48 protein-coding genes (1 of these 48 only partly in view) are annotated in these 57,671 nt (G+C 72.4%); 23 read left to right on the top strand and 25 right to left on the bottom strand.

The annotated features are described in order from the left end of the window. The 3 genes in view from H489_RS36310 to mtrA are tightly spaced (at most 5 nt apart) and all read right to left on the bottom strand, a layout consistent with a single transcriptional unit that may run on beyond the window. Positions 1–287 carry the beginning of a GerMN domain-containing protein gene (locus tag H489_RS36310; protein ID WP_017888815.1) on the bottom strand. 1,396 nt of this gene lie to the left of the window's left edge, so the window shows 287 of its 1,683 coding nt (coding positions 1–287); its start codon is at positions 285–287; its stop codon lies beyond the left edge, outside the window. After that, positions 287–1,993: an MtrAB system histidine kinase MtrB gene (gene mtrB / locus H489_RS36305; protein WP_017888814.1), complete on the bottom strand. Its 1,707-nt coding sequence runs from the start codon at positions 1,991–1,993 to the stop codon at positions 287–289. The genes H489_RS36310 and mtrB overlap by 1 nt, the downstream gene beginning before the upstream one ends. A 5-nt stretch (positions 1,994–1,998) precedes the next feature. Further along, positions 1,999–2,673: an MtrAB system response regulator MtrA gene (gene mtrA, locus H489_RS36300; RefSeq protein WP_017888813.1), complete on the bottom strand. Its 675-nt coding sequence runs from the start codon at positions 2,671–2,673 to the stop codon at positions 1,999–2,001. A gap of 331 nt (positions 2,674–3,004) precedes the next feature. Between mtrA and H489_RS36295 the strand changes: the two genes are divergently transcribed. The 5 genes from H489_RS36295 to H489_RS36275 are packed head-to-tail and all read left to right on the top strand — an operon-like array spanning position 3,005 to position 8,523. Continuing rightward, positions 3,005–4,264 carry a glycerophosphoryl diester phosphodiesterase membrane domain-containing protein gene (locus H489_RS36295; RefSeq protein WP_017888812.1) on the top strand — a complete coding sequence of 420 codons (1,260 nt, stop codon included), beginning with the start codon at positions 3,005–3,007 and terminating at the stop codon, positions 4,262–4,264. Beyond that, positions 4,261–4,902 carry a DUF4129 domain-containing protein gene (locus H489_RS36290; protein ID WP_017888811.1) on the top strand — a complete coding sequence of 214 codons (642 nt, stop codon included), beginning with the start codon at positions 4,261–4,263 and terminating at the stop codon, positions 4,900–4,902. Before H489_RS36295 ends, H489_RS36290 begins: the two co-directional genes overlap by 4 nt. After that, the gene (locus H489_RS37180; protein WP_017888810.1) at positions 4,899–6,158 is read left to right on the top strand and encodes a DUF4350 domain-containing protein; all 1,260 of its coding nucleotides are present in this window, start codon (positions 4,899–4,901) and stop codon (positions 6,156–6,158) included. The genes H489_RS36290 and H489_RS37180 overlap by 4 nt, the downstream gene beginning before the upstream one ends. Continuing rightward, positions 6,155–7,171, top strand: a complete 1,017-nt coding sequence (locus tag H489_RS36280; RefSeq protein WP_017888809.1) for an AAA family ATPase — start codon at positions 6,155–6,157, stop codon at positions 7,169–7,171. The genes H489_RS37180 and H489_RS36280 overlap by 4 nt, the downstream gene beginning before the upstream one ends. Next, positions 7,171–8,523 carry a DUF58 domain-containing protein gene (locus tag H489_RS36275; RefSeq protein WP_017888808.1) on the top strand — a complete coding sequence of 451 codons (1,353 nt, stop codon included), beginning with the start codon at positions 7,171–7,173 and terminating at the stop codon, positions 8,521–8,523. Before H489_RS36280 ends, H489_RS36275 begins: the two co-directional genes overlap by 1 nt. A 13-nt stretch (positions 8,524–8,536) precedes the next feature. On the opposite strand, the gene H489_RS36270 is transcribed toward H489_RS36275, so the two are convergent. Beyond that, the gene (locus tag H489_RS36270) at positions 8,537–9,535 is read right to left on the bottom strand and encodes a stage II sporulation protein M (protein ID WP_017888807.1); all 999 of its coding nucleotides are present in this window, start codon (positions 9,533–9,535) and stop codon (positions 8,537–8,539) included. Between the two features lie 42 nt (positions 9,536–9,577). Between H489_RS36270 and H489_RS36265 the strand changes: the two genes are divergently transcribed. Continuing rightward, on the top strand, positions 9,578–10,447 hold the full coding sequence (locus tag H489_RS36265) for an RDD family protein (protein ID WP_017888806.1): 870 nt from the start codon (positions 9,578–9,580) through the stop codon (positions 10,445–10,447). A gap of 115 nt (positions 10,448–10,562) precedes the next feature. On the opposite strand, the gene ahcY is transcribed toward H489_RS36265, so the two are convergent. Further along, complete coding sequence (gene ahcY / locus H489_RS36260; RefSeq protein ID WP_017888805.1) at positions 10,563–12,041, bottom strand: adenosylhomocysteinase; 1,479 nt, start codon at positions 12,039–12,041, stop codon at positions 10,563–10,565. A 102-nt stretch (positions 12,042–12,143) separates the two neighbouring features. Then, positions 12,144–12,359, bottom strand: coding sequence for a DUF3499 family protein (locus H489_RS36255; RefSeq protein WP_017888804.1), 216 nt, complete (start codon positions 12,357–12,359; stop codon positions 12,144–12,146). A gap of 59 nt (positions 12,360–12,418) precedes the next feature. Here H489_RS36255 and H489_RS36250 point away from each other — a divergent pair, with 59 nt between their 5' ends. Then, on the top strand, positions 12,419–12,859 hold the full coding sequence (locus tag H489_RS36250; protein ID WP_017888803.1) for a metallopeptidase family protein: 441 nt from the start codon (positions 12,419–12,421) through the stop codon (positions 12,857–12,859). Positions 12,860–12,954: 95 nt separating this feature from the next. Here the strand turns inward: H489_RS36250 and H489_RS36245 are convergent, their stop codons facing one another. From H489_RS36245 to manA, 5 genes are all read right to left on the bottom strand, one after another. Then, on the bottom strand, positions 12,955–14,364 hold the full coding sequence (locus tag H489_RS36245) for a DUF5719 family protein (protein ID WP_017888802.1): 1,410 nt from the start codon (positions 14,362–14,364) through the stop codon (positions 12,955–12,957). Continuing rightward, on the bottom strand, positions 14,361–17,198 hold the full coding sequence (locus H489_RS36240; RefSeq protein WP_017888801.1) for a glycosyltransferase: 2,838 nt from the start codon (positions 17,196–17,198) through the stop codon (positions 14,361–14,363). Before H489_RS36240 ends, H489_RS36245 begins: the two co-directional genes overlap by 4 nt. A gap of 178 nt (positions 17,199–17,376) precedes the next feature. Next, positions 17,377–17,709: a WhiB family transcriptional regulator gene (locus H489_RS36235; protein ID WP_017888800.1), complete on the bottom strand. Its 333-nt coding sequence runs from the start codon at positions 17,707–17,709 to the stop codon at positions 17,377–17,379. 188 nt (positions 17,710–17,897) lie between these two features. Then, positions 17,898–18,860 (bottom strand): UDP-glucose 4-epimerase GalE, encoded by a 963-nt coding sequence (gene galE / locus H489_RS36230; protein ID WP_031260600.1) that lies wholly within the window; start codon positions 18,858–18,860, stop codon positions 17,898–17,900. A gap of 139 nt (positions 18,861–18,999) precedes the next feature. Next, a complete protein-coding gene (gene manA, locus H489_RS36225) occupies positions 19,000–20,208 on the bottom strand; it encodes a mannose-6-phosphate isomerase, class I (protein WP_017888798.1) in 1,209 nt (402 codons plus the stop codon). Between the two features lie 66 nt (positions 20,209–20,274). On the opposite strand from manA, the gene H489_RS36220 reads away from it, so the two are divergent. Further along, entirely contained in the window at positions 20,275–21,654 is a 1,380-nt protein-coding gene (locus H489_RS36220) for an O-antigen ligase family protein (RefSeq protein WP_017888797.1), read from the top strand. A gap of 13 nt (positions 21,655–21,667) precedes the next feature. Here the strand turns inward: H489_RS36220 and H489_RS36215 are convergent, their stop codons facing one another. Further along, positions 21,668–23,020 (bottom strand): hypothetical protein, encoded by a 1,353-nt coding sequence (locus tag H489_RS36215; protein ID WP_031260594.1) that lies wholly within the window; start codon positions 23,018–23,020, stop codon positions 21,668–21,670. Between the two features lie 92 nt (positions 23,021–23,112). Here H489_RS36215 and H489_RS36210 point away from each other — a divergent pair, with 92 nt between their 5' ends. Next, entirely contained in the window at positions 23,113–24,414 is a 1,302-nt protein-coding gene (locus H489_RS36210) for an O-antigen ligase family protein (protein WP_167578329.1), read from the top strand. A 155-nt stretch (positions 24,415–24,569) separates the two neighbouring features. On the opposite strand, the gene H489_RS36205 is transcribed toward H489_RS36210, so the two are convergent. Next, a complete protein-coding gene (locus H489_RS36205; protein ID WP_017888795.1) occupies positions 24,570–25,316 on the bottom strand; it encodes a polyprenol monophosphomannose synthase in 747 nt (248 codons plus the stop codon). After that, positions 25,313–27,799 (bottom strand): glycosyltransferase, encoded by a 2,487-nt coding sequence (locus H489_RS36200; protein ID WP_017888794.1) that lies wholly within the window; start codon positions 27,797–27,799, stop codon positions 25,313–25,315. Before H489_RS36200 ends, H489_RS36205 begins: the two co-directional genes overlap by 4 nt. A 138-nt stretch (positions 27,800–27,937) precedes the next feature. On the opposite strand from H489_RS36200, the gene H489_RS36195 reads away from it, so the two are divergent. Continuing rightward, positions 27,938–29,224: a glycosyltransferase gene (locus H489_RS36195; protein WP_152427357.1), complete on the top strand. Its 1,287-nt coding sequence runs from the start codon at positions 27,938–27,940 to the stop codon at positions 29,222–29,224. 80 nt (positions 29,225–29,304) lie between these two features. Here H489_RS36195 and H489_RS37175 read toward each other — a convergent pair whose 3' ends face one another. Continuing rightward, complete coding sequence (locus H489_RS37175; RefSeq protein ID WP_052481761.1) at positions 29,305–31,797, bottom strand: hypothetical protein; 2,493 nt, start codon at positions 31,795–31,797, stop codon at positions 29,305–29,307. Between the two features lie 77 nt (positions 31,798–31,874). After that, positions 31,875–32,480: a hypothetical protein gene (locus tag H489_RS36190; protein WP_017888791.1), complete on the bottom strand. Its 606-nt coding sequence runs from the start codon at positions 32,478–32,480 to the stop codon at positions 31,875–31,877. A 189-nt stretch (positions 32,481–32,669) separates the two neighbouring features. Here H489_RS36190 and H489_RS36185 point away from each other — a divergent pair, with 189 nt between their 5' ends. The 6 genes from H489_RS36185 (at position 32,670) to H489_RS37170 (ending at position 38,648) form a co-directional block, all read left to right on the top strand. Next, entirely contained in the window at positions 32,670–33,572 is a 903-nt protein-coding gene (locus H489_RS36185; RefSeq protein WP_017888790.1) for an ABC transporter permease, read from the top strand. Between the two features lie 3 nt (positions 33,573–33,575). After that, positions 33,576–34,805 (top strand): ABC transporter ATP-binding protein, encoded by a 1,230-nt coding sequence (locus H489_RS36180; protein ID WP_017888789.1) that lies wholly within the window; start codon positions 33,576–33,578, stop codon positions 34,803–34,805. A 59-nt stretch (positions 34,806–34,864) separates the two neighbouring features. Then, a complete protein-coding gene (locus H489_RS36175; protein ID WP_017888788.1) occupies positions 34,865–35,881 on the top strand; it encodes a glycosyltransferase family 2 protein in 1,017 nt (338 codons plus the stop codon). A 74-nt stretch (positions 35,882–35,955) separates the two neighbouring features. Next, positions 35,956–37,107, top strand: coding sequence for a glycosyltransferase family 4 protein (locus H489_RS36170; protein ID WP_017888787.1), 1,152 nt, complete (start codon positions 35,956–35,958; stop codon positions 37,105–37,107). Further along, entirely contained in the window at positions 37,104–37,958 is an 855-nt protein-coding gene (locus H489_RS36165; RefSeq protein WP_017888786.1) for a glycosyltransferase family 2 protein, read from the top strand. The genes H489_RS36170 and H489_RS36165 overlap by 4 nt, the downstream gene beginning before the upstream one ends. 150 nt (positions 37,959–38,108) lie before the next feature. Next, positions 38,109–38,648 carry a DUF805 domain-containing protein gene (locus H489_RS37170; protein WP_017888785.1) on the top strand — a complete coding sequence of 180 codons (540 nt, stop codon included), beginning with the start codon at positions 38,109–38,111 and terminating at the stop codon, positions 38,646–38,648. Between the two features lie 53 nt (positions 38,649–38,701). Here the strand turns inward: H489_RS37170 and H489_RS36155 are convergent, their stop codons facing one another. Genes H489_RS36155 through H489_RS36145 form a run of 3 tightly spaced genes read right to left on the bottom strand, consistent with a single transcriptional unit; the run spans position 38,702 to position 42,040 of the window. Then, positions 38,702–40,549 carry a glycosyltransferase gene (locus H489_RS36155; RefSeq protein WP_017888784.1) on the bottom strand — a complete coding sequence of 616 codons (1,848 nt, stop codon included), beginning with the start codon at positions 40,547–40,549 and terminating at the stop codon, positions 38,702–38,704. Positions 40,550–40,557: 8 nt separating this feature from the next. Then, on the bottom strand, positions 40,558–41,421 hold the full coding sequence (gene rfbA / locus H489_RS36150) for a glucose-1-phosphate thymidylyltransferase RfbA (protein WP_017888783.1): 864 nt from the start codon (positions 41,419–41,421) through the stop codon (positions 40,558–40,560). Between the two features lie 10 nt (positions 41,422–41,431). After that, positions 41,432–42,040 carry a dTDP-4-dehydrorhamnose 3,5-epimerase family protein gene (locus H489_RS36145; RefSeq protein ID WP_017888782.1) on the bottom strand — a complete coding sequence of 203 codons (609 nt, stop codon included), beginning with the start codon at positions 42,038–42,040 and terminating at the stop codon, positions 41,432–41,434. An 85-nt stretch (positions 42,041–42,125) separates the two neighbouring features. On the opposite strand from H489_RS36145, the gene H489_RS36140 reads away from it, so the two are divergent. From H489_RS36140 to H489_RS36120, 5 genes are all read left to right on the top strand, one after another. Beyond that, positions 42,126–43,067 carry a glycosyltransferase family 2 protein gene (locus tag H489_RS36140; RefSeq protein WP_017888781.1) on the top strand — a complete coding sequence of 314 codons (942 nt, stop codon included), beginning with the start codon at positions 42,126–42,128 and terminating at the stop codon, positions 43,065–43,067. Further along, positions 43,057–45,993, top strand: a complete 2,937-nt coding sequence (locus tag H489_RS36135) for a hypothetical protein (protein WP_017888780.1) — start codon at positions 43,057–43,059, stop codon at positions 45,991–45,993. The genes H489_RS36140 and H489_RS36135 overlap by 11 nt, the downstream gene beginning before the upstream one ends. 90 nt (positions 45,994–46,083) lie before the next feature. Then, on the top strand, positions 46,084–47,070 hold the full coding sequence (gene rfbB, locus H489_RS36130; RefSeq protein ID WP_017888779.1) for a dTDP-glucose 4,6-dehydratase: 987 nt from the start codon (positions 46,084–46,086) through the stop codon (positions 47,068–47,070). Between the two features lie 11 nt (positions 47,071–47,081). Next, entirely contained in the window at positions 47,082–47,933 is an 852-nt protein-coding gene (rfbD, locus tag H489_RS36125) for a dTDP-4-dehydrorhamnose reductase (RefSeq protein ID WP_017888778.1), read from the top strand. Between the two features lie 203 nt (positions 47,934–48,136). Further along, the gene (locus H489_RS36120) at positions 48,137–49,279 is read left to right on the top strand and encodes a glycosyltransferase family 4 protein (protein ID WP_017888777.1); all 1,143 of its coding nucleotides are present in this window, start codon (positions 48,137–48,139) and stop codon (positions 49,277–49,279) included. A gap of 13 nt (positions 49,280–49,292) precedes the next feature. On the opposite strand, the gene H489_RS36115 is transcribed toward H489_RS36120, so the two are convergent. The 6 genes from H489_RS36115 to H489_RS36100 all read right to left on the bottom strand — a co-directional run bounded on the left by H489_RS36115 (position 49,293) and on the right by H489_RS36100 (position 55,260). Then, a complete protein-coding gene (locus H489_RS36115) occupies positions 49,293–50,060 on the bottom strand; it encodes a family 16 glycosylhydrolase (protein ID WP_017888776.1) in 768 nt (255 codons plus the stop codon). A gap of 239 nt (positions 50,061–50,299) precedes the next feature. Then, positions 50,300–50,572 carry a hypothetical protein gene (locus tag H489_RS36110; protein ID WP_017888775.1) on the bottom strand — a complete coding sequence of 91 codons (273 nt, stop codon included), beginning with the start codon at positions 50,570–50,572 and terminating at the stop codon, positions 50,300–50,302. 65 nt (positions 50,573–50,637) lie between these two features. Continuing rightward, positions 50,638–51,105, bottom strand: a complete 468-nt coding sequence (gene purE, locus H489_RS36105; protein ID WP_081612388.1) for a 5-(carboxyamino)imidazole ribonucleotide mutase — start codon at positions 51,103–51,105, stop codon at positions 50,638–50,640. 54 nt (positions 51,106–51,159) lie between these two features. Continuing rightward, a complete protein-coding gene (locus H489_RS37165; RefSeq protein ID WP_017888773.1) occupies positions 51,160–52,260 on the bottom strand; it encodes a glycosyltransferase in 1,101 nt (366 codons plus the stop codon). A 50-nt stretch (positions 52,261–52,310) separates the two neighbouring features. Continuing rightward, positions 52,311–53,966: a glycoside hydrolase family 6 protein gene (locus tag H489_RS37160; RefSeq protein ID WP_051067421.1), complete on the bottom strand. Its 1,656-nt coding sequence runs from the start codon at positions 53,964–53,966 to the stop codon at positions 52,311–52,313. Positions 53,967–54,123: 157 nt separating this feature from the next. Next, entirely contained in the window at positions 54,124–55,260 is a 1,137-nt protein-coding gene (locus tag H489_RS36100) for a 5-(carboxyamino)imidazole ribonucleotide synthase (RefSeq protein WP_017888772.1), read from the bottom strand. Positions 55,261–55,373: 113 nt separating this feature from the next. Here H489_RS36100 and H489_RS36095 point away from each other — a divergent pair, with 113 nt between their 5' ends. Both H489_RS36095 and H489_RS36090 read left to right on the top strand, forming a co-directional pair. Beyond that, a complete protein-coding gene (locus H489_RS36095) occupies positions 55,374–55,862 on the top strand; it encodes a GtrA family protein (protein WP_017888771.1) in 489 nt (162 codons plus the stop codon). A 15-nt stretch (positions 55,863–55,877) separates the two neighbouring features. Continuing rightward, positions 55,878–57,434, top strand: coding sequence for a DUF2142 domain-containing protein (locus tag H489_RS36090; RefSeq protein ID WP_040420066.1), 1,557 nt, complete (start codon positions 55,878–55,880; stop codon positions 57,432–57,434). The last annotated feature ends 237 nt before the right edge of the window (positions 57,435–57,671 follow it).

The following is a 57,671-nucleotide window of genomic DNA, read 5'->3' as shown; positions in this document are numbered from 1 at the left end:
CGCGGGTTCCACCGCTGGGCGAAGTCGTCCGCCAGGAACTGCCGGGCGATCGCGTAGTTGTCCTGGGCGCCGGTGGCCGCGGCGATGAACCCGCGGAGGATGGCCGTCTGGTCGGATCCGGTGATCGGCTTGTCCGGCCGGAAGTCGACGCCCGAGAGCGACTCGTCCTTGATGGTCTGCCCGGTGCGCACGGCGCCGTCGGTGGGGATCGCTGCGCAGGCGGTGACCGCGAACAGGCTGACCGCGGCGAGCGCGACGACGAGGACGTGGCGGATCCGGTGGCGCATCAGGACTCCTCTCGCACGGCGCGGGGGCCGTCGTACGACTCGTCGAGTTCGGGCAGCGGGATGGCCGAGGTGGCGGTCGTCCCCTGTTCGTTGCGGGGCAGGGTCAGCACGAACGTCGACCCTTCGCCCGGCCGGGACCACACGTCGATGCGGCCACCGTGGAGCTTGGCGTCGCCGAGGCTGATCGCGAGACCGAGCCCGGTGCCGCCGATGGTGCGCTTGCGGCTCGGGTCGGCGCGCCAGAAACGGTCGAACACCCGTCCAGCGTCCTCCGGCGGCATGCCGACCCCCTGGTCACGGACGGCGATGGCGACGGTGCGCGCATCGCTGTCGACGACGACCTGCACGGGCTTGGCGTCGCCGTGCTCGATCGCGTTGCCGACCAGGTTGCGGAGGATCCGGCGGACGCGCTTGGCGTCGAGCCGCATGGTGGTGTGGCCGCCGGGCGTGGCGAGCTGCAGGTCGATGCCGGCGCGTTCGGCCAGCGGACGGAACTCGTCGACGATGTCCGCGGCGATGGACGCCGGCACGACGGGCGCGGTGTCGAGCTGGACCGCCTGGGCGTCGTAGCGGGAGATCTCGAGCAGGTCGGCGAGGAGCAGTTCGAAGCGCTCCACCTGGGCGTGCAGGAGCTCGGCGGACCGACCGACCGACGGTTCGAACGCGTGCCGGGAGTCGTAGAGCATGTCGCCGGCGAGCCGGATCGTGGTGAGCGGGGTGCGGAGCTCGTGCGAGACGTCGGAGACGAACCGCTGCTGCACGCGCGAGAGCTCGGCGAGCTGGGTGATCTGGCGGCTGACCGCCTCGGCCATGCCGTTGAAGCTCCGCGCCAGGGTCGCCAGGTCGTCCTGGCCGCGCACCGGGATGCGTTCGTCGAGGCGACCAGCGGCGATCTTCCGGCTCGTCTCGGCGGCACCGCGGATCGGCACGACGACGAGCCGGACGACGAGCGAGGTGACCAGGGCGATGAGCACCATGAGCGCCACACCGCCGATGGACAGCGTCTGGGACACGAAGTCCAGGGTCTGCTGCGCGTCCGAGAGGTCGTAGACCAGGTAGAGCTCGTACTGCCCGGCGCTCGGGATCTGCAGGGTTGACCCGACGGCGAGCCCCGGCACGCGGCGCCCGTCGTCGTCGAGCTGGACGGGCTGCAGGCTAAGCCGACCGGTGTTCTGCCCCACTTCCTTCCGCAGGTCGTCGGTGATCACCGCGTCCGGGAAGTCCTGGCTGGCGATGGTCTGCAGCGTCTGCGGGGTGGACTGGCCCGGGCTCCGCTCGATCGCGATGCTCGTCCCGCCGGGGCTCGTCGTGTTCGACAGGATCGCCTGCTGCGCCTCGTTCTGCAGGGTCTCGAGCTCGGACTGGTTGTTGTCCTCGGCCGCGGTCGCCGCGTCGAAGATCCCCTGGGCGACGATGGTGGCCCGGGCCGACTCCGACTCGATCTGGTCACGGCGCTGCGAGTAGACGTTCGTCGAGATGCTCACCATGACCGCGGTGCCGATGATCCCCACCGCGAGCCCCGTCGTCATCACGGTGATGGCGACCGAGCGGAACATGAGCGAGCGCCGCCACAGGTACGCGATCGGGCGCCAGCCCCGTCGGAGCCAGCGCCGCATCCGGCGACGGCCACGGTCGACGACACCGATCGAGACCGTGGCGCCGCTGACACCGCGGGCCGGGCCCGACGGGCGCGTCGAGGGCGGCACGGTGCTCAGGCTCCTCCGGCGCGGTACCCGACGCCGCGCACCGTGGTGACGGTCTTCGGGTTGTCCGGGTCGTGCTCGATCTTCGCGCGGAGCCGCTGCACGTGGACGTTCACCAGCCGGGTGTCCGCCTTGTAGTGGTAGCCCCAGACCTGTTCGAGCAGCATCTCGCGGGTGAAGACCTGGTTGGGCTTCTCGGCGAGCGCCCGGAGCAGGTCGAACTCGAGCGGCGTGAGCGCGATCACGGTGTCGCCGCGGCGCACCTCGTGCCCGGCGACGTCGACCGTGACGTCGCCGACGTGCAGCACGGTGGCGTCGGATGCGCTGGGCCGCAGTCGGGTGCGGATGCGCGCGACGAGCTCCTTCGGGTTGAAGGGCTTCACGACGTAGTCGTCGGCGCCGTTCTCGAGCCCGAGGACGACATCGGCGGTGTCGCTCTTCGCGGTGAGCATGATGATCGGCGTGCCGCTCTCGGCACGGATGCGCTTGCACACCTCGATGCCGTCGATGCCGGGCAGCATGACGTCGAGCAGGACGAGGTCCGGCTTGGTGGCGTGGAACGCGTCGACGGCGTCGTTGCCGTCGGCGCTGAACTCGGGTTCGTACCCCTCGGAGCGGAGCACGATGCCGATCATCTCGGAGAGGGCCTGGTCGTCGTCGACGACGAGGATGCGCGGTGTCATGTGATCTGGACTCCGGGTGGCGTGCGGGAGTGCCGTGGTCGGCACGTGTCCCCACACGATAGCCGAGGCCCCGCCGCGCGGGGTTTTCCGACAGGATGGGGGTGGGACGTGCATCGCTGGCACGGTCCGACACGACGAGGGGGCTGGAGTCATGTCCGATTGGCACACACCGGGCGGTGGGCAGCAGGGTGCGCCGACACCGCCGGCGTCCGGACCGACACAGGGACCCGGACCCCAGCCAGGAGGCCCGCCCCGCTTCTCGGTGCCGCCGCAGCCCGCCCCGGGGTCGGGTCCGGGGCGACCGGGCGGTCCGTCCGGCGGCTCGCGTCCGGTGATCCCGCTGCGCCCGCTCGGGCTCGGCGACGTCCTGGCCGGCGCGTTCACGGTCTTCCGTCGGAACGCCCGCGTGCTGCTGCTCTGGAGCGTGCTGCTGAGCGGTGTGCTCGGCCTGCTGTCGACGCTGGCCAGCACGTTCGGGCAGCAGGCACTGCAGTCGCGGATGTTCTCCGCCCTCGACGGCGGCAGCGGCGCCGGCTCGGTGGCCGCGGGCACGCTGACGCTCACGGCGCTCATGTCGATCGGGCTGCCCTTCCTCGCCTACCTCGGTCGCGGGTTCCTCGTCGCGCCGGTCGCCGCGGACACCGGGCAGCGGGTGCTCGGCCGCCGCGCCACGTTCCGCGGGCTGTGGGCGCTGCTGGCCGGACGCCGCTGGCCGGTCGTCGCGTGGATGCTCGTGCAGACCGCTGCGGGCGTCGTCATCGCGATCGTCGCCGGGCTCGTCTTCTTCGGGGTCTTCGCGACGATCGGTGCCGCCGGCTCCGGGACCGGCTGGTTCGTGCTGGCGCTCGTGCTCTTCGTGCTCGGGCTCGGTGTCGTGGTCGTGTGGCTCGGCATCCGCTTCGTGTTCACCGTCCCGACGATCGCGCTCGAGGGCCGACCGGTCTTCGCCGCTGCCGCCCAGTCGTGGCGCCTGACCCGCGGGGCCTTCTGGCGGACCTTCGGCATCCTGCTGCTCGTGCAGCTGATGTTCGGCTTCGCGGCGTCCATCGCGTCGATCCCGCTCACCGTCGGCACCGTGCTCGTCGGGGGCACGTTCGACCCGCTCGGGCAGACCGGCGGTCCGTCGGGCGCCGGCGCCGGTGCGGTCATCGCGATCGTCATCGGCAGCCTGCTCGCGATGGCGGTGCAGTGCATCACCGACGTCCTGAGCGCGTCGGTCACCACGTTCCTGGCCATCGACCGGCGGATCCGCACCGAGGCCCTGGACCAGCGGATCGCGTCGCACCTGGACTCCGGGCAGCCGACCGACCCGTTCGCGCCGTCCGAGCCCGTCGCGCGGCCGCCGTGGCCCCCGCAGCAGCAGTGGGGCGGCCAGCAGTGGCAGGCGCAGCAGCAGCAGTGGCCGGGGCAGCAGCAGTGGTCCGGGCAGCAGCAACCGCAGTGGCAACCCGCACAGCAGCAGCAACCGCAGTGGCAACCCACCCAGCAGCCGTGGCAGTCGGGGCAACAGCAGCAACAGCCGCAGTCGCAGTCGCAGCAGCCGCCCTGGCAGCAGGGTCCGGGCCAGTCGCCGCCGAACGGCAACGCGTGACGGCGGTCGACCCGGACGAGGCGCGTCGTCTGCTCGAACGCGAACTCGACCGGTCCGCCTACGACGGCGTCCAGCCGACGTGGTGGGACCGTGCCTCGCGGTCCTTCCTCGACTGGCTCGGCTCGCTCCGCGCCGACGGTCTCGACTCCCCCGCCGCGGCCCGCACCGCGCTGGTGATCGCGATCGTGGTGCTCGTCGCGGTCGTCGTGCTCGTCGTCGTCGCGCGGGGGCTCCCCCGCCGGCGCGCCCGGGCCGGCGACGGCGACACCGGCGGGGTCTTCGACGCCGACGACCTGCGCTCCGCCCGCGAACTCCTCGAGGCGGCTCAGGCCGCAGTGCGCCGCGCCGACTGGTCGGCAGCGGTGCTGGACGGCTTCCGCGCGATCGCCCGCGGACTCGGTGAGCGCGACCTGGTGCCCGACGTGCCCGGTGCGACCGCCCGCACGATCGCCGCACGCGGCGCCGTGCCGTTCCCCGCGTCAGCCGGTGCGCTCGACGCCGCGGCGACGTCCTTCGACGCGGTCCGGTACCTCGGTGCCGAGGCCGACCAGGACACCGCCCTCCGCGTGCTCGACACCGAGCAGACCGTCCGACAGGCCCGCCCGGCGCGGGTCGAGGCACCGGTGGTGCCGGCATGACGGCCGACACCGCCACCCGGACGAGCGCCGCCCCGGCCTCGGCCCCGGCCTCGGCTCCGGCTTCCGGTCCGGCCGAGGGACGCCGGTTCCGCTTCGGTTTCTGGGTCGTGATCGTCCTGGTCGGGGTCCTGCTCGCCGCCCTGACGGCGGTCGTGCAGGGCACCGAGAAGGGCGCACCGCGCGCACTCGACCCGACCTCGACGACGGCGAGCGGATCCGCCGCCCTGGTGCGCGTCCTCGAGCAGCGCGGCACCGCGGTCACCGTGACCGACACCCTCGACGGCACCGGCGCGATCGACGGCGGCACGGTGTTCATCGACGACGCCGACGGCGCGCTCGACCCCGCCGTCGCGGAACGGATCGCGCGCACCGCCCGGCACGTCGTGGTCGTGGGGACGAGCGGCGCCGGCCTCGACGCGCTGCTCGGCTTCCCGATCGACCCGCCCGGCCAGATCGACGGCGACGCCACCGTCTCGACGACCTCGTGCGGGATCCCCGCGGCGGCCTCGGCAGCGCGGGTCACGACCGCAGGCTCCGGGTACACCGTGCAGGACGAGAGCGCCGAGCGGTGCGCGCCGACCGGTGCGGGCGACTCCCGCGTCTGGGGTCTCGTCCGCACCACCACCCCGGGCGGTGACGTGACGCTGGTCGGCACCACCTCGGCGTTCCGGAACGACACCATCGCCACCGCAGGGAACGCCGCGCTGGCCCTCGGGCTGCTCGGCGGCGACGAGCGGCTCGTCTGGTACACCCCGACGGTCGGGACACCCGACGCCGCTCCGACCCTCGGCGAGCTCGCCCCGCCGTGGGTGCCGAGTGCCCTGGCCCTGCTCGCCCTCGTCGCCGTGGCTGCGGGCGTCTGGCGTGGTCGGCGCCTCGGCCCGCTCGTCGTCGAGCGGTTGCCCGTCGTCGTCCGGGCCGCCGAGACGACCGAGGGACGCGCCCGGATGTACGCCCGCACGCGGGACCGCACCCACGCGCTGGACACCCTGCGCGTCGCCGCCGTCCGACGGATCGCCCGGCTGCTCGGGCTCCCCCGCTCCGCCCACGTCGACGAGGTCGTCCGCGCCGCTGCGCAGGCGACCGGCATCCCGCACACCCGTGTCGGCGCCGTGCTCGTCGGCGGGACCACCGACGACGACCGCGCGCTCGTCGACGGCACCGCGGCGCTCGACGACCTCGAACGCGCCGTCCGCCGGGTGACCTCCGGCGACCACCCGACCTCTGACCCCGACCGACCAGGAGCACGACCGTGACCGACCTGCCCCCTGCCACCACCGAGCACGCCGCGCCGGAGCCCGACCACTCGAGCGCCGCCGGCACCGACCTGCGCGACGCGTTCGGCCGGGTCCGCACCGAGGTCGCCAAGGCCGTCGTCGGCCAGGAGGGCGCGGTCTCCGGCATGATCGTGGGCCTCCTCGCCCAGGGGCACGTGCTGCTCGAGGGCGTCCCCGGTGTCGCCAAGACCCTGCTCGTGCGCAGCCTCGCCGCCGCGATGACGCTCGACACGAAGCGCATCCAGTTCACGCCCGACCTGATGCCCGGCGACGTCACCGGATCGCTCGTCTACGACGCGTCGACCGGCACGTTCCCGTTCCGCGAGGGCCCCGTGTTCACCAACGTCCTGCTCGCCGACGAGGTCAACCGGACGCCCCCGAAGACCCAGTCGGCCCTGCTCGAGGCGATGGAGGAACGCCAGGTCAGCGTCGACGGCGACGCCCGTGCGCTGCCCGACCCGTTCTTCGTCGCCGCGACGATGAACCCGATCGAGTTCGAGGGCACGTACACGCTGCCCGAGGCGCAGCTCGACCGGTTCCTCATGAAGCTGACCCTCGACATCCCCCCGCGTGACGTCGAGTGGCAGGTGCTCCGACGCCACGCCGACGGGTTCGTCCCGCGCGACGTGCGGTCGGCCGGCATCAACCCGGTGGTCGGCGTCGACGAGGTCGTGCGGGCGCAGCGCGCAGTCCGCGGCGTCGGTGCCCGCGACGACGTGCTCGCCTACATCGTCGACCTGGCCCGGGCCACGCGTCAGGCGCCCTCGGTCCGGGTCGGCGTCAGTCCCCGTGGCGCGACGGCCCTGCTCGCGGCCGCGAAGGCCTGGGCGTGGCTCACCGGCTACGACGCGATCACCCCGGACCACGTGCAGGCGATGGCCCTGCCGGTCTGGCGGCACCGCCTGCGGGTCGCCGCGGACGCCGAGCTCGAGGGCGTCGGCGCCGACGGCGTGCTCCAGCAGGTGCTCGAGCAGGTGCGGGTGCCGATCTAGTGGCGGTCTCCGGTCGGTTCGTCGCGCTCCTCGCCGTCGCCCTCGTCCCCACCGTGCTGCTCGGCAGCGGGTGGGCGGGCCTGGCGTGGGTCGGGGTGGTGCTGCTCGCCGCCGTGCTCGACGTCCTGCTCGCCGCCGACCTGCGCCGGGTCCGGGTGGAACGCCGGATGCCGCGGCTCGCCCGACGTGACAGCACCGCCGACGGCACGCTCGTGCTCGCGAACGACGGGACCCGGACGGTCCGTGGCGTGGTCCGCGACATGTGGGAGCCGTCGGCCGGCCACCGCCCCCGGCGGATCCGGATGACGGTGCCCGGCGGGGAGCGACGGACGGCGCGGATGCGCTTCACACCGTTCCGCCGCGGCCGACGTCGCACCACCGGGGTCGCCGTGCGGTCCTTCGGCCCCCTGGGCCTCGCGGCGCGCCAGCGGGTCGTGGCAGCACCGGGCGAACTCGTCGTCACGCCGCCCTTCCGGTCGCGGCGGCACCTGCCGTCACGCCTGGCACGGCTCCGCGAGCTCGACGGCGAGACCACCCTGCAGCTCCGCGGGCACGGCACCGAGTTCGACTCGCTGCGCGACTACGTCCGCGGTGACGACGTGCGCTCCATCGACTGGCGGGCGACCGCTCGGCGACAGGACCTCGTCGTCCGCACGTGGCGGCCGGAGCGTGACCGGCGCGTCGTCGTCGTGGTGGACGCGGGGCGAGCGGGTGCCGGCCGTGTCGCCGACGAGCCACGGCTCGACACGTTCATCGAGTCGGCGCTGCTCCTCGGCGCGCTCGCTGCCGCCGCCGGTGACCGGGTCGACCTGGTCGTCCTCGACGACACCGCGCACGACCGCGTGCACGGCGCCACCCGCACCGACGTCGTGCAGCGCTTCGGCGAAGCACTCGCGATGGCCGAACCCGGGCTCGCCGCGACCGACTGGGCGTCCGTGCCCGCACTCGTCGACTCGATCACGACCTCGCGCGCACTGGTCGTCCTCGCCTCGAGCCTGGACTCCGTCGGTGGCTCGGGTGACCTGCTCGCCGTGCTCCCCCGGCTGTCCCGGCGGCACGCGGTGGTCGTGACGAGCATCGAGGACCCGGCCGTCGAGCGGATGGCGCACGGCGGGGTGGACCCGACCACGTCGATCCGCACCGCGCGGGGCGGACGGGTGCCGGGCCTCCCCACCGGCGCGGAGCGCGACGTCTACCGACGCGCCGCCGCGGAACGCACGCTGCTCGACGCGGACGGAGCGGCCGACGTCGCACGCCGATCCGGCGCCGAGGTCGTCCGTGGCGCGCCGGCGGACGTCCCGCCGCTCGTCGCCGACGCCTACATCCGGGCGAAGGCCTCCGGCCGACTCTGAACCGGGGCAGGCCCTAGCCGGCCACCAGGGCGGTGGAGCCGCGCTCGAACTCCTCGAGGTCGCCGCGCTCCCCCGCCCGGTAGGCGCGGCCGCCGAGCACCCACTGGTACGCGAGCACCGCGGCCAGGGCGATCGTGCCGATGCCGATCTTGATCGGCCACGGCCAGTCCTGCCGCGTCACCACGCCCTCGACGATGCCGGACAGCAGCAGGGTCAGGGTCAGGCCGATCGCGATGGTGATGAGTGCCCGGCCGTCCTCGGCGAGAGCCTGGGCACGCGTGCGTCCGGGCCCCGGTGCCACCCACGACCAGAAGATCATCAATCCCGCACCGCCCGCGAGGAACACCGAGTAGAGCTCGAGCTGCCCGTGCGGGGAGACGTAGAGGAAGAAGTCGGCCAGGCGTCCCTGGGAGTGCATGATCGCCGCGGACACCCCCAGGCTGACGGCGTTCTGCATGATCGAGAACGGCACGAAGACCCCGGTGATCCCGAAGGCGACCATCGTCGCGGCGATGTACGCGTTGTTCGTCCAGACCTGCGCCGTGAACGCCCCGAGACCGCGGTTCGAGTAGTAGTCGACGAAGTCCTGCGTGGCGTACCGGCGCAGGGCCTCGTCGCTGCCGAAGGTCGCCGTCGCGCCGGGGGTCGTGGTGATCCAGATCGCGACGATCGCCCCGATCGCCACCGTGGCGAGCGCGACCCAGATGGTCACCCAGCGGATCCGGTAGAGCGCCGCGGGGAGCTGCCGCGTGAAGAACAGTGCGACCGCGGTCAGCGGGTCGACGGGGGTGCCGGTGAAGCGCAGTCGGGCGCGGAACAGCGTGAGCGAGAGCCGGTCGCCGGTCACGGTGCGCGGTGCGGCACCGCGGATGCGGGCGAGGTCGGTGGCGGCCTCCTGGTAGCCGGCGACGAGCCGGTCGACGTCCGCACCGGACCGGTGCCGGGCACGCGCCAGCCGGTCGAGCTCCTGCCACCGGTCACGATGCACCTCGGCGTAGGCATCCAGGTCCACGAGTTCCCCCTCAGGTCGCGCGATCTCCGACAGAATGATCCCATGCCGAAGCCCCGCACGCCGCGTGACCTCGCCGACGCACGGTTCTCGCGCGATCTCGACGAGACCGCCGACGAGCTCGTGGTGGGCGAGGGTGTCGCGCTCGACGTCCAACCCGCCGGACTCGTGCTGCGGCTCGCAGCGGCCCTGCTGGACGGCCTGTGCGTCCTCGTCCTGTTCGTGCTCGCGATGTTCGGGGTCGCACGACTCTGGCCGAGGGGCCTCGAACCCGCCTGGGGTGCTGCGCTGAACATCGTGCTGCTCGTCGTCGTGCTGGTGCTGGTCCCCGCCGCGGTCGAGACGGTGACGAAGGGGCGGAGCGTCGGACGGTTCGCCACCGGCACCCGGGTGGTCCGGCTCGACGGCGGTTCGATCGGGTTCCGGCACGCCTTCACCCGGTCGCTCGTCGGCCTGTTCGAGCTCTGGATGACGTTCGGGTCGGTCGCCCTGCTCGTCGCGCTGTTCGGCACCCGGCCGAGGCGCCTCGGGGACCTGCTCGCAGGCACGATCGTGCAGCACGAGCGCCTGCCGAAACAGCGCGACCCCGAGGTGCTCCTGCCACCGGAACTGGCGGCGTGGGCCGGCGTCGCGGACGTCTCGGCGCTGCCGCAGCGGTTGGAGAACCGGCTCGGCGCGTTCTTCCGCGGGGCGGCGCTGATGCGACCGGAACTGCGCGAGGCAGCGGCGCAGTCGCTCGCGGCCGAGGTGTCGGCGTTCGCCCACCCCGTGCCGCCCGTGCCGCCCGAGGTGTTCCTGGCCGGGGTCGTCGTGCTGCGTCGTCGTCGGGACGTCCGGGCGCTGGGCGCCCGCGCCGAGCTGCTCACCGCAGCGGGGTCCACAGCGTCGGCGCGCCCGCCGGGCTTCCCCCGCTGACGCAGCGCGCGGCGCGGGCTGCTCGCACGACACCGGTGTTCGCGCGCCGAACACCCTCGTGCCGGGGTGCAACGTGCGAACACCGGTGTCGTGCGGGAGCGCAGGAACGCCGAGCTCAGTAGCGGTAGTGGTCCGGCTTGAAGGGGCCCTCGACGGGGACACCGATGTACGCGGCCTGCTCCGGACGCAGCGACGTCAGCTGCACCCCGAGGGCGTCGAGGTGCAGGCGCGCGACCTTCTCGTCCAGGTGCTTCGGCAGAACGTACACGCCGGTCGGGTACTCGTCGCGCCGGGTGTGCAGCTCGATCTGCGCGAGCACCTGGTTCGTGAACGAGTTGCTCATCACGAACGACGGGTGGCCCGTCGCGTTGCCGAGGTTCATGAGCCGCCCCTCGGACAGCACCAGGATCGACCGCCCGGTCGGCAGCCGCCACTCGTGCACCTGCGGCTTGATCTCGACCTTCGAGACGCCGGGCAGCGCCTCGAGCCCGGCCATGTCGATCTCGTTGTCGAAGTGCCCCACGTTCGCGACGATCGCCAGGTGCTTCAGCCCGAGCATCTCGTCGACCCCGACCACGCCCAGGTTGCCGGTGCACGTGATGACCATGTCGACGGTGTCGACGACGTCCGCCAGGCGCGCGACCTGGTAGCCGTCCATCGCCGCCTGCAGCGCACAGATGGGGTCGACCTCGCTGACGATGACGCGGGCGCCCTGCCCGCGGAGCGCCTCGGCCGCCCCCTTGCCGACGTCGCCGTAGCCGACGACGAAGGCGACCTTGCCGCCGATGAGCACGTCGGTGGCGCGGTTCAGACCGTCGGGCAGCGAGTGCCGGATGCCGTACTTGTTGTCGAACTTCGACTTCGTCACGGAGTCGTTGACGTTGATCGCCGGGAACTTCAGCTCGCCGTTCCGGAACAGCTCGTACAGACGGTGCACGCCCGTCGTGGTCTCCTCGGTGACGCCCTGGATGTCGGCCGCGATGCGGGTCCAGCGGTCGGACGAGGTCTCGAGCGACCGCGCGACGGTGTCGAGCACGATCTTCCACTCGGCGCTGGCGTCCGGCTCGGCGACCGGTGCGGCACCGGCGGCCTCGGCGTCGGCGCCGGTGTGCACGAGCATGGTGGCGTCGCCGCCGTCGTCCAGGATCAGGTTCGGGCCGGTCCAGTCCGCACCGGCCGCGGCGGCCTCGTCGCTCCAGTCGAAGATGCGGCTGGTGCACCACCAGTACTCCTCGAGCGTCTCGCCCTTCCACGCGAACACCGGGACGCCGGCGGGGGCGTCCGGGGTGCCGGTGGGTCCGACGGCGACCGCCGCGGCGGCTTCGTCCTGGGTGGAGAAGATGTTGCAGCTGGCCCAGCGCACCTGGGCGCCGAGGGCGACGAGCGTCTCGATGAGCACGGCGGTCTGCACCGTCATGTGCAGGGACCCGGCGATGCGCGCGCCGGCGAGCGGCTGCGCCGCGGCGAACTCGTCACGCAGTGACATCAGGCCCGGCATCTCGTTCTCGGCGAGGCGGATCTGGTGCCGGCCCGCCTCGGCGAGGGACAGGTCGGCGACGCGGAACACAGCAGCGGTGCGGGTTTCGGTGGGCATGCCCGCCAGTCTTCCATGCCGGGAGGCGCGGGTCACCAGCCGATCCCGGTCACGTTCCCCGGGCCTCCAGATCGCCCTCACCCACGCCGCGGACGCGCGCCGTCAGTCCGCGTCGCGCGGGAGCGGCTCGCGCCGCACCACCTGCCAGCCGCGCGGGACGCGCAGCGTTGCCGCGTGGCGGGCGCAGAGGTCGTAGCCGTGCGGTTCGACCCGGGTCGACAGCGGACCGATGACGACCATGGAGTCGCCGTAGTCGTAGGTCAGGGTCGACGAAGCGCTGTTGGCACACGCCACCTTGCTGCAGATCCGCACGTCCATGTCGTCAGGGAGCCTAGCGGAGCGTCCGGCGTGCACCCGTCCCCGCGTACGATGTGGGGATGCGTCGGAAGCCTCGCCTCGTCACCCCGGTCGACCGCGGTCGGGGGCGCTCCCGGCACGGCCGTGGCGGGCGTTCGAGCGTCACCGGACCCGAACTCGCGCCGATCATCACCCGCGCCGAGGCGTTCGACCGCATCGTCGGTGACAGTGCGCACTACCTGCTCGGCCTGTGGCCCGAGGAACTCGCGGGCGTGGTCTTCCAGGTGGCGGACATGCCGAGCGACCAGACCCTGCCGGACGAGATGCCACGTTGGCGCATCGACCGTGACACCCGCCGCGTGACCGTGTTCCGCATCCCCGTGGAGCGGGTGAACCGGAGCCCCGAGAAGGACGACTCCGACCGCCGCATCATCATCGAGACCGCGGTGTTCCGCGCGGTGGGCGAGCTGATCGGCAAGGACCCGTGGGACCTGGCACCGGACCGCTACCGACACTGGTGAGCCGGACCGACCGGCCGCACCGCGCCGACAGGCCGGTGAGCCGGACCGACTGCACCGTGCCGATCAGCCACTGAACGGGGCCGCCGGTCCGCCCGTCAGGGGTAGACGCGCACCGGCGTGGACACGTCGGTGGCCGGGCGCACCGGGAACCCGGCGATCCCGTCGGCACCGCGGTACGTGACCCCCGCGACGACGCCGTCGGTGCCGGTCAGCGTGAGCTGCTTCGCCGTCGGCACCGACAGGGTCCCGGTGGCGCCGGACAGGAGCGTCAGGGTGCGTCGTTCGTCGCCCGACCGCACCGTGACCGTGCGGTCCTCGCTCGTGGGGTTCACGAAGTTCAGCCGCACACCCTCGCCCGGCGCGATGGCGGTGATGGTCTCGTCGCCGAGCGGCTCGGCGGAGGCGAACCACCCGAGGTCGGTGCCGGTGCTGGTGCCGTCGGTGGGCGTCGTGGTGCGCGCCCCGGTGACGATCGGCTGGGTCGACGTGACGGTGAACGAGTACCGGCCGTCCGGGAAGTCGTCGAGCGGGACGTCGGTCACGACGCCGGGCTCGGCGGTGGCGTTGACGGTCGTGCCGCCGCCGTCGGCCGTGCTGATGCCGAGGGTGACGCGGGCCGACTTCGTGCCCGGCACGAACAGTCGGACGACCGGTGCCGCGTCGGCCGTGTCGTCACCACGCTGGGCGGCCTGCGCGTCGGCGAGGACGACGGCGGGGATGACCTGGGACCGGGACGGCGCAGCGCCGCCGGAGACGATGTCGAAGCCGCCCGGGGTCAGGGTGCGGACGACGGTCTCCTGCATGTGCGCGACGATCTGCCCACCGGACGACGTGACGTGCACGACCGTCGACGCGGCGTCGGACACGAAGCCCGACAGCGGGACGACCTTCTGCGTGTTCGGTGCCACGACGATGCCGGTGGTCCCGGGGGCGCTGACCGTCCCGTCGCCGTCGTAGATCGCCAGGTCGACCGTGGCGTTGACGTCCGTCGGGTTCGAGAGCGTCACGAGGCTCGTGCGACCGGTCTCGGTCGATCCGCCGACGAGCCACGTGGACTGGGTGGGGTCGTCGCACGAGGCCGCTCCGGCCCCCACCAGGTCGCCGCTCGAGACGCTCTGGAAGCTGCTGCCCGCGACCTGCGGGGTCGACTCCCCCGCTGGCGCCGTCAGGAGCCGGGGGTCGCTGCCGCCGGTGGTCGAGGCGTCGAGCGCGGACCGCTCGACCGTGGAACCGGTCGTCGCGGTCGCGACGGTGGCGGTGCCGACGGTGCTCGCCTGCGTCGCGTCGTTGCCCGCGTCGTCGGACAGACGCAGTGCGCTGCCGGCGCAGACACGTTCGGCGGCGGCGGGGACCGGCGTGACGGTGCGCCCGGCGGGTCGGCCGGGTTCCGACTCGGTGCCGATGGCGTGCGCCGCGGTGACGGCGCCCGCCGCGACGACGACGGCGACGGCCGTGGCGGTGCCGCGGACGATCCAGCGCCGGACGGAGGAGGGGGTGGTGCTCATTCGTCGCGCTCCTCGTCGAAGGTGGTGGCGGGTTCCTCGGCCTCGATGACGTTCGAGGTGGCACGGCGGCGGCGCGGGGCCGTCGGGACCGCGAGCAGGGCTGCGGCGCCGAAGACCACGCCGAGCACGACGAGGTACAGCACGTGGGTGGCCTGGGTCGCCGCGGAGCCGGAGCGCGTGCGGTCGACCTCGCCGTCGTAGTGGAACAGCTGCCCGTTGGTGGTCTCGCCGATGCTGGTGAAGAGCGCGTTCTGGCCGATGGCACCGGCGGCCCGGTCGTGCACCGTCTGCGCCTCGGGGTCGTCGCCCGCGTCGTCGATGAGCACGAAGCTCACGCCGAGTTCGCGGAGCGCCGGCCGGGGGTCGTACCCGCTGCGACTGGCCAGGTTGCCCGCGAGCGTGGTCAGCCGCGAGCCGGACTCGCTCAGCCGGAGCGCGGTCGCGTCGAGCGTCGACTGGTCGTCGAGGGTGGACCCCTGCCCGCGTTCGAGCGTGACGGCGAGCGACCCGTCGTCCTGCGGCACGACCACGAGCGTGCCGACGTCGGGGTTCGCCTGGGCCTCGGCGTTCACGTAGGCGCTGAGCACGCGGCCCGTGGTCGGCTCGATCGTGGCGGTGCCGAGGTAGAACGCCGCGAACGCCGGCGCGACGGCGATCCCGGCGAGCACCGTCGCGACGAGCCCTGTGACCGGTGCGGCCTTCGGCAGCACGTCGATGCCGATGCACGCCGCCACCACGAGGGCGAGCCAGTACACGGACAACCCGCTGCCGGGCCAGACGATGGTGGTGGTGGAACCGACACCGGTGACGGTGACGTGGGTGGCGGCGAAGGCCGTGGCGAAGCCGAGGAGCGCGATGACGAGCGCGGAGCCGGCGACCGCCCAGCGGTGGCCGAGCACCGCCCCGATCGCGGCGACGGCGACCGGCAGGGCCAGGACGGCCATCACGATCGGCAGGGCCCCGACGACGAGCGTCAGCCCGGAGGTCGCGGGCAGCCAGCCGCTCCAGTCGGGCAGGGGCTGCCCGATGGCCAGCTGCAGGGCGGACGGTGCCCGGGTCGCGGACGGCGCCCCGGGGTCGGCGAACACGGCGAGCAGGTTGCCGCGTGCTGCCTGCGCCAGGATCAGCGGCAGGAACAGCACCGCGGTCGGCACCGGGATGAACACGCGACGGTGGGCCCGGCGCCAGCCGACCAGCAGCGCCACGAGCCAGCCGATCAGCAGGACCGGCAGCAGCGACGGAGCCGAGGCGGCGACCACGGCGAACAGCAGCGACGCACCCGAGGCCCAGGCCCACGAGCGGTGCGCCTCGAGCACGGCGACGAACAGCCACGGCAGGACCAGGTGCGCGATCACGGCGCCGAGGTGCCCGGTCGTCACCGCGCCGACGAGCGACGGGGCGATGGCGTAGAGCGACGCGCCGATGACCGGCACCCAGGTGCGGGTCGTGACCTTGCGGACCGCGAACCAGGCACCGAGGGCGGACAGCGGGAACGCGACGAGCATGACGAGCACGACCGCGGTGGACGGCGACCAGAAGACGATCGAGCCGAGCACGGCGAGCACCGCGGTGAAGGGGTCGGACGGGCCCGTGAAGCCGGTGCCGAGCGAGTGGAAGCCGTACCCGACGTTCTGCCAGAGCTGACCGGGGGTCGCGGAGAGCGGCAGGAGTCCCCCGCCGGTCAGGGCCGGCGAGCCGAGCAGCGGGTAGAGCGTCACGACGCTGAGCGCCGCGGCGGCCAGGACCACCCAGATCCCGCCGTCGCCGAGGAACGACGCCCGGGCGATCGGGGCGTCCTCGACGCGGGCGAGTTCGACGTCGCGCGAGGTGGTGCGGTGCTCGTACACCCGACGCCAGCTCACCCGGAGCGGTTCGACGGCCGCCCAGCCGAGCTGCTTCGTGCGGGCGAGGTTCTTGCGTGCACGGCCCGTGCCGCCGCCGAACGCGACCGCGAACGCGGCGGAGAGCTCGGGGACCACGGCGGCTGGGTGCTTCGCGACCAGGTGCCCGAGGGCGCGGCCGACCGCGAAGGGCACGAGCGTGAGCCAGTGCAGCCAGACGAGCGCGATGGGGGCGTACGTCATCCGACGGTGCAGCTGCGCCTGCCGGTGCATCCGGACGCGCCGCGCCTCGGACACACGCTTGCGCCCGAACTCCTCGATCGGTCCGGCGCTGGTGACCCTGGCCTCGGGCACGAGGGCCACGCGGTGTCCGGCGAGGCGGACCCGGACCGAGAAGTCGAGCGCCGCGTCGACGTCCGGCAGTGCCGGGTCGAAGCCGCCGAGTTCGTTCCAGACCGAGCGACGCACGAGCATGCCGCCGGCGGTGACGCCGAGCACGTCGGTGTTGCGGTCGTGCTGGCCCTGGTCGAGCTCGTCCTGCACCAGGACGATCGAGCGGCCGAAGCGGGTCATGCTCTCGCCGAACGCGCGGATCAGCGACGGATCGTCGTCGGCGACGAGCTTCGGACCGGCGACGACGACCGACGGCGCGATCTCGACGGCGCCCAGCAGGTCGGCGAGCGCGGTCGGTGCCGGCGCGTTGTCGTGGCCGAGGATCCACAGCCACTCGTCGACCGGCTCGTCGGTCGCGGCGGGCGGCGCGCTGCGCTCGCCCTGCCGGACGGCGTCACCGAACGACCGGCCCGCCGGGAGGCGGACGAGCTGCGCGGACCCACCGAAGGACAGTTCGGCGGTCGAACCGTCGGTCGTGCCGACGTCGACGACCACGAGGTTCTCGGGGTGGCGGGTCTGGGCGGCGAGCGCGTCCAGGGTCCGGTCGAGGTGGGCCGCCCCGTTGGCGGCGACGAGGATCGCGGTGACTCTGGGCTGCATGACGGGCGTCACTCTACGGTCTGGAGGCGCGGTGCCGGCTGCGGACGGCGGCGCGCCGTGAAGCTGTGGACGCGCTCACCGCGCGGTGCGGGGCGGGCGGAGGCGGTGGCCTTCCGGCGCCTTCGTCGCAGGCTCCTCAGGGCCGCAGTCGCACGGCGCTGGCGCGCCGTGGACGCTCCTACGCCCGTTTCCGCAGCTTGCGGCGTTCCCGCTCGGAGAGGCCACCCCAGATGCCGAAGCGTTCGTCGTTCTCGAGCGCGTACTCGAGGCACTGCGCCCGGACCTCGCACGAGGTGCAGATCTTCTTCGCCTCGCGCGTGGAGCCGCCCTTCTCGGGGAAGAACGCCTCGGGGTCGGTCTGTGCGCACAGCGAGTCGACCTGCCAGGCGAGCGGGTTCTCCTCGTCGTCCGCCTCGGGACGTCGGACCCCGGGGACGCCGAGCGCCACGGGATCGACGTGCCAGTCCTCCGGAACTCCGGCGTGGAACTCGGAACCGTTCACCCTGATCACCCCTGCCGCCTCGACAACGAACCCCAACTCTTGCGGCCGTTGCCTGTAATTACAGCGGTGTCATTCGCCTGAGTCAAGTCGCGGATCATAGAAGGCACTGACCGCTCCAGCGTGTCATGTCCCCCGTTTGGGCGTGTCGCGCCGCTCGGGTGGGCCTTCCGGGGGACAACTGACTCGTCCTCAGGCGCTCAGGAGGCGCTGCGGCGGGCCTCCCACGCGCTCGAGACCATCTCGTCCAGGGAGTGCCGCATCGCCCACTCGAGGTCTCGGGCGGCGGCTTCGCCGGTCGCGACGATGCGGGCCGGGTCGCCGGGGCGCCGCGGTGCGATCTCGGGGTCGAAGGCGATCCCGGTGCCGGCAGCCATCGCGTCCATGATCTGCCGGACGCTCACGCCGTCGCCGCTGCCGAGGTTGTAGGCGCGCTCGAGCGGCTCCCCGGCCTCGAGCTTCCGTGCGGCCACGGCGTGCGAGTGCGCCAGGTCGGCCACGTGCACGTAGTCGCGGACACAGGTGCCGTCCGGGGTGGCGTAGTCGTCGCCGTTGATCCGCGGGGTCCGGCCGGCGAGCAGCGCGTCGAAGACCAGCGGGAACAGGTTGTGCGGGCTGGCGTCGTACAGGTCGGGCTCCCCCGAGCCGACGACGTTGAAGTACCGGAGCGACGTGGTGGCGAATCCGGCGGCGACCTCCATGTCGCGCAGCAGCCACTCGCCGATGAGCTTCGACTCGCCGTACGGCGACTCCGGGTTCTTCGGGGTGGACTCGACCACGGTCTCGACGTCCGGCGTGCCGTAGACCGCCGCGCTCGACGAGAAGACCGCCTTGGTGACGCCGGTCTCGGCCATCGCGCGGAGCAGGGTCGCCATGCCGGTGACGTTCTGCTCGTAGGTGTGCAGCGGGCGCTCGACGGAGACGCCGGCGTACTTGAACCCCGCGACGTGGACCACGCCGGTGACCTCGTGCTCGCGCAGGGTGCGCGCCACGAGCTCCCCGTCGAGGATCGTGCCCTCGACGAACGGCACGTCGTCCGGCACGAACGCGCGGAAGCCGCTCGAGAGGTCGTCGAACGCGACCGTGTCGATGCCGGCCGAGCGCAGTGCTCGGACGACGTGGGACCCGATGTACCCGGCACCGCCGGTGACCAGCCAACTCATGCTCGCCACGCTAGCGGACGTCGGCGACGCCACGGTGGCGGTGTGCGGGTCCGCGCCGCCGCGTGCGGTTCCGCGCCGGTTCCGCGACGGCGTCCCCGGCCAGGACGCCTGTCCTGGGCGCCGGTCCTGGGCGCCGGTCCTAGGCGCCGGTGGCGATGAACACCGTCGACGTGATGCCGTCGGACGAGTCCGCCTCGACGGTCACGTCGCCCTCGTCCGGCGTGATGAAGCACGACTCGCCCTTGCGGAGCAGGGTGGCCGACTGCGCGCCGACGAGCGTGACGACGCCCTCGGTGCAGATCGCGATCGACGGTCCGACGAGCGGCGCGACCCCGCCCGTGCTCAGGCCGGCCGGGCGGCCGTCGCCGTCCACCCGCAGCAGCGCGAAGCCGACGCCGTCCGGTGCGAACCGGTCGACGCCGCCGGCGATGCGCTCCGGCTCGAGGACCGGGGCCGGGTACGCGGTGAAGTCGAGCACCCGCAGGAGCTCCGGCACGTCGACGTGCTTCGGCGTCAGCCCGCCGCGCAGCACGTTGTCCGACGGCGCCATCAGCTCGATGCCGAGCCCGTCGAGGTACGCGTGGATGTTGCCGGCGGGCAGGTACATCGCCTGCCCCGCACCGAGCGTCACACGGTGCATGAGCAGGGAGACCACGGTGCCGGGGTCGCCCGGCCAGCTGGTCGCCAGGTCGCGCACGGTCGCGGTGTTCGGGGTGAGCAGGTCGTCGTCGAGGGCGACGGCCAGGTCGCTCGCGGCCTGCACCACGGCGAGTGCGGACTCGTCGGCGGTCTCGAGCCAGCGGACGGTGTCCTCGAGCCCGTGCAGCAGGTGCACCTCGAGCGGACCGAGCCGTCCGGTGCCGGCGTCGAGCACGCGCACCTCGGCGAGGGTCTCCTCGACGGGGCGGAAGCCGCTCAGCGCCTCGAACCGCTCGCTCAGCGCGACGACGAGCTCGGGCTTCGGGAACGGGTCCTTGTAGTTGCGAGCCGGGTCGTCGAGCGGGATGCCCTCGCGCTCTTCACGGGCGAAGCCCTCCGCCGCCTGCTCCGGGGTGGGGTGCGCCTGCAGCGAGAGCGGTGCGGCCGCCGCGAGCACCTTGAGCAGGAACGGCAGGTCGGTGCGGTCCGGACCGAGGGCGGTCTCCGGCTCGTCGGCGATCCAGTCGCGGAGCGTGTCGGCTCCGCCCACCATGGCGGGGTTGACGACGACGCTGGGGCTGCCGGCGTGGGCGCCGAGCCAGAGCTCCGCCTGCGGGGCACCCGTGACGGTGCGGCCGAGGAGCTCCGGGATCGCGGTGACCGAGCCCCAGGCGTAGTCGCGGGGGGTGTTCGTGATGCCGAGGAACATGGGCCAGAGCCTACCGGCGCCGCCGAGGGAGTCCTGCGGACGGCGACCGGCCGGTACCCTGGCGTCGTGACGAACACCTGGCCGCTGGCGCGCGGGGCCGTACCGGAGCGCGAGGCGTTCGCCTTCGGGGCGACGACCCTGTTCGTGCTGTTCGCGGGCGACGCCGTGCCGAACACCCTCACCTGGGTCGGGGCCGGTGTCCTCTGGGCCCTCGTCGCCGCCTGGGGCACCACGATCCTGGTCCGGGCGAAGCCGCCGCTCGTCCGCACCCCCTGGGCGCTCTGGGCGTTCCTCGGCTGGTGCCTGGTGACGCTGGTCTGGTCGCACTGGCGGTTCGCGACGATCTCGAGCCTGACCGTGCAGGTGATCTGCGCCGCCGTGGCGTTCACGATCGCCTCGACCCTGACGTGGCGGCGGATCACCGACGCCATGAGCCTCGCGCTCCGCTGGGTCCTGATGCTCTCGCTGCTGTTCGAAGCCGTCGTCGCGGTGTTCGTCCGCCACCCGATCGCGCCGATCTGGACCGACTACGGCGACCGCGACGTCCCCGACGCGTTCTACTTCTCGCGCGCCGAGCTCTTCACCGGTGGTCGGATCCAGGGCCTGCCGGGCAACGCGAACCTGCTCGCCATGGTCGCCCTGCTCGTCGCGATCGTGGTCGCCGTGCAGTTCGCCGAGGGCCGGATCCGCCGCAACCAAGCGATCGGCTGGCTCCTCGTCGCCGCACTCGGCTTCGTCCTCACCCGCTCGTCGACGGTCATCGCCGCTGCCCTCGTGGTCGCCGTGGTCGCCCTGGTCGCGGTGTGGATGCGCCGTGTGCCGACCGAGCGCCGCACCCCGCGCTACCTGCTGCTCGCGGTGGGCGCGATCGTCGTCGCCGTCGCCGCGGCCGTGCTGCGTGGTCCGGTCTCCGAGCTGCTCGGCAAGGGCTCGGACGCCACCGGTCGGGGCGAGATCTGGGGCAAGGTGCTCGGGCTGATCGACCAGCACCCCGTGGGTGGCTGGGGATGGATCGGGTACTGGTGGCCCGGCATCCCGACGCTCGCCGACCTGGCGCACCGCAAGGGTGTCACCTACCTGCAGGCCCACGACGCCTACCTGGACGTCTGGATGCAGACCGGCATCATCGGCCTGGTGCTCTTCGCGATCTACGTGGTGACGACGCTGTCGCGCTCGTGGGCCTGCGCGACCCGCATCGGGTACGACGCCACGCTGCGTCCGCGGTCGTTCGACCCGGTGTCGCTCCTGCCGCTCCTGGTCGTCGTCGCGCTGCTCGTGCAGTCCGTCGCCGAGTCCCGCCTGCTCTACCAGGGGAACTGGGTGCTCTTCGCCCTGCTCGCGATCAAGACCCGCATCGTGCTGACCGGCGAGGAACCCGTGTCCACCGGCGACGGCCCCCGCACGCCGCTGGCCAAGCGCGAGTTCCGCTGGGCCGGCACGCGCTGACCCGGGCGCTCCCTCAGCGCGACAGCCAGGAGCACGCCACCGGGGACGACCACGGGTTCGACCGCACCCGGGCGACCTCGAGCGACGGGTCCGCGTCGCACGCCTCGACCGCCGCCGGCAACTGCCCGGCCCACACCGGGCCGTCGCTGCGCCGCGTGTCCGCCGGCGCGACGTGCAGCACGGCCGACGCGACGACGGCGGTGACCACGCACCAACCGGCCAGCGCACCGACGAGGCGACCCGCGCCTCCTGTCCGTGCCGCCACACGCGACCAGCGGGGCGCGTCCACCAGCGCGGCGGCGGCGACCACCGCGGCGCTCACGAGCAGCAGGCCGGCAGCGGCGGCGTAGCGCTGCGGCGGCAGGGCGGCCATCGCGCTCACCGGCGCGGACCAGCGGACGCCGGCACCGTGGTTGGCGAGGACGGCCACCCACCACACCGCGACCGAACCGGCGGCGAGTGCCGTGACCATCCACCGGGTGCCTGTCGGCCCGACGACCACGGCCGCCACCAGGACGACCAGCAGCAGGGCGGCGGGGACCAGGACCACGGCCCAGCCGTGCTCCACCACCGCCGTCAGCGCGGCGCCGAGGTCCGGACCCCAGGCACCCGCCACGGGACGCAGCAGGTACCCGGCGAGCACGTCCACGACCGCCGGCGACCCCGTGGCGAGGGCACGCGGGTTCGTCAGGGCCGTGACGCCCTGCGCGGCCAGGGCGACGACCACGACGACCGTGACGGGCAGCGCGGACCACCGACCGGATGAGCCGGGCGTTCGGCCTCGGGGCGTCCACGCGAGGAGCAACAGGGGCGCGAACAGTGCGGTGAGGGGTTCGGTGAGCACGGCGACACCAGCGACCACGGCGAGCGCGCCCGCGCCCCACCAGGAGCGGCTGCGGAAGGTGAAGACCCACGGCACCAGGACGAGCAGGAACCAGTGCAGGTTCGCCGCGTTGCCGCTGATCTCGTACGGGGCGAGCGGCAGGACGACGGGGACGGCGGCGAGCACCAGCCGGAACGGCCACGGGCGGACGACGTCGCGGGACAGCACGAACACCAGGGCGCAGACCCCGCCGACCACCGCGCAGGACGCCAGTGCCACCACCTGCGCGTACCGTTCGGGCGGCAGCGCGTAGCCGAGGTCGACGATGAGCCGGGGCAGCAGGTGCAGGTAGCCGGCGTAGGCGTGCAGCAGCGTGTCGACGGGCCCCATCGCGATCCGTTCGCGCAGGAACACGCCGCCGTCCTCGGCCCAGACGGTGTTCCGCGCCACCGGACCGAGGCGGTACCAGGCCAGTGCGGTCGTGAGCAGGCCGACGAGGACCGCGACGAGCGGGACGCCGACGACCCTGCGCGCGACGTCCATTCGGTGAGGATAGATCGCTCATCGCGCATCGTCGATACAGCCACACCGCGATGTGGTGTGCTCGTCACAAGGTCGTGCGCCAAGATGGACGCGTGACGGACGGCCGGGTGAGCAGACAGGTGCTCGGGCGCCGGTACCTCTCCGCCTGGATCGGCTTCTCGGCCGGTGGACGGTTCAGCCAGGCGCTCGCGACGGTCATCGTGCTGTTCGGGTTCGGCCAGCCCACGGTGGAGACACTCGTCGGTCAGGCGGGGACCTGGGCGGTGCTCGTGACGCTGTTCGTGCTCGCGGGGCTGAGTCTGCTGGGACAGCGCTACCGGATCGAGTGGCACGGGGTCCTCCCCCTCTCGCTGTTGGCCTTCGTCGGCTACTGCGCGTTGAGCGTGCTGTGGAGCGAGTACTCCTGGTTCGCGCTCCGCGGGCTCGTGCAGACCGTGTTCTTCATCGGCCTCGGGCTGTACCTGGCGCTCGGCCGCGACCTGGTGCAGGTGATCCGGGCCTCGGGCGACGCCTTCCGGATCCTGCTCGTGACCGCCCTCGGGCTCGAGGTCCTGTCCGGCCTGGTGCTCGACGTCCCGTTCCCGGCGTTCGGCATCCGCGGTGACATCGCGTACGGCGGCCCGATCCAGGGCATCGGCGGCACACGCAACTTCATGGGCTTCATCGCCGCCATGGCACTGGTCACCTTCGTGGTCGAGTTCCTCACCCGGTCCGTCACGCTCTGGCGCGCGATCGCCTCGACCTCGCTCGCCGTCATCGCCCTGATGCTCGTGCAGTCCCCCATCACCGGCCTGGCGATGATCGCACTCGCCGTCACCGCACTGGCGCTCTGGTCACTCCGGCACGCGCGACCGGCGACCAGACCGGTGGTCAACGGCGTCCTCGGCGCGGTCGTCCTGCTGACCCTGGCCGTCGGGGTGCTCGCGCGGCACCGGCTGCTCGCCGAGATCGGGGCGGCCGGCGGCACCGCGACGCGCACGGACCTGTGGTCCCAGATCCGGGTCCTGGTGGAGCGCTACCCGATCCAGGGCTGGGGCTGGGTGGGGACCTGGCCGACCGAGCCGGTGGTGCCGTACGTGACGCTCATCGACCCCGCCGGCGTCCGCTTCACCTCGGGCCTGAACGCCTTCGTGGACGCCTGGCTGCAGATCGGCTTCGCGGGCACGCTCATCCTCGGGATCACGGCGCTGCTCGCGTTCGCGCGGGCCTGGGTGACGGCGACGACGTTCCCCGGGGTGGCGTACGTGTGGCCGGCCGCGGTGCTCGTGCTGCTCGCCGTCACCAGCACGGCGGAGAGCTACCTGCTGCACGGTGCGGGGCTGATGTTCTTCGTGACGGTGCTCGTGATCGCCGCGCGGCGGCGCTCGTGGCGCCGGCACCTGCCGCGCGTGTAGCGACGGACCGGAGGCCCGTGGCGGCCCCGCACCGCGCCTCCAGGCCGTCACGCCGAACGTTCCGGGCGCGCGCATCGTGAGCAGGAGTGGTCGCCCCGGCGGACGGGACCCGACCGTTCCTGTGCACGAAGCGATCGCGCGCTCCGGGCCTCGCGCTACGGGCGCGTGCGGCGACCGAGACGGCGCTGCACACCCCACCGGGTGACACGGAGCATCGCCTCGACCACGATGGACCGGCTCATCTTGGAGACCCCGTGCACGCGGTCGCGGAACCGGATCGGCACCTCGACGATGCGGCCGCCGAGGGCGTCCACGCGCAGCGTCATGTCCACCTGGAAGCAGTACCCCTTCGAGTCCACCGACCCGAGGTCCATCCGCGCGATCGCCGACGAGCGGTACACGCGGTACCCGGCGGTGATGTCGCGCACGTCGAGGCCGAGCACCAGGCGGGCGTAGGTGTTCGCCCCGCGGCTGAGCGCCTGGCGTCGGAGCGGCCAGTCGACGACCGAGCCACCCGGCACCCAGCGGGACCCGATCGCGAGCAGGACGTCCTCGGACGCGGTCACGGCGTCGATCATGGCCGGCAACCGGTCGGCCGGGTGCGAGCCGTCGGCGTCCATCTCGACCAGCAGCGGGTAGCCGCGCTCCAGACCCCACCGGAAGCCGGCGACGTACGCCGTGCCGAGCCCGGCCTTGCCGGGGCGCTGCAGCAGGTGCACGCGGTCGTCAGCGGCGGCCAGCGACCGCACGATGTCCCCGGTGCCGTCCGGGCTGCCGTCGTCGACGACGAGCACGTGGGCACCGGGCACCGCCGCCAGCACGGCGGCCGTGATCGCGCGGATGTTCTCGGCCTCGTCGTAGGTCGGGACGATGACGAGGGCGGCGGTGTCCCCCGGGGTCACCGGTTCAGGCGCCGCTTCACCTTGCCTGCGACGCTGCGGGGGCCCTCGGTGCGCAGGTAGTGCACGGCGCGACCGAGGTCGTAGCGGACACCGGAGAGCTTCTTGCGCTCCGGCACGCGGACGCGCATCTTGTGCGGCTCGATCGAGGACGTCGTGTCGCGCACCGACTTGTCCGCAGCGCGGATCGGGTTCCGGCAGAACTCGACGAGCGGGGCGAGGACGTTCTCCCACGTGAACTGCTCGCGCACACGGTCGACGTTGCCGATGAACTCGGTGCGGGCCTTCTTGTCGAAGAGCGCCGTCTCGAGCGCGGTCGCCAGGCCGTCGACGTCCTGCTCGTGCACCGCGATGCCGAGCTTCTGCTCCGCGACGAGGTCACCGAACGAGTCGCCGGCCGTCGTGACGATCGGCAGACGTGCCCACAGGTAGTCGAGGATGCGGGTGCGGAACGAGAACGTCGTCTCGAGGTGCTCGTAGTGCGTCGAGACGCCGGCGTCGGCCTCGAGCAGGTAGGCGCCGCGCTCCTCGTACGGGATCCACTGGTCGTTGAAGAACACGTGCTTGCCGGTGAGCCCGAGGGCGTCCGCCTCGGCGCGGACCTTCGCCACGATGTCCATCTCGGGGACGTCGGGGTTCGGGTGCTGCACACCCATGAAGAAGAGCTTGACCGACGGACGGCGCTCGGCGAGCCGGGCAATCGAGCGGACCAGGGTGATCGGGTCGAACCAGTCGTAGATCCCCCCGCCCCAGACGACGAGCTTGTCGTTCTTGCCGATGCCCGGCACGACGCCCTTGACCCGCTGCTGGTCGTGCACCGGCGGGGTCGAGGACAGGCCGAACGGCACGACGCCGATGAGCGAGCGCAGGTCGGCGTCACGCGAGTACGTGCGGGCGTTCACGCGGCCGGAGCCGGCGAGCTGCCCGAGCCAGAACATCCGCTGACGCTCCGAGGCACAGATGAAGTAGTCGCCGAGCTCGAGCTGGTGGTTCAGCGTGTCCGAGGCGTCGAGGATCTGGCGGTTCCACTTGTCGACGTCGTCGCTGCGGCCCTGTTCGAGCTGCTCGAGGTGCAGCGGGTCGTAGACGTCGACGACCAGGATCTTGCTGGTCGACTCGAGCACGGGGAACAGCCGGAGCGCGTGGCCCTGCACGATGATGACGTCGGCCCAGCCCTCGTGCTCGACCATCTGGCGCGGGTGGCGGTGCGGGACCGTGACGACCTCGTACGAGGGGTCGATCGGCGACGAGCGGGTGAGGCTGACCACGCGGACGTCGTGCTCCGATGCCAGCTGCTTCGCCATCTGGGTGGCACGGATCGCCGGACCGGCCATCTTCGCGCCGATCGAGTCGCCCGTGATGATGAGGATGCGGCGACGGGTGCCGACCTCGAGCACGCCGAGGGAGTGCACGATCTTGTCGTAGCCGGCCAGGTAGTTCTCGATCGGGTACGCGGGCTCGTCGCGGTTGCCGAACAGGCGGAGGAGCTCGCGGTCGGACCGGACACGGGTCGCCTGGATCTGGCGGCGGGACTCGGTCATCGACGGCAGCTGCTCGACGAACTGGTCGACGCCGTAGATGCCCGCCATGCTCGTCTTCGGCACCGGGATGGTGGGGACGCTGTCGTCGCCGGGGTTGCGCAGGTCGAGCTCGGTGGAGTCGAGCTCCCCGCGGCCCACGGCACGGCGGACGGCGAGCGCCAGCGAACCGGGCAGCGCCGCGGCGAGCTGTTCGTCACCGAGGTTCTTGTAGAGCGTGAACAGTGCGTTGCGCTCGAGCAGGTAGGTCTCGCGGAAGTCGCCGAACTTGTTCATCGACGCGTGGTGCTTGTGGAACGCGACGGACTTCGGCTGGTACCGGAAGCGCCAGCCGAGCAGGTTGAGCCGCCAGCCGAGGTCGACGTCCTCGTAGAACATGAAGTAGCGGTCGTCGAAGCCGTCGAGCTGCTCGAAGAGCTCGGCGCGGATGAACATCGCGGCGCCGGTGCCGAACAGGACGTCGGTCTCGCTCTCCCACCGGCCGGTGTCCGGCGACCCGGCGAAGGGCTTGTAGCCCATGCCGTACCAGGTCATCGCGGCCTCGGTGAAGTCGACGTTGACGCCTTCCCAGTCGAGGACCTTCGAGGCGACGGCACCGATGTCGGCACCCGAGGCGAACGTGGCCATGGCCTCGCGCACCCAGCCGGTGTCCGGACGGGCGTCGTTGTTGAGGAACGCCACGACCTCGCCGGAGGACTTCTCGACGCCGAGGTTGCACCCGCCCGTGAACCCGAGGTTCGCACCAGCGTCGATCAGGGTGAAGTCGAGGGACGAGGCCTTCAGCCGACCGAGGTGCTCGGGGCCCGAACCGTTCTCGACGACGATCACCTCGAGCTTGTCCTGCGGCCAGTCCTGCTTGCGGAGCTCCGCGATGCTCGTCAGGGTGTCGTCCGTGCCCTTGTAGTTCACGAGGATGACGGAAACGACTCCCGGCTTGCGCTCTGTCACGCGAGTTCCTCCAGCAGCTGCCGCGCACCGGGCGCGGGTAGGTGGCTCGGCCAGCGGGGTGCCGCGGGCCGATGACACCCTACAAGGCGCGCCCACCGACTCCCTGCCGCCGCTGCGGATTCGTGCAGAATGGCGTGCGTGACCGCTGTGATCCCGAGCACCCCCATGCCCTCCCCCCTCCGCGAGGACTACGCGGCCCTCGCGGCCGACGAGCACGCCGAGGGCCCCCGCGGCACGATCCGCTTCGCGGTCTCGACCGCCGATCCGGCCGAGGGCAAGGGCGACCTGTTCGTCGCGCTCGGCCTCGCGCGGGCACTCCGGGCCGAGGGCTGGGGCGTGGCGATGTGGCCGTTGGCGCGCTGGGGCGAGGAACTCCCCGCCGACACCGCCGTCGTGGTCAGCATGATCGAGTCCTTCGTGCCCGGCTACGTCCCCGCCGGCACCGCCCTGGTGGCGTGGGTGCGGAACTGGACCGCCAAGTGGGCAGCCCTGCCGTACCTGGACGAGTTCGACGCCGTCTGGACCTCGTCCGAGGCCGCCCGCGACGCGGTCGCCGCGGCCTACAGCGGCCCCGTCGAGGTCGTCCCGATCGGCGTGGACACCGAGCTGTTCACGACCGACGCCACCGCACCGCGCGAACGTACCGACCGCGCCGTCACCACCGTCAACTTCTGGGGTGTCCGCCGCCGCGTGCAGGACGTCCTGGCCGAGGTCGCCCCGACCGAACCGATCGTCTGGTTCGCCGCGAACGTCGACCACGTCGAGGCCTCGGCCGGCGTCGAGCTCCGCCCAGCGGTGTCCTACTTCGCGCTGCCCGAGGTCTACCGCGCAGCCGGTTTCGTCGTCGACGACGTGATCGAGCCGGCCGCCGAGTACGGCACCCTGAACTCCCGCCTGTACGAGTCGCTCGCGTCCGGCGCGCTGCCCGTCACCGACTGCGCGCTCGGGCTCGACGAGCTCGGCCTGTCCGACGTGCCGGTGTTCGACGACGCCGACTCGCTCGAGCGCGTGCTCGCGATGCCCCGCGACGAGCGCACGGCCCTGGTCGCCCGGCTCCGCGCCGTGGTGCTCGAGCGGCACTCGTTCCGCACCCGTGCCGAGCAGGTCGGCCCGTCGCTCGACGCCGCCGTCGCCGCCGCCTCGGGTCGGAGCGGCGAGCGTGGGGCGTTCCTGCGCTGGGCCACCGCCCAGCGCGAGACGCTCCGGCAGGCCGAGCACGACCGCGACGTCCACCTGTCCGGCGTGCACGACATCAACGCACGCCTGGTCGCGTCGGAGCAGCAGGTCGGCGCGTACGACACCGCACGCCGCCGGGCCGAGGCGGAGCGCGACCAGATCGCGGCCCGCTTCGAGGGCCTCACGCGCTCGCCCGAGTACCGGCTGCTGCACGGCGTCGGTCTGATGGCGCGGCGCGCACGCCGCTGACGGCGGTCGACGCGACCAACAGACGGACGGGAGGCCCGGTACCAGCTGGTACCAGGCCTCCCGTCCGTCGTGGTGACCGTCTACTGCACGGTGACGGTCTTGGTGCCGAAGCTCTTGTAGGTGCCGCTCGGCAGGTCCTGGAAGTAGACGCGCACGGTGTGCGTGCCCTTCTTCAGCCCGGTGAACTTCCGCGACAGTCCCACGTCCGACCCCCAGTCCGGGTGCGCGGCCTGCACGTCGGTCCGGGTCGCGTTCGCGGTGCCCGGCGAGACGGCCACGCCGTCCAGGTGGATCTTGTAGCCGACCGGGTCCCAGACGTCCGGGTCGATGGCCCAGCCGGCGACCGTGATGGTGCCGACGCCGCCGGTGACCGACTCGTACAGGCCCTTGACCGAACCGGTCTTGCCCGTCTTGCCGGTGGTGGGCGGGTCGGTGACCCGCACGCTCTTCGTGCCGAAGCTCTTGTAGGTGCCGCTCGGCAGCTCCTGGAAGTACACCCGCACCGAGTGGGTGCCGGCGGTCAGCCCGGGGATCTTCAGGGACAGGCCGACGTCGGAACCCCAGGCGGGGTGCACGGCCTCGACGTCGGTCCGCTTCGCGTTCGCGGCTCCGGGGGCGATGGCGACACCGTCGACGTGGATCTTGTACTGCACCGGGTCCCAGACGTCGGGGTCGATCGCCCAGCCGCGCACCGTGGCGCTGTTCACGCCGCCGGTCACGGACTCGTACGCGCCCTTGACCGAACCCGTCTTGCCCGTCTTGCCCGTCGTCCCCGACGCGTCGGGTTCGGCGGACGATGCGGCGGTCACGGTCACGGACTTGGTGCCGAAGCTGACGTACTTGCCGCCCTGCAGGTCCTGGAAGTAGACGCGCACGGTGTGCTTGCCGGCCTTCAGTCCGGTGAGCCGGAGCGTCAGGCCGACGTCCGAGCCCCAGGTGGGGTGGTCCGCCGCGACGTCGGTGCGCGTGGCGTCCGCGACACCGCTGTTCGTGCTCACGCCGTCGACGTGGATCTTGTACTTGACCGGGTCCCAGACGTCCGGGTCGATCGCCCAGCCCCGCACGGTGGCCGTGCCGACGCCGCCGGTGACGGAGTCGTACGAGCCGCGGACCTTGCCGGTCTTGCCGGTCTTGCCGGTGGTGGGGGCGTCGACGACGACGGACTTCGACGCGACCTTGACGTACTTCGTACCGGGCTTGTCCACCACGTAGAGCGTCACCGCGCGCTTGCCGGCGGACATCCCACCGATCGTCTTCGAGAAGCCGAGGGTGCTGCCGACGCCCGGGTAGACCTTCGCCACGTCGGTGCGGGTCGTGTCGGCCGTGCCGGTCGCCTTGCTCACGCCGTCGACCAGGATCTTCCACGAGCCGGGCTTCGACGAGTCGGGGTCGAGGACCCAGCCGCTCGCCGAGATCGTGCCGACGCCGCCGGTCACCGAGTCGAGGACGCCCTTCGGCGCTTCGCTCGTGACGGTGCGGGTGTAGCAGCCGAGCAGGGTGTTGCCGCCGCGGCCCTGGTTGATGGCGTACGTGCAGACGTTGTGCTTGCCGAGGCTCAGCCCGGTCAGGGTCGTCGAGAACCCGTGCCGGGTGTTGTTCGCCCCGAGGGTGCCCGCCAGGTCGCTGCGGTTCGCGTCGGCGGTGATGGTCTTCGCGCCGTCACCGTCGACGTAGAACGCGACGCGCAGGGGGTTCGTCGTGTCGGGGTCGGCGGCCCATCCCCGGACCGTCAGGGTCGAGGTGGCGGTGGCGGTCACCGCATCGACGTTGCCGACCGGGTTGCCGCTGCCGCTGGAGGCGCCGAACCAGTCGGTGTACATGCGCCAGAAGTTGCGGTTGCCGTAGGCCGAGCAGCCGTCGCCGCTGCCGTAGAGGTTCGACATCGCCGCGGCGTTCGGCGTGTACGGCGTGTAGATGTAGAGCGCCGCGGTGGCCTGGTTCTGGATGTAGACGGACTTGCGGCCGCACGCGGCGTTCGGGTTGAGCAGGATCGAGTTCGTCCGGCCCGCCTGGTACGCCCACGAGGTCGGCGTCGCCTGGTACCGCTTGAACTGCAGCGCCGCGGCGTAGACCTGCTGGCCGAAGCCGAAGTACGCCGGGTCGCACGGGGCGGTGTCCGGGCACGCGAAGCCGGTGGCGTGCAGGTACATGTAGGACGTCGGCGAGGACGTCGTCACGATGCCCTGCTCCTTCTGCAGGAGCACGAGCAGCACCTTCTGGCTGATGCCGCACGCGGCACCGACCTGGGCGATCATCGTCGCGGCGCTCTTGGTGCCGCCGGCGATGGCCTTGCACCGGCCGGAGACCGCGCCGATCGAGCTCATCTTCTGCGAGAAGTCCTTCAGGCAGGCGGGCCCACCCGAGGCCTTGCGACAGTTCGGTGCGACGCTCGTCAGGAACGACTGCACGGCGGCGGCGCTCATGGCCGAGCCGTTGTAGAAGTTCGCGTCGCTGATGATGTTGCCCGGGTCGAAGTCCGAGGCGACGGCGGCCGACGCCGACCGGGTCGTGGTCTGCTCCGAGAGCACCGTGCCGAAGGTCAGACCGCTCACCGCGACGGCGAGGGACGCCACCAGCGCGAGGGAGCTGCGGAGGGACCGCCGGACGGGGCGGTCATCGCTGTCGGGACGGGGGGAACGGGTGGGGCGCATCACGGGACCTCGGCGGTCAGGGGGTCGGACGTCGTCGACGCGGAGCCGATGGCGTAGGTCAGGGTGACGGACCAGGTGCCGCTCGGCACCTTCGCCGCGGGGAACGACACCTGCGCGCAGTTCACCGACGAGGCACTCGCCTGCGCGGTGCTCGTGGCCTTCCGCGTGACGCCGTTCTTCGTCGCGGTGAAGGTGCACTTCCCGCTCGTGTCGGTGGTGCCGGAGACCAGGCCGCCGGCCTGGAGCGTCTTCGAGCCGGTGTCCCAGCCGGCGTAGGTCACGACGGCCGTGGCCGGGAACTCCGACGGGTCGGTGTCCGGCTGGTTCGTCGCGCCGCTGCCCGGGAACGGACCGGGGGTGTCGTCGTCGCCGGCGCCGGAGTCGGTGCCGCCGTCGCCGGACGCACCGTCGGTCGGCGAAGGGGCCACTCCGGTGGGTGCCGCGGTCGCCGAGGCGTCGCCGGTCGGGGTCGCACTCGTGGTGCGCGTGGCGGAGGCCGACGGCGACGGGGTGGCGTCGTCGCCACCGCCGGAACAACCGGCCACGAGGAGACTGAGTGCACCGACCACCGCGAACGCAGCGATCGGCCTGGATGCGAGGAGCATGCTGACGGGCCGTCCTGAGGATGTTGACAAGGGTCCGGGTTGCAACAACGGTAACTCGAAAGTGAAGGTTGAGGGTTGGATCGGCCGGAATCACCCCCACTCGGGGTGCACGACGGCCGTCGCCCAACCCCGCCACGCGGGCCCGGTGAGTATGCTGTTCCGGTCCTGCCCCCACGAACGAAGAGACGTATGGTCGACCAAGCCCGCATGACCGCGCTCGCGAAGGAACCCCTCGTCGTGATCGGCGCTCCGACGAGCGCCTTCCGCGGAACCTTCCGCGAGCTGCGCGACGTCTTCCGGCAGCGCGAGATGCTCGGCATGCTCGTCCGACGTGACCTGAAGGCCCGGTACAAGGACTCGGCACTCGGGTTCGTCTGGACGCTCGTGCGCCCGCTGACCCAGCTGCTCATCTACTACTTCGTCATCGGCAAGGTCCTCGGCGCCGCCAACGGCATCGACAACTTCGCCATCTACGTCTTCACCGGCCTGACCGCCTACACGCTCTTCAGCGAGATCGTCGCCGGGTCGACGGGCTCGATCGTCGGCAACTCCGGGCTGATCAAGAAGGTCTACGTCCCGCGCGAGGTCTTCCCGCTCGCCAGTGTGGGCGCGGCCCTGGTGAACTTCACCATCCAGTTCGCGATCCTGCTCGCCGCGACGGTCGTGATCGGGGTCTTCCCCTGGCACGAGGGCCTGGTCTACCTGATCCCCTCGCTCGCCGTCATCCTGGTCTACGGCGCGGCCATCGGTCTCGTGCTGTCCGCGCTCAACGTGTACCTGCGCGACGTGCAGTTCGTCATCGACGTCGGCCTGATGGTCCTGCTCTGGGCCTCGCCGATCGTCTACTCCTACGCGCGCGTGGTCGCCACGGTGAACGCCGACTGGCTCATCACCGCGTACACGAACAACCCGCTGACGCTGGCGGTGCTCGGCCTGCAGAACGCGATCTGGCTGCACGACCCGGCCGACGTCACGTACCCGGAACACCTGATGCTGCGGCTGGGGATCGCCTTCGTGATCGGGCTCTTCTGCCTCATCGGTGCGCAGCGGATCTTCTCCCGCCTGCAGGGCAACTTCGCGCAGGAGCTCTAGACCATGGCCATCAGCACCCCCGTCGCCCCGACGACCACCGGCGACACCGCCGACCGTCCCGACGTCATCGTCATCGACCACGTGCGCAAGCGCTTCACGGTGCGCAAGGACAACACCCTGCGCGAGCGCATCGTCACCCTCGGTCGCGCCGGGCGCAAGCACCGCCAGGACTTCTGGGCCCTCGACGACGTCACCGTGTCGATCCAGGCCGGCTCGACCGTCGGACTGATCGGTCAGAACGGCTCCGGCAAGTCGACCCTGCTCAAGGCGATCGGCGGCATCATCCAGCCGACGTCCGGCACGGTGTCCCGCCGCGGTCGCCTCGCCGCGCTGCTCGAGCTCGGCGCCGGGTTCCACCCCGACCTGTCCGGCCGCGAGAACGTGTACCTCAACGCGAGCCTGCTCGGCCTCAGCCGCAAGCAGACCGACGAGAAGTTCGACGACATCCTGGCGTTCTCGGGCATCGGGGACTTCATCGACACCCAGGTGAAGTTCTACTCATCGGGCATGTACGTGCGGCTCGCCTTCGCCGTCGCCGTGCACACCGACCCCGACGTGCTGCTCGTCGACGAGGTCCTGGCGGTCGGTGACGAGGCCTTCCAGCGCAAGTGCCTCGACCGCATCCGCACCTTCCAGGAAGCCGGCAAGACGATCATCATCGTCACGCACTCGCTCAGCCAGGTGCAGGAGATGTGCGACCGCGTCGTCCTGCTCAACAAGGGCAAGGTGCTGCACGACGGTGACCCCGTGCAGGCGGTGAGCATGTTCCGAGAGGTGCTCGAGGAACGCCGCCAGGGCGAGCTCAGCACCGACGTCGCCGTCGGCCGCGGCAAGGTCCTCGGGGCGAGCGTGCACGTCGACGGCAAGGAGCCCCGCGCGGACGTCATGCCCGGCGACGACCTCGTCGTGGACATGGAGTTCGAGCACCTGGACGGCATCGCCGACTGGGAGGCCGCAGTCCAGATCAACAACGCCGGCGGCCAGGTCGTCTACGGCACCACCACCGGCATCATGGGCCTCGAACTGCACCCGCTGCACGGCCGCCGGAAGCTCCGTCTCCGCATCGCGGACACCGCCTTCGGCACCGGCAAGTACTTCATCAACGTGTCGATGATGGACTCCGCGGGCCGCCACCTGCACGACATGCCGGAGTGCGACTCGTTCGAGGTCCCCTCGTTCGGCAACGCCGTCGGCACCGTCTACGCGCAGCCCACGGTCGAGGAGCTCGACTGACCCCGGTCGACGGCGACACCGGGGCCCGTGCAGTCGGCGCTCCCCGAGCCGACGACACGTTGCGCACCGCCGTCGTCGTCGTCAACTGGAACCGCGCCGACCTGACCACCGCGGCCGTCCGCGCCGTGCTCGACGAGGGCACCGCCGACGACGTCATCGTCGTCGACAACGGGTCGTCGGACGACTCGGTCGCCGTGCTCCGCCAGGCACTGCCGGACGCGACCGTCGTCGCGCGGGACGACAACGGCGGGTTCGCGGCCGGCGCCAACACCGGCATCCGGCACACCGACGCCGACGTCGTCGTGCTCCTGAACAACGACGCCGTGCCCGCGCCGGGCTTCGTCGCGGCGCTCCGCGACCACCTGGCGCACGCCGGGCCCGAGGTCGCGGCGGTGACGGGCCGCATCGTGCTCGCCGGACGCTGGACGGTCCTCCCGGCCGGTGCGGAACCAGCACCCGATGCGCGCGTCATGCGCGACCACGACGGGCGGCGCTGGACGCCGTCGGCGGACGGCGAGGTCCGGCTCAACTCGACCGGCGTCCGCGTCGACCGCGACGGCAACGGCATGGACCGCGACTGGTTCGCGCCCGTCGACCGGGTCGCCGACGTCGACGTCTTCGGGTTCTCCGGCGGCGCCTCCGCGCTGCGGCGCACCGCCCTGGACGACGTCGGCCTGCTCGACGAGTCGCTCTTCATGTACTACGAGGACACCGAGCTCGCCTGGCGGCTCCGCCGCCGCGGCTGGCGCGTCGAGCACGCCGCCGACGCGGTCGTCGAGCACGACCACTCGGCGTCGTCCGGCGTGCAGAGCGACCTGTTCGTCTTCCGGAACGCCCGCAACCGCATCGTCGTCGCCCTCTGGCACGCCCCCTGGCCGACCGTCGCGCGGGCGAGCGTCCGCACGCTGGGCCGCGGTCTGCGCGGGCTGGCCTCCGGTCGCACCCGCCGGGAGGCGCGGCTCGTCCTGGCAGCGTTCGCGGACGTCGCGGGGACCCTGCCGGTCCACCTCGCGCGCCGGCTGCGCGAGACCCGGCGCGCGTCCGTCCCGCGCCGCCGCGTGGACCCGGGCGCATGAGCGCAGCGGGCTATCCTGGACACTCCCCCGTCGACGGCCACGGCCACGACGCCCCCGCCCGGAAGGAACCACGCGTGCCGCAGCTCACCGTCCTCGTCGACGGGACCGCGGTACCGCAGGCGCTCGGCGGCGTCGGACGCTACGTCGAAGGGGTCGTGTCGCACCTGAGCGACCCGTCGCTCGACGTCCACCTGGTCGTCCGTCCCGTGCACGCCGCGCACTTCCGCTCGCTCGCACCGCACGCCACCGTGCACACGGCGCCGGCGTGGACCGACTCGGTACCGCTGCGGTTCCTGTGGGAGCAGACCGGACTGCCGGCACTCGGCCGTCGGCTCGGTGCGCGGGTGCTGCACTCCCCGCACTACACGTTCCCGTTCGGCTGGCGCGGCGGGTCCGTCGTCACGCTGCACGACGCCACGTTCTTCTCGAACCCCGAGTGGCACTCGCGCCTGAAGCGCACCTTCTTCACGTGGTGGAGCCGTCGTTCGCTGCGCACCCGGCCCGTCGTCATCGTGCCGAGCGCGGCCACCGCGACCGAGGCCGCGCGGGTCGTCCGCGGCATCCGTGCCGACGTCCGGGTCGCACCGCTCGGCGTCGACCGCACGGTGTTCCACGAGCCCGACGTCGCCGCGGTCGAGGACGCCCGGATCGCCGCCACCCTGCCCGAGGGCGCTCCGTGGATCGCGTTCCTCGGCACCATCGAACCGCGGAAGAACGTCACCGCGCTGCTCGACGCGTACGCCGCGGTGCGGTCCGCGCGGGCGGCCGGCGGCGCGGACACGCCGTGGCTGGTCCTGTCGGGGGCGCGCGGCTGGGACGAGGCCGCGATCGCACGCCTCGACGCCCTGCAGCCCACCGACCACGTCATCGAGGCGGGGTACCTGCCGCTCGAGGACCTCGCCGGCTTCCTCGGCGGTGCGGAGTTCGTCGTCTACCCGTCCCTGGGCGAGGGCTTCGGCCTGCCCGTGGTCGAGGCGATGGCCTCCGGCGCCTGCGTCCTGACCACCCGGCGGTTGTCGCTGCCCGAGGTCGGTGGCGACGCGGCCGTCTACACCGAGCCCGACGCGACGGCACTGGCCGCCGCGATGACAGCGCTGCTCGACGACCCGGCGCTCGTGGCCTCGCACCGTGCGGCGGCGCTGGCGCGGGCGGACGAGTTCACCTGGGACGCCACCGCCGCCGTGCACGTCGAGGCGTACGAGTCCGTCGGTGGGAGGACGCGGTGATCCGGGTCGCGGTGCTCACGGTCACCTACAACACCGGTGAGACCATCCGGCCGTTCCTGGCGAGCGTCGCCGGCGCCTCGAAGGACCCGGTCGCCGTCGTCATCGCGGACAACGGCTCGGCCGACATCGACGCGCTCCGGGCGATCGGTGAGTCCTACGGCGCCGTCGTGGTGTCCTCCGGCGGCAACCGCGGGTACGGCGGCGGGATCGACGCAGCCCTGAGCGCCCTCGACGACGTACTGCCCGACGTGCGACCGGAGTTCCTGCTCGTGACGAACCCCGACGTGGTGCTCGGCGAGGGCTCGATCGACGAGCTCGTGGCCGCGGCCGACCGGATGCCGTCCGGTGGGTCGTTCGGCCCCCGGATCCTCGACGACCAGGGCGAGACCTACCCGTCCGCCCGGCAGCTCCCCTCGCTCCGGACCGGCCTCGGCCACGCGGCGTTCTCGCGGTTCTGGCCCGCGAACCCGTGGAGCCAGCGGTACTGGTCCACCACGAAGGTCGTCGAACGCGAGGCCGGCTGGCTCTCGGGTGCGTGCTTCCTCATCCGCACCGACCTGTTCCGCCAGCTCGGGGGCTTCGACGAGTCGTACTTCATGTACTTCGAGGACGTCGACCTCGGGCAGCGCATCGGTCGTGCCGGCCAGGCGAACGTGTACGTGCCGTCGTCGGTCGTCACCCACACCGGTGCCCACTCGACGTCGTCCAACCGCCGCCGCATGGAGATCGAGCACCACCGGAGCGCGTACCGGTTCCTGTCGCGGAAGTACCGGGCGTGGTGGCTCTGGCCCCTGCGGGTCGCCCTGCACGCAGGCCTGTCGCTCCGCGCCCGCTGGGTGACGCGCAAGTAGCCCCCGCCCACCGGTACCCCGGTCGCCCAGGTCGCCCAGGTCGCCCAGGTCGCAAAACACCGGTGTCCACGTGTTACACCGCGATCTGGGAGTGTTCGACGTGCGAACACCGGTGTCTTGCGGGTACCCGGCGCCACTAGGCTCGGCGCCGTGCAACGTGATCCCGGACCCTGGCTCGGCTGCGGCCCGATCGACGCCGCCCGCCGCTACTGGACCGGAGCCTTCACGTTCCGCAGCGGCCGTGCGAGCCGCGCCGAGTTCTGGTGGGCACGCGGGGCCGACCTGCTCGTGGTCTGGCTCGTGCTCACCCTCGTGCCGATGATCACCGGTGTCCGGGGCGCCGACGACTCGATGACCGACTTCCAGAACACCCCCGGGTTCCTCGGGATCGGACAGTCCGTCCTGATCCTCGAGGGCAGCGACTACGGATGGCGCATCCTCGCCGAGGGCTCCCCGTCGCAGTGGGTGCTCTTCGCGTGGTGCATCGTCACCGCGATCCCGAACCTGGCACTCGGCGCACGGCGGCTCCGTGACATCGGGACCCCGGCGTGGATGGCGTTCTTCGGCGCCTTCCCGGTCATCGACTGGTTCCTCCTACTCGGCGCGCTCCGACGTAGTTGGCGCCCGACGCTCCCACCGGAACCGGACCCGTCAGGCGCCGAACTCCCTGTCGCCCACCGCGCCGCCTGACCCGCCTGAGCCGAACCCCGCCCGCGCCGGAACCTGGTTCGCGAGGAGTCGGGTCAGGAGCGGAGGCGGGTGCGTTCGGTTCGAGCTGCCTCGAGCAGGACGGCGGCACGGGCGTCGAAGGAGTGCTCGGCGGCGATGTACTCGGCCACGACGGCCCGCTCGGCAGCAGTCGGCCAGGCGTACGACGGGTCCAGCAGCGCGGCGAGTTCGTCGCGGGAGCGCGCGACCGCGAGCGTCGGCACGTCGAGCACGTCGGACAGCCCGGCGACCTCGTCGGTGACGACGACTCCCCCGGACGCCAGCACGTCGAACACCCGGTTCGACACGAAGCCCCCGGCGGCCATGTCCGGCCAGTGGTCGTTGAGCACCACACGCGCCGAGGCGTAGGCCGCCGCGACCTCGGGCCGGGTCAGCGACGATTCGCCGAGCGACTCCGCGGGGACGACCTCGTCCCACCCCGGACCGTGCACGCGCAGGTCGGCACCGAGCCCGACCGCGTCGGACACGATGGGGCGTGCGGCGCCGCGGGTCGAGCCGACGAACACCACGCGGTCGGCATCGGGGCTCGTCGCCGCCCGCGAGCCCGGGTGGAACACCGCGGGGTCGGTCGCCTGCAGCAGCGTCCGGACCGGCACGCCCGAACGATCGGCCGCGGCAGCCGCCCACACCGGACCGGCCGCGAAGGCGACGTCGAACGACCGCAGCTCGGTGTCGGCGACGTCATCAGGGTGGCTGATCACCCAGAGCAGGTTCACCGAGGCGGGGTTCGGCGGCACCCGATCCAGCCCGCGGATCACCAGCGTCACGTCGTCGTCGGCATCGTCGTCGCGCACGTGGGCGTCCCGCCGGTCGATCCGGACGCGCTGCCCGAGGCGTTCGAGGGCACCGGCCAGCTCGGCGGCGAAGTGCACGTCGCCCCACCCGTCGCCCTCCGGCCCGGCAGGCGCGGCGATCTTCAGCGACCAGGCGAGCGTATCGCTGGCGCGACGAGGCGTCTGACGGACCGGGGTCACCGGGCGCGCTCCCCACGGTGGCAACGGCGGCCCGGCGGAGACTGCAGCACCCCGGCCGTCGACCGAGTCCCGTCTCGCGTCCCGCCAGGCCGAGAACGCGTCCACGGTGGCGGCGTCGATCGTCCGCCCGGGTTCAGTGAGTCGGACGGTCTCACCGACGTCCTCCACCAGGATCGTGGGACCCGACTGCGGTCGCTGGCGCACAGCGCACGCGTGCGTCCACCCGACGAGCGTCGTCGGCTCGTCCGTGAGCACGGGCACAGGGACGATCGCGGCCCGGGGCACAGCGAGCACGGGCTGATCGGCACCGAACACCGAGTCCCCCGTGCCGAACGGACGGTCGTCCGACCACGGGAGTGCGCCGGGACGGATGAGCAGTGCACCGTTCCTCGCCGAACCGTCCGCCGTGCGCACCGAGGCCTGCACCAGGCGGTGGACTCCGGTCTCGGCGAGTGCCAGGAGACCGCCGGCATCGATCGTCACCGAGGTGTCGACCAGCAGGAGGACCCGTCCGACCCCGGCGGCGAGGCCGGCGTTGATCGCGGACCCCATGCCGTCCACGGGCACGGTCCGCACCCACGGCAGGCGACGCCCGAACGGGTCGACCGGCGACGCATCGGCGACGTAGCTCACGGCCCGGACGTCAGCGCCACGACCGAAGGCATCGTGGGCGACCGACACCAGCCGGGCGACCTCGGCGTGCCGGTCCGAGCGGGTCGTCACGAGCACCGTGACGTCGTGGTCCAGCCGCGGCAGCGGGTCCGGGAACCCGGCCACGCGGACGACCTCAGCCGTCGTCGCGGGCGCGGGACGGGCCTCCCGGTCGGGGTGGTCGGCAGCCGTCGCGTCGCGACGACGGCGACCGAACCACCCGGAACCGGAGGCCACGGGCGGTGCTAGACGCCGAGGAGTCGCTGGAGGTAGACGCCGTAGCCGCCCTTGACCAGCGGCGCGGCGAGCTCGGCGAGCTGCGCGTCGTCGATCCAGCCGTTGCGCCAGGCGATCTCCTCGATGCACCCGATCTTGAAGCCCTGACGGTCCTCGATGACCTTCACGTACTCCGACGCCTGCATCATCGACTCGAACGTTCCGGTGTCGAGCCACGCCGTGCCGCGGTCGAGGACCTGGACGCCGAGCTCACCGGCCTCGAGGTAGCGCTCGTTGACCGTCGAGATCTCGAGTTCCCCGCGGGCGCTCGGCTCGATGGTCTTGGCGATCTCGATGACCTTGTTGTCGTAGAAGTACAGGCCGGGGACGGCGTAGTTCGACTTCGGCTCGGCCGGCTTCTCCTCGATGGAGACGGCGGTGAAGTCGTCGTCGAACTCCACGACGCCGTACGCCTTCGGGTCGGCCACGTGGTACGCGAAGATCGTCGCGCCGTCGACCTCGGTGTTCTTCCGCAGGTTCGTGCCGAGGCCGGTGCCGTGGAAGATGTTGTCGCCGAGGACGAGCGCGACGCTGTCGTCGCCGATGAACTCCTCACCGATGACGAAGGCCTGGGCGAGACCGTCCGGGGACGGCTGGACGGCGTACTCGATCTCCATGCCGAACGCCGAGCCGTCGCCGAGCAGGGCCCGGAACTGGTCGTTGTACTCCGGGGTCGTGATGACCAGCACCTGTCGGATGCCCGCCATCATCAGGGTCGACAGCGGGTAGTAGACCATCGGCTTGTCGTAGATCGGCATGAGCTGCTTGCTGATGCCCTTGGTGATCGGCCAGAGGCGCGTGCCGGAACCGCCGGCGAGGATGATGCCCTTCATCGCTTTCCCCTTACTTCTTCGTCCGGAGCGATTCGGTGTACGCGACGCACTCCTCGTACGTCGGCAGCAGCCCCTGGGCCGCGGCTTCTTCGAGGGTGGGGGCGCTGGTGTCCTTCTCGGACAGCACCAGCTCGCCGAGACCCTCGGGCAGGTCGAGCCCGACCGTCGGGTCGAGGATGGTGATCCCCTTCTCGCGCTCGGGGTCGTAGTGCGCGCTGACCAGGTAGTTCACCGTCGACTGGTCCTCGAGCGCGACGATCGCGTGGCCGAGCCCCTCGGACAGGTAGACGGCCTTGCGGTCGACGTCGTCGATGCGGACCGAGTCCCACTGGCCGAACGTCGGGGACCCGACGCGGATGTCGACGATGTAGTCGATGAACGCCCCGCGCACGGCGGTGACGTACTTCGCCTGGCTCGGTGCGACGAGGGCGTAGTGGATGCCGCGGGCGACACCGGCCGCGGAGATCGACATGTTCACCTGGCGGAGGTCGAGCGGGTGACCGACGGTCTCCTCGAGGACGTCGGCGCGGTACGCCTCGAGGAATGCTCCTCGTGCGTCGCCGTGCTGGACGGGCGTGAACTCCCACGCGCCAGGGATCTTCAGTTCGCGGATCTGCACCGTGGAAGCCTAGCAAGCCGTGAGTTCGCATAGGCTGTCATGGTTCTGCGCATTGCCGACTCCCGAAACGAGACCAAGCGAGCCCGTGAAGCTATTCGTCCAGATCCCCTGCCTCAACGAGGAGAACACCCTCGCCAGCGTCATCGACTCCATCCCACGGGAGATCGACGGCATCGACGAGATCGAGATCCTGGTGATCAACGACGGCAGCACCGACCGCACCGTCGAGGTCGCCAAGGAGCACGGCGTCAAGCACTTCGTGCACCACACCACGAACATGGGCCTCGCCCGCTCGTTCCGTGACGGCGTCGACTACGCGCTGCTCCACGGTGCCGACATCGTCGTGAACACCGACGGGGACAACCAGTACCCGCAGGCACAGATCGCCGAACTCGTGCAGCCGATCCTGCGGAAGGAAGCCGAGATCGTCATCGGCGACCGGCAGACGCGCACCATCGAGCACTTCTCCGGCTTCAAGAAGGCCATGCAGCGCTTCGGCTCGTGGGTCGCGAGCCGTGCGGCCGGGCTCGACCTGCCCGACGCGGCGAGCGGGTTCCGCGCGTACTCGAAGTACTCGCTCATCCGCCTGAACATCGTGACGCGCTTCAGCTACTGCATGGAGACCATCGTGCAGGCCGGGTACAAGCGCCTGGCGATCGCGTCGGTGCCGATCACGACGAACCCGAAGACCCGCGAGTCGCGGCTCTTCAACAACATCTTCCAGCACATGTTCGAGTCCGGCTCGGCGATCGCCCGCGTCTACCTGATGTACCGGCCGATGGCGCTGTTCCTCTGGGTCGCGGCGGTGCTCGGAGCACTCGGACTCTGGCCGCTCATCCGGTACCTGGTGCTCCTGGCGATGCACACCGGCGGCAACCACCTGCAGTCGATCATCCTCGGTGTCGTCCTGCTCATCACCGCGCTCCTGTCGATCGTCATCGGCGTCGTGGCCGACCTCACCCGCCTGAACCGCACGCTGGCCGAGGAGCAGCTCGACCTGCAGAAACTGCAGCGGTATGGCGACTGACCCGGCGTCGGCGATGCTGAAGGGCCGAACGCGGTTCGCGCTCTGGCTCCGTCGCCCTTCGTCCTGGGTCGAGATCGTCGCCTGGGCCGCGCTCGTGGCGTTCATCGCCTGCACCATCGGGCCCGCGCTGATCGGTCAGGGCACGTTCCTGAACACCGGCATGCTCAGCCGGTACACCCCGTGGGGTGAGTCGCTCGAGACCCTGCGGAACTCGACGAACATCCTGAGCAGTGACACCCTCGACAGCGTCACACCCCAGACGACGCTCCTGGTCAAGCTCGCGCACGAAGGCGTGTTCGGGTCATGGAACCCGTACGTCGCCGGGGGCGTCGAACTCGGCGGCGTGCCGAACTCCGGGGCGTGGTCCCCGCTGTCGCTCCCCTGGTGGATCCTGCCGTTCTCGGCCGCGGCCGGCGCGGTGAAACTCCTCGAGATCGTCGCGATCACGGCCGGCATGTCCCTGCTGCTGCGTCGGTGGGGCGTCCCGCGGGCCGCGTGGCCGATCGCCTCGCTCGTCTTCGCGTCGTCCGGCTTCATGGTCGCGTGGTCGAACTGGCCGCAGACCCGGGTGGCCGCCTTCCTGCCGCTGCTGTTCTGGGCCATCGACCGGGCCGCCGTCGAGCTCCGTGCACGCGACCTGTTCAGCGTCGGCCTCGTCGTCACCGCGATGCTGCTCGGGGGCTTCCCGGCGATCGTCGGCTACGGGCTCTTCGTCGGTGGCCTCTTCTTCCTGGCCCGCACGATCGTGGCCCACCGCGCACTCCGCCAGGTGCTCGTCAGTGCGGGGATGGCCCTCGGCGGGATCGTCCTCGGTGTCCTGCTCGCCGCCTGGCAACTCGTGCCGTTCGCGATCAGCGCCGCGAACGTCGTCGACTTCGGCGGTCGCGGTCAGCGCGGCGGTGCCGGCATCGGGTCCGCGCCCCTGGTGAGTTCCTGGATCCCGGACATCACGTCGCTGGCGAGCACCGGCCGCGCGTGGGGCCTCCGCAACCCGGTCGAGGAGTACTCGTACATCGGCATCGCCGCGGTGGTGCTCATCGCCGCCGCCGTCCTGATCCGCCCGGGTCGACGCGACGCAGCGTCCGCCGGCGGAGCAGCGCCCGCCGTCGACGCAGCGCCCACCACCGCACCGGCGCGCGACGCCGACGCCGCGCTGGTCCGGCGTCGGCAGCGCGGTGTCGTGCCGATCGTCGCGTCGCTGCTGGCGTTCAGCGTCGTGCTGGTGTTCCTCGGCGGCCCGCTCCTGGCCGCGGTCCGGGAACTCCCGGTGTTCGACTCGAGTCCGATCGGTCGAGCGCGTGTCGTCGTGGGCTTCTTCGCCGCGGTGCTCGCCGGCATCGGGTTCGGACGCGTCGTCGAGCCCGAGACGCTGCGCGACGAACTCGCACGGTTCCGCCGTGCCACGCCGCTCCGGCGCGCGGGCCGGATCGCGACGGTCGTCCTCGTCGTGCTGTTCACCGCGTCGGTCGGGCTGCAGACGGCGCTGGCGCTCGACACGGTGCCGGCCGACGTGCTGCACCGGACCAAGCTCCTCGTCCTCGTCACCGGGGTCGTCGGCGCCGGGACGGCCGTCCTCGTCCTCGTTCCGTGGCTCGTGCGGATCCGTGCGCTCCGGATCGCCGCCGCGATGGGCATCGTCGCTGCGGTCTGCGTGCCCGCCGTCGCCGCGACGGTCCGCTGGTGGCCCATCGCGCCGAACTCGACGTTCTACCCGTCGTCGCCGGCGATCGACTACCTGCAGGAGCACGTGTCCGCCCAGGACCGCTTCGCCACCGCCGGCACCGCCACGTTGCCCGGGTCGGCCTCGTACTACGGCATCCGCTCGACCACCGGGCACGCGTTCCAGACGCGGGAGTGGAAGCAGCTCATGCGGACCGTCGACCCGACGACGTACCCGACGGCCACGTACCTGACGTTCGCGCCCGACGAGATGACCCACTTGGTCGACTCCGCCGTCCTCGACCGCGTCGCCACGAAGTACGTCGTCGCCGACCCCTCCGCCCCGATCGCCGGGACCCCCGAGGCCGGCGCCCGCCGTACGGGGTGGACCGACCTGACGACGAGGCGACCGTCCGTCGACGGGCCGAGCAACTCCGGCCCCGTGAACGGTGTGACCCTCACCGGCCCGCCGCAGCTCACGACGTCGGCTCGGGGCATGACCCTCACCGTCGCGATCGTCGCGGACGGCACCGGGAAGACCCTCGCCGAGACCGAGAGCTGGGTGCCCGCCCTCGGCGGCCCCCGCAACGTCGCCGTCGCGGGGTCGAGCATCCCGTCGCGTGTGCAGTGGCACGCCGAGATCACCGTCACCGGGCAGTCGCAGCCGGTCGCGATCGGCACGGGCACCGGCGGGAAGGCCGTCCTGGACACCGTCCGGCCCGTCGCCGGCCAGGGCGTGTCGGTCGTGCACACCGGCGACGCCACGATCTACCAGCGCAGCTCGGCGCTCGACCGGGTGCGGTGGGCGTCCGACCAACGGGTGCTCGCGTCGACGGACAACCGGCTCGCGGCACTCGCCGGGCACGCGCTCTCCGACGACACCGTCGTCCTCAGCACCTCCACCGGCCACCGGGCCGACCGGACGGGTGACGCCGTGGTCCGGCTGCGGCCGAGTGCCCCGAGCGAGACCGTCGCCGACGTCGACGCGACCGGTGGCGGCTGGCTCGTGGTCGCGGATTCGCTCCGGCGTCCGGGCTGGCACGCCACGGTGGACGGCGAGCCGACCGACCTCGTCGCCGCGGACAACGCCGGTGGCGCGGTCTGGGTCCCGCGGGGCTCGCACACCGTCCGGCTGTCCTACTCGGTGCCCGGGCTCACCGCCGGGTGGCTCGTCACGGGCGGGACCGTCGGGATCGCCGTGCTCACGACCGTGACCGTGCTCGTCGTCGGCCGTCGTCGACGTCGACGTGCCCCCACGGCCGACTGAGCCTCGGCCCCGTACAATCGGCTTTCGATCCGACGACCCCGCCGGTGCCGCCATCCGCGTCCCCGTCGACAACGCAAAGGAAGAGACCTCGTGAAGATCCTCGTCACCGGAGGAGCCGGCTTCATCGGCTCGAACTTCGTCCGCCGCACGCTGGAGGACGCGTACCCCGGCCTCGAGGGCGCCGAGGTCGTGGTCTACGACGCGCTGACCTACTCCGGCAACGAAGCGAACCTCGCTCCGGTCGCCGACTCCCCCCGCTACACCTTCGTCCACGGTGACATCCGCGACGCCGCGAAGCTCGACGAGGTCGTCCCGACCGTCGACGCGATCGTGCACTTCGCCGCCGAGTCCCACGTCGACCGCTCGGTCCGCGACTCCGGCATCTTCGTCGAGACCAACGTCGTCGGCACCCAGCGTCTGCTCGACGCGGCACTCCGCCACGGCACCGAGCGCTTCGTGCACGTCTCCACCGACGAGGTCTACGGCTCCATCAGCGAGGGTTCGTGGGACGAGGAACGCCCGCTCGAGCCGAACTCGCCGTACTCGGCGTCGAAGGCCGGCAGCGACCTGCTCGCCCGCAGCTACCACCGCACGCACGGGCTGAACCTCTCGATCACGCGCTGCTCGAACAACTACGGCCCGTACCACTTCCCCGAGAAGGTCATCCCGCTGTTCGTCACCAACCTGATCGACGACGTGCACGTCCCGCTGTACGGCGAGGGCAACAACATCCGCGACTGGCTGCACGTCGACGACCACACCCGCGGCATCGCGATGGTCCTGACCCGCGGCCGCGCCGGCGAGATCTACAACATCGGCGGCGGCACCGAGCTGACCAACAAGGAGCTCACGCAGCTGCTCCTCGACGCCACCGGCAAGGACTGGTCGTACGTCGACCGCGTCGCCGACCGACTCGGGCACGACCTGCGCTACTCGGTCGACATCTCGAAGATCCAGGCCGAGCTCGGCTACGAGCCGCAGGTCCCGTTCGAGCAGGGCCTGACCGACGTCGTGCAGTGGTACCGCGAGAACCGCGCCTGGTGGGAGCCGCTCAAGCAGCGTGCGGCCCTGAGCTGAACCGGCACACCGTGACCAGGTACCTCATCACCGGAGCGGCCGGCATGCTCGGCCAGGACCTCCAGGCCGCGCTCGCGGGCCGCGACGTCACCGCGCTGTCGCGGGCCGACCTCGACATCACCGACCCGGCCGCGGTGGACGCCGCCGTGGCCGGGCACGACGTCGTGGTCAACTCGGCCGCGTACACCAAGGTCGACGACGCGGAAGACCACGAGGACGACGCCCACGCGGTGAACGCGACCGGGCCGAAGCTCCTCGCCGAGGCCGCCGTCCGCCACGGCGCGAAGCTCGTCACCGTGTCGACCGACTACGTGTTCGACGGCAACGGCACGGCGCCCTACGCCGAGGACGCCCCGACCGACCCGATCAACGCCTACGGCCGCACGAAGGCCGCCGGCGAGGCCTTGGTGCGCGCGATCGCCCCGGACACCTCGTACGTCGTCCGCACCGCGTGGATCTACGGCGCACACGGGCCGAACTTCGCCGCGACGATGCTCCGGCTCGCCGGCTCGCACGACACCGTCAGCGTCGTCACCGACCAGGTCGGCCAGCCGACGTGGACCGGCGACCTCGCCGCCCGGATCGTCGAACTCGTCGACGGGGACGCCCCGGCCGGCATCTACCACGGCACGAACGCGGGCCAGGGGTCCTGGTTCGACTTCACGCAGGCCATCTACCGCGAGCTCGGGCTCGACCCGGAGCGCGTCCTGCCCACGGACAGTGCGGCGTTCGTCCGTCCGGCACCGCGTCCGGCGTACAGCGTGCTCGGCCACGACGGCTGGTCGCGCGCCGGCCTCGCGCCGATGCGCGACTGGCGCGAGGCGCTGCACGCCGCCGTCGCGGCGGGTGCGCTGACCGCGTAGGCGCGGCTCTCGGCCAGGAGGCGCGGGTCGGTCCCGGTACGTCGGGAACCCGACCCGCGCCTCCAGACCGCCCACCGACCGCGCCCAGGGGGCGCCGGGACCACCCTGGTAGTGTCGGGCAGCCGAGCGCGGGGCCGGCTCTCGGCCCCTGACCAGGGTCCACGGACCACCGGTCCACGAACCACGACGAGGAGCACAGCACCATGACCACCCTCCACGTCATCGTCGACCAGATCGTCGCTCCCGTGCCGGGCGGCATCGGGCGCTACGCCGAGGAACTGGCGCGGCACCTCGTCGAGCACGCGCCGAGCGGGTGCGAGGTCGCGGGCGTGGTCTCCGCCGTCGGGTCCGACGAGATGGCGCACCTGCGGACGCTCCTGCCGGGGCTGTCCGACCTGCAGCGGCTCCCGCTGCCGCGGCGCGAGCTGTCGCTCGCCTGGCAGGGCGGGTTCGTCGGCGGCATTGCGAAGGGCATGGTGCACGCGCCGAGCGTGCTCGCACCACTGGTCAAGCACGACCGTTTCCAGGACCCGGGTCGGCAGACCGTGGTCACCGTGCACGACGTCGTGCCGTGGACCAACCCCGAGACCCTGACGCCGCGCGGCGTCCACTTCCACAAGGCGATGGTGAAGCGAGCGTGGAAGCACGCCGACGCCGTCGTGGTGCCGACCCACGCCGTCGCGGGGGCCCTGAACGAGATCCACCGCTTCGACGACCGGCTCCGCGTCATCGGCGGCGCCCCGAGCGGACGCCTCCGGCTGCCCGTCGACGCCGACCTGCGCGCGGAACGTCTCGGCCTGCCCGACCGCTACGTGCTCGCGGTCGGCACGCTCGAGCCCCGCAAGGCCCTGGCCTCCCTGATCGAGGCGATGGCCCACCCGGACGCTCCGGCCGACATCCCCCTCGTCATCTCGGGCCCGGACGGCTGGGGAGACGTCGACGTGTACGGCACCGCGGAGCGTGCGGGCCTGTCACGCGACCGGGTGAAGGTCCTCGGCCGCATCGACGACGCAGACCTCGCGGTGGTCTACGACCGCGCGACGGTGTTCGTGTTCCCGAGCCTCGCCGAGGGGTTCGGCCTGCCCGTGATCGAGGCGATGAGCTTCGGTACCCCGGTGATCCACTCCGACGACCCCGCCGTGGCCGAGGTCGCCTCGGACGCCGGGGTCACCGTCGCCCGGTCGCCGCGGGAGTCCTACCCGGCACGACTCGCCCAGGCGGTCTACCAGGTCGTGCACGACCCGAACCTGGCCAGCCGACTGGCGGTGGCGGGTCCGGACCGCGCACGCATGTACGACTGGTCGGACTCCGCGGCGGAGACCTGGCAGCTGCACGCCGACCTCTGACGGTCGGACCGCGTCAGCCCTTGTACGTGTAGGTGCTGACCCAGTCGATGTACAGGTGCCCCGCGTCGCCCCAGTCGCCGACCTGGAACATGTACCGGTGCGCCGTCTTCGGCACATGGCTGGTGACCGTCTTGATCACCTTGCCGTCGAGGCGGTAGCGGACGGACTTCCCGGGGATCCACTCGATCGAGTACGTGTGCCACGACCGCCAGGAGACACCGGTGCCCACGCTCACCGCGTTCGCCTCCTGTCCCGCGATCATCGAGTGGTGGTGCAGCATCGGCTGCTGGTCGAAGTTGGCTTCGGGGTAGTCGATCTCCCCGTCGGCCCAGCGGTCGGACGACGGCCAGAGCATGAAGGCCGCGCCGTTGCCGGCACCACCGGTCGCCTTGGCGCGGACGATGAACTTCCCGCCCTTGTGGCCCCAGGCGCCCGTCGGCGTGCCGAAGGTGCCGGCGGCGCCGTGCTTGCCGTCGAGCTTGACGTCCATGTACCCGTGGTGCGAGCTGATCTGCGACCCCGAGTAGTACATGCCGCCGGTGCCGTCCGGGTACGGCTGCCACGACCTCGCGTACTGCTTCGCGAAGGCCCCCTTGGCGCTGGCCGGGGTGCTGAACTGCTCGCGGAAGGTCTGCTTGAACTTCCCGACGTCGCCGAGCGGTGCCGAGCTGGCGGTCGCTGCGGTCCCCTGGCCGAGCGGGCCGGCGACGAGTGCTGCTCCGAGGAGCACGACGGCGAGTGCGGCTCTCCTGGTGGCGCGTTCCTGCATGGGCTCGGTCACTCCCTGACGTGACGGTTCGCACCCGTTCGGTGTGGGTGCCGGGCGACCGGATCTCGGCTGCCCGGCGTTCACGGTAGTTGCTGTCCACGATGTGCGTCCGGGGGTTGACACAGCTGCGTACCCCCAGTGCGCGGGCCTTGCACGATGACCGAACCGTCGGCTGGGAGTCCTGGTCAGAGCGCGTGGCGCGACCGGGAGCCCCGTCGACTCGAGCAGGGGTCGTCGTCTGCGCCGTCCGATCAGGGCCGGGCGCGACGACGACGCATGACGAGCGCGACCACGACGGCTGCCAGCACCGCGACGACGACGACCACGGCCGCGACCTCGGCGACGTGCACCGAGGTGAGCATGGAGTCGTACTGCGACTTCGTCGAGACGAAGCCCCGTTCAGCAGGGCCGAACCAGCCGGACACCGGGTTCAACGGACCGGCGGCGTGCAGGGCGAACCCGCAGACCACCGCGGCGACCACGGCGATCACGGCGAGGACGAGGACGGGGACGGCGCGGCGCATCCCGCTACCGTAGCGCGGCCCTGGACCCGATCGCGGCCCCGCCCTGCCCCGCGCCGCCCTGCCCGTCAGAGTGCGTCGCGGAGGCGCGCAGCCTTCTCCTCGACCAGGCGCTCGAGCCCGTCGGCGTACTCCGTCAGCCGAGCGGCGACGGCCGGCTCCGAGGAACCGATGATGCGCGCCGCCAACAGACCGGCATTGGCGGCACCGTTGATCGCCATCGTCGCCACCGGGATGCCCGCCGGCATCTGCACGATCGAGAGCAGCGAGTCGAGGCCGTCCAGGCGCGCGAGCTGCACCGGGACGCCGATCACCGGCAGCGTGGTCATCGAGGCCACCATGCCGGGCAGGTGTGCTGCGCCGCCGGCCCCGGCGATGACGACCCGGATGCCGCGCTCGGCGGCGGCGCGGGCGAAGCGGGTCATCTTGTCCGGGGTGCGGTGCGCCGACACGACGTCCGCCTCGAACGGGATGCCGAGTTCGGAGAGGATCTCCGCCGCGGCCCGCATGGTCGGCCAGTCGGAGTCCGACCCCATGATGATCGAGACGAGCGGCTGTGCGGGTGCGGCGGTGTCGGTCACGCGACGAGCCTAGCCGAGCAGGACCCGCCGCCAGGTGTCGCCGTCGTGGCCGATCGTGCGGTCCTCGGCGACCCAGCGCGCAGCGCGCTCGTCCGGTCGGCCACGTTCGACAGCGGTCCGCACGGCGTCCCGCCACGCTCCGACGTCATCCGGGACGGCCACGGCGCCGTGCGCCCGTGCCACCGCGTACGACGGCCGGTCCGAGACCACGGCGGGCAGTCCGAGCGCGGTGTACTCCAGGAACTTCAGGTCGCTCTTCGCGCGGTTGAACTCCTCGTCGCGCAGGGGTGCGACACCCGCTCGCCAGCGCTCCCGGTGCGCCACGAGCCAGCGGGAGAAGGCCGGGTAGTGCCCGTCGGGGACGACGACCCGGCGGAACCAGTCCGCGCCGCCCTCGTCCGTCACGCCTATGACCTCGAGCCGGACCGGGGTGCCGTCCGCAGTGGCGAGGTCGGCGAAGACGTCACGGAGCAGTTCGAGGTCGGCGGCGTGGGTGAGCGTGCCCATGTACAGCACCCGGTGCTCCCCCTCGGGGCGCTCGTCGTCATCGTCGTCCGTCGGGCCGGCGGTCCAGATCTCCGGGTCGAGGGCGTTCGGCACGACGACGACGTCCCGCGCGACCGGACGGACGACGTCGGCGAGTTCGGGCGTGCTCACGACGACGGTGTCGGCACCCCGCACCAGGGCGTCGATCGAGGCGAGCCGGTCGGGGTCGTACTCGGCACGGGCCAGTCGTTCGCGCCCGGAATCGGTGAAGAAGTCGTCGTCGACCTCGGCCACGACGCGGATCCCCCGGGCCGCGGCGGCCGCCAGGAAGGGCTGCACGTCGTCACGCGGCAGGATGTCACGCTGCACCAGGAGTGCGGCGTACGGCGTCGTGTCGGAGCCGTCGACGAACGCGGCCGGGTCCACCTGACGGGCCTCGGCGGTGCCGCTCGACGCCAGGTGCTCGGTGCGCCGGACGACACGGACGTGTGCCGAGGCCGGGTGCGCGCCCCCACCGCCGGCGACGACGTACCCGAGCACGGGCAGGGGCACCGGCTGCGGTGGGGCCCCGACGAGCACACGGCGCAGGCGTCGGGCGACCCGGCGGACGAGATCACGCGGCATGCGTCCATCCTCTCGCACCCGGAACCTCGCACCGGACGCCGAGCGCCGCCTCAGCGCACCCGCACCGTCCGGCACGTTGACGCCGTGCGGTCCGCTCCGGTCCCGGTGTTGTGCGCGACCGCGCAGACCGTGTGCTTGCCGGCCGCCACCCGGACCGTGCCCGCGAAGCCGTGCGAACGGCCGGAGCCCCAGGTCGCGTCCACGTCGGCACGCTTCCGGCCGGCGTCCAGTGACGTCACCCGTCTGCCGTCGACCGTGATCGCCACCCGGGTCGCCGCGGTCACCGCGTCGCCGTCGAACGCCCAGCCGCGCACGGCGATGCCGCGGGCCACGGCCGTGGCGGACTCGAGCCCGGCGTAGGGGTCGTGCCGGTAGGCGCGGACGGTCGAGCAGCCGAGCGCGGTGTCCGATCCGGCGCCGATGTTCACCGCGGTGACGCAGACACGGCGAGCGCCGGCCGCGGTGGGCAGCACGACGTCGAAACCGTGGGTCGCGCCGACACCGGCACGGGCGTCGACGTCGGGACGGTCGAGCCCGGCGGTGGCGACGCCGGCCGCGGCCCCGTCCACGGTGGCACGGACCCGCACGGGCTGCGTGGGGTCGTCCTCGTCGTAGGCCCACCCGGACACGCGGACGCCGCCGCCGGTGCCGGCGACGGCCTCGAGCGACCCACGGGGTGTCATGTCGGCAGCGGGTGCCCCCAGGCGGGCGTTCGCGACGAGGGCCTGTGCGTAGGCCGAGAACCACTTGCCGGCGGCCGGGGCACCGTTGCAGGTGCCGTCGCTCGCACCGGGGGTCTTCACCCACAGCAGGGCGTCGAGCGCCGTGCCGTCGGACACCACCCGGGGCGAGGTACCGAGCCCGGCGCCGGGTCCGTTGCACCACGTGCCGCGCCAGCCCTGCCCGTTGCGCGAGGTGTCGATCACGTAGTGGGAACCCCCGGTCGCGGCGGACACCTTCTGCGCGTACGCCTGCTCCTGGGCGGTCGGGTAGTAGTTCGCGACGTTCGTGAAGAAGCCGCGGGCCTGCTGCACCCCCGCGCTGTTCAGTCGCGATGCCATCAGTGCGGGCTGCACCCAGTTCGAGTTGCCGGCGTCCAGGTACGCGGGGACCCCGGCAGCGGTCAGGCCGGCGACGGTGCGGGAGAGGATCCGGTAGCGCTGCTCGTCGAGCGCCGTGCTGCACTTGGCGTTGCTGAGCATCGCGAGCGAGTCCGGTTCGACGACGACGGCTGCACGGTGCCCGGTGAGCGCCGCGGTGACCTGGTCGACCCAGTCGTCGTAGGAACGCTCGTCGAACCCGCCGGCCGAGTACCCGCCGCAGTCACGGTCGGGGATCGCGTAGAGCACGAACACGGGGGTGGTGCCGGACTGCTCGGCCCCGGTCAGGGCGGTGCTGATGGTCTTGGTCAGCTGTGTCCCCTGCGTCCAGTCGCCGAGCCAGGTGGCGACGGGGTAGCGGGCGATGGTCCCGGCCGCCGCGGCACCGGCCGGATCGGTGGCTGCGAGGGCGGTCTGGGCCTTCGCCGCCTCGCTCGTGGGCGACCGGTACGGCCCGGCGCCGTAGAGCGACGCGGACGTCGCCGAGCGGATGGCGGAAGCCGAGGTCGCTGCCGACGCGGTCGCGGTCGGCAGCAGGCCGGCGACGGCAGCGACGAGGGCGACTGCGGCGGCGCAGACGGCGGTACGGCGCGGACGGCGGCGCATGGAGACTCCCCTGGACGTGTGTTCCCTGACTGCTCCAGGAGAACACGCGTTCCCGTCCCCCACCAGCCTCCCGAGCGGGTGCCACCCGAGGGGGTGTCCGCAGACCGGCCGACAAGTGCGTCCCGTGTCGTCATCCGGTCACGTCGAGGACGCGACCTCAGTCGTCGAAGTGGGCAGCGGCCGCGCGAGCGCGGTAGACGACGTCGTCGACGTCGTCACCGAGCACCGTGACGTGCCCGATCTTCCGCCCGGCCCGGGGCGCCTTGCCGTAGAAGTGGTACTTGGCCTCGGGGAAGGCCTGGAGTGCGGCTGGGTACCGGGCGGCGAGGTCGCCGTCGGCGGGTCCGCCGAGCACGTTGACCATGACGGACGCCGGGGCGAACGAGCCGGTGGCACCGAGCGGCAGGTCGAGGACGGCACGCAGGTGCTGCTCGAACTGGCTCGTGGTGGCGCCGTCGATGGTCCAGTGCCCGGTGTTGTGCGGACGCATCGCGAGCTCGTTGATCAGGATGCGCTCGTCGTCGGTCTGGAACAGCTCGACGGCGAGCACACCGGTGACCCCGAGTTCCTCGGCGATGCGGACGGCGATCGACTCGGTCAGGTCGGCGATCCGGCCGGCGCTGTCCGGGGCCGGAGCGATGACCTCGGCGCAGACGCCGTCGCGCTGCACGGTCTCGACGAGCGGCCAGGCGACGACCTGCCCGGAGGGGCGGCGTGCCACGGACTGCGCGAGTTCGCGGGTGAAGGGGACGAGCTCCTCGACCAGGAGGGCCTGGTCGCCGCCGGCCTCGGCCACGGCGATGAACCAGTCGTCGACCTCGGCGGCGTCGGAGACGACCCGGACACCCTTGCCGTCGTACCCGCCCCGCGGGGTCTTGACGACGGCTCGGCCACCGTGGTCGGCCAGGAACCCGCGGAGCTCGTCGGGGTCGTGCACGGCCGCCCAGTCGGGCACCGGCAGGCCGAGGTCGCTCAGCCGGCGACGCATCGTGATCTTGTCCTGCGCGACGGCCAGCGCGTCGGGGCCGGGGTGGACCGCCACGCCCGCGTCGACCAGCGTGCGCAGAACGTCCTGGGGCACGTGTTCGTGGTCGAAGGTGACGACGTCGACCTGTCGGGCGAACTCGAGCACCGTGGCGGCGTCGTGGTAGTCACCCTCGGCGGTGGCGGCGATGCTCGCCGACATGCCCGGCCCCTCGGCGAGCACCCGGATGTCGATCCCCAGTTCGACCGCGGCCGGCACCATCATCCGTGCCAGCTGTCCCCCACCGATGACCCCGACGCGCAACGCCATGCTGTGTGATCCTTCCGGCGCTCCCACCGCGCGGTGGGAACGCGTTGTCTACAATCGCTGTTCGGGTCGTGCTCTGGACGACCGGTCACAACTCTACGGATCCTGGAGGGCTCGTGCGGCGCCTCATCGCCCAGCTGGCACGCTTCGGCGTCGTCGGTGCCGTCGGCTTCGTCGTGGACACCACGGTGTTCAACGTGCTGCGCATCACCGTCCTGAACCCCGAGGACGTCCACTCGGGCCCGTTCTGGGCGAAGGTCATCTCCACCGTCGTGGCGATCTTCGTCAACTGGATGGGCAACCGGTACTGGACGTTCCGTGAGCAGCGTCGCGCCGTGGCCACCCGCGAGGGTGTCGAGTTCGTCGTCGTCTCGCTCGGCGGCATGGTCATCGCCCTCGCCTGCCTCGGGGTCTCGCACTACGCCATGGGGCTCACCTCGGTGCTCGCCGACAACGTCGCGAACATCGTCGGGCTCGTGCTCGGCACGGTCTTCCGGTTCTGGCTCTACAAGGTCTGGGTCTACCACCCCGAGCGCACCGCCACGCAGCCGGCCACCGCCGACGAGTCGGTGTCCGACGGGCCGCGGGTCCCCCACGACGCCTGACCTAGGATCGGTGGGGTGACGGCCGAGACGACCACCACCCCTGCTCCACCCCGCACCGCGCGCTGGGAACGTGTCGCGATCGCGGTGATCACGGCGACCTTCGGGCTGTGGCTCGTGGCGTGGGCGTTGATCGTCCCGGTGTTCGAAGCGCCCGACGAGACCGCGCACATCGACGCCTCGGTGCACCTCGCCCTCGGCGACGCGTGGGCGGCCCCCGGCGAGCTGTTCGTCACCAACGCCGTGCAGGCCGCCAAGGTCGAGCAGGCGACGAAGCCGTCCGACGAGTGGTCGACGGTGGGCGAGTTGCTGCAGAACGCCCCCGGCCCCTCGGCGACGGTCAACCAGATGACCCAGCACCCGCCGACCGCCTACCTGGCCGGAGCCGCCGTGCTCCGTGCCGTCGACTTCGGCGAGCTCCGCTGGGACCACGCGTTCATCGCCCTCCGCCTGGCCGACGTGCTGGCCGTGACCGCGCTGCCGCTGCTCGCCTGGGCGTCGGTGCGCCGGGTGACCCGCAGCCCCCGCGCCGCGCTGATCGGCGCCCTCGCCGTGTTCGCGACGCCCGAGCTCGCGTCCATCGGCTCGTCGTTCTCCAACGACGCCCCCGTCCTGCTCGTCGCCGGGATCGTCGTCTGGCTCGCCACGCGTCTGCTCACCGGGGACACCCGCTGGCGCACCACGATCGCACTGGCTGCGGTCCTCGGGGCCCTGGTCTGGATCAAGGGCACGGGGTTGCCGGCGGTGCCGTTCGTCGCGGTGGTGGTGCTGTTCGCCGGCGCCGGGGTGCTGTCCCTGCGGCAACGGATCGTGCGCTCGGTCGTCGCGATGGCGGTCTCCGGCGGCGTCGGCGCGTGGTGGTGGCTGCACAACCTGGTGTCGTACGGGCGGATCCAGCCGAACGGCTACACGGCCATGCGGCCCCCGAAGGACTTCCCGCCGGGTGAGAGCCCCACGCTCGGGCACTTCCTCGACGTCAGCTGGGGCACCCTCGCCCGCACGTTCTGGGGCAGCTTCGGCGGCCGGGCACAGGTCACGATCGGCGATCTGCTCACCGCCGTCCTCACCCTGGTCGCCCTCGTGGTGCTCGTCGGCTGGGCGTTCCGCCGCGGCCCGGACCTGCGGACGGCGCTCTGCCTCGCGGTGTTCCCGGCGCTCCTGATCGGCATCCAGAACCGCACGAGCGCGCACTCGTACCTGACCACCACCGAGGTCGCCGCCACCCAGGGCCGGTACTACTTCCCCGCGATCGTCTGCCTGATCGTGCTGAGCGCGCTCGCGTGGCGGCGGCTGGTACCGGCTGGCCGGGCACGCGCCTGGGTCGCGCTGGCGCTGGCCGTCGTGCTGCCCGCCGTGGGCGTGTACGGCTTCGCGGTGGCGTCCGCCTGGTTCTGGAACGCGGCGGTGTTCCCGGTGACGGGGCGTGGGCTGCTGCGCTACTCCGAGATCGGCCCGGTGCCACCCGCGGTGCTCGTGGTCGTCGTGGCGCTGGTCGCGGTGGGCCTCGTCGCCTCGGTCGTGCAGGTCGCGCGCGCCGACCGTCGCGCCCTGTCGACGACGGTTCCCGTCCGCTGACACGCCCGGCCGCGGAGCGCCGGGCGGGCACGACGTGCCGCAGGCGCGGCCCCGAGGGGTCGCGAACCGTCGTCTGGAGCGTCTCCAGGCGACACTTCGTGACCACTCGGCGGACGGCGCACGGCGCGGGTTGGACGCCCCTGCGAGACGGACGGGAGGCCCGGTGCCAGCTGGCACGGGCCTCCCGTCCGTCGCCAGGCGCGCCACGGCCGCCCGGTGTGCAGAAGACGTCGGGTC

This window comes from Curtobacterium flaccumfaciens UCD-AKU (genome assembly GCF_000349565.1).
Classification (GTDB): domain Bacteria; phylum Actinomycetota; class Actinomycetes; order Actinomycetales; family Microbacteriaceae; genus Curtobacterium; species Curtobacterium poinsettiae.
This window is presented reverse-complemented; position numbering and strand designations above follow the sequence as displayed.

Coding starts and splice junctions, on each gene's coding strand:
- mtrA (WP_017888813.1), bottom strand. CDS start 2,673: ATGACACCGCGCATCCTCGTCGTCGACGACGACCAGGCCCTCTCCGAG.
- H489_RS37180 (WP_017888810.1), top strand. CDS start 4,899: ATGACGGCCGACACCGCCACCCGGACGAGCGCCGCCCCGGCCTCGGCC.
- H489_RS36265 (WP_017888806.1), top strand. CDS start 9,578: ATGCCGAAGCCCCGCACGCCGCGTGACCTCGCCGACGCACGGTTCTCG.
- ahcY (WP_017888805.1), bottom strand. CDS start 12,041: ATGCCCACCGAAACCCGCACCGCTGCTGTGTTCCGCGTCGCCGACCTG.
- H489_RS36255 (WP_017888804.1), bottom strand. CDS start 12,359: ATGGACGTGCGGATCTGCAGCAAGGTGGCGTGTGCCAACAGCGCTTCG.
- H489_RS36250 (WP_017888803.1), top strand. CDS start 12,419: ATGCGTCGGAAGCCTCGCCTCGTCACCCCGGTCGACCGCGGTCGGGGG.
- H489_RS36245 (WP_017888802.1), bottom strand. CDS start 14,364: ATGAGCACCACCCCCTCCTCCGTCCGGCGCTGGATCGTCCGCGGCACC.
- H489_RS36240 (WP_017888801.1), bottom strand. CDS start 17,198: ATGCAGCCCAGAGTCACCGCGATCCTCGTCGCCGCCAACGGGGCGGCC.
- galE (WP_031260600.1), bottom strand. CDS start 18,860: ATGAGTTGGCTGGTCACCGGCGGTGCCGGGTACATCGGGTCCCACGTC.
- manA (WP_017888798.1), bottom strand. CDS start 20,208: ATGTTCCTCGGCATCACGAACACCCCCCGCGACTACGCCTGGGGCTCG.
- H489_RS36215 (WP_031260594.1), bottom strand. CDS start 23,020: ATGGACGTCGCGCGCAGGGTCGTCGGCGTCCCGCTCGTCGCGGTCCTC.
- H489_RS36190 (WP_017888791.1), bottom strand. CDS start 32,480: ATGCTCCTCGCATCCAGGCCGATCGCTGCGTTCGCGGTGGTCGGTGCA.
- H489_RS36185 (WP_017888790.1), top strand. CDS start 32,670: ATGGTCGACCAAGCCCGCATGACCGCGCTCGCGAAGGAACCCCTCGTC.
- H489_RS36180 (WP_017888789.1), top strand. CDS start 33,576: ATGGCCATCAGCACCCCCGTCGCCCCGACGACCACCGGCGACACCGCC.
- rfbA (WP_017888783.1), bottom strand. CDS start 41,421: ATGAAGGGCATCATCCTCGCCGGCGGTTCCGGCACGCGCCTCTGGCCG.
- H489_RS36135 (WP_017888780.1), top strand. CDS start 43,057: ATGGCGACTGACCCGGCGTCGGCGATGCTGAAGGGCCGAACGCGGTTC.
- H489_RS36120 (WP_017888777.1), top strand. CDS start 48,137: ATGACCACCCTCCACGTCATCGTCGACCAGATCGTCGCTCCCGTGCCG.
- H489_RS36110 (WP_017888775.1), bottom strand. CDS start 50,572: ATGCGCCGCGCCGTCCCCGTCCTCGTCCTCGCCGTGATCGCCGTGGTC.
- purE (WP_081612388.1), bottom strand. CDS start 51,105: ATGGGGTCGGACTCCGACTGGCCGACCATGCGGGCCGCGGCGGAGATC.
- H489_RS37165 (WP_017888773.1), bottom strand. CDS start 52,260: ATGCCGCGTGATCTCGTCCGCCGGGTCGCCCGACGCCTGCGCCGTGTG.
- H489_RS37160 (WP_051067421.1), bottom strand. CDS start 53,966: ATGCGCCGCCGTCCGCGCCGTACCGCCGTCTGCGCCGCCGCAGTCGCC.
- H489_RS36100 (WP_017888772.1), bottom strand. CDS start 55,260: ATGGCGTTGCGCGTCGGGGTCATCGGTGGGGGACAGCTGGCACGGATG.